Source organism: Propionivibrio limicola (genome assembly GCF_009469695.1).
Lineage (GTDB): Bacteria > Pseudomonadota > Gammaproteobacteria > Burkholderiales > Rhodocyclaceae > Propionivibrio > Propionivibrio limicola.
The window spans coordinates 56,182-113,852 of record NZ_SSSR01000002.1 but is presented as its reverse complement, the minus strand read 5'-3'; the positions used below and the strand labels follow the sequence as shown (position 1 = coordinate 113,852).

Annotated in this window: 47 protein-coding genes (2 of these 47 only partly in view); 30 read left to right on the top strand and 17 right to left on the bottom strand. The window is 62.1% G+C overall.

Annotated elements, in window-relative coordinates:
* Both GH659_RS02510 and GH659_RS02505 read right to left on the bottom strand, forming a co-directional pair.
* Positions 1-1,031: the 5' portion of a glycosyltransferase gene (locus tag GH659_RS02510; protein WP_211364079.1), read on the bottom strand. 160 nt of this gene lie to the left of the window's left edge; 1,031 of the gene's 1,191 nt are visible here — the first part of the coding sequence; it begins with the start codon at positions 1,029-1,031; its stop codon lies beyond the left edge, outside the window.
* Positions 1,031-1,858 carry a UDP-2,3-diacylglucosamine diphosphatase gene (locus GH659_RS02505; RefSeq protein WP_153109176.1) on the bottom strand — a complete coding sequence of 276 codons (828 nt, stop codon included), beginning with the start codon at positions 1,856-1,858 and terminating at the stop codon, positions 1,031-1,033. Before GH659_RS02505 ends, GH659_RS02510 begins: the two co-directional genes overlap by 1 nt.
* 175 nt (positions 1,859-2,033) lie before the next feature.
* On the opposite strand from GH659_RS02505, the gene rpiA reads away from it, so the two are divergent.
* The 3 genes from rpiA to GH659_RS02490 all read left to right on the top strand — a co-directional run bounded on the left by rpiA (position 2,034) and on the right by GH659_RS02490 (position 4,433).
* Positions 2,034-2,696: a ribose-5-phosphate isomerase RpiA gene (gene rpiA, locus GH659_RS02500; RefSeq protein WP_153109175.1), complete on the top strand. Its 663-nt coding sequence runs from the start codon at positions 2,034-2,036 to the stop codon at positions 2,694-2,696.
* 75 nt (positions 2,697-2,771) lie between these two features.
* Positions 2,772-3,488, top strand: a complete 717-nt coding sequence (phoU, locus tag GH659_RS02495; protein ID WP_153109174.1) for a phosphate signaling complex protein PhoU — start codon at positions 2,772-2,774, stop codon at positions 3,486-3,488.
* Between the two features lie 162 nt (positions 3,489-3,650).
* The gene (locus GH659_RS02490) at positions 3,651-4,433 is read left to right on the top strand and encodes a GNAT family N-acetyltransferase (RefSeq protein ID WP_153109173.1); all 783 of its coding nucleotides are present in this window, start codon (positions 3,651-3,653) and stop codon (positions 4,431-4,433) included.
* Positions 4,434-4,546: 113 nt separating this feature from the next.
* Here GH659_RS02490 and GH659_RS02485 read toward each other — a convergent pair whose 3' ends face one another.
* Genes GH659_RS02485 through GH659_RS02470 form a run of 4 tightly spaced genes read right to left on the bottom strand, consistent with a single transcriptional unit; the run spans position 4,547 to position 8,488 of the window.
* Complete coding sequence (locus GH659_RS02485; RefSeq protein WP_153109172.1) at positions 4,547-4,819, bottom strand: oxidative damage protection protein; 273 nt, start codon at positions 4,817-4,819, stop codon at positions 4,547-4,549.
* Positions 4,820-4,871: 52 nt separating this feature from the next.
* The gene (gene argA / locus GH659_RS02480) at positions 4,872-6,194 is read right to left on the bottom strand and encodes an amino-acid N-acetyltransferase (protein ID WP_153109171.1); all 1,323 of its coding nucleotides are present in this window, start codon (positions 6,192-6,194) and stop codon (positions 4,872-4,874) included.
* Positions 6,191-7,705 (bottom strand): polyphosphate:AMP phosphotransferase, encoded by a 1,515-nt coding sequence (gene pap / locus GH659_RS02475; protein ID WP_153109170.1) that lies wholly within the window; start codon positions 7,703-7,705, stop codon positions 6,191-6,193. Before pap ends, argA begins: the two co-directional genes overlap by 4 nt.
* A 3-nt stretch (positions 7,706-7,708) precedes the next feature.
* A complete protein-coding gene (locus GH659_RS02470; protein WP_153109169.1) occupies positions 7,709-8,488 on the bottom strand; it encodes a 16S rRNA (uracil(1498)-N(3))-methyltransferase in 780 nt (259 codons plus the stop codon).
* A 76-nt stretch (positions 8,489-8,564) separates the two neighbouring features.
* Here GH659_RS02470 and GH659_RS02465 point away from each other — a divergent pair, with 76 nt between their 5' ends.
* A complete protein-coding gene (locus GH659_RS02465; protein WP_153109168.1) occupies positions 8,565-9,119 on the top strand; it encodes a thioredoxin family protein in 555 nt (184 codons plus the stop codon).
* A gap of 16 nt (positions 9,120-9,135) precedes the next feature.
* Here GH659_RS02465 and GH659_RS02460 read toward each other — a convergent pair whose 3' ends face one another.
* Positions 9,136-11,349, bottom strand: coding sequence for an SLC26A/SulP transporter family protein (locus GH659_RS02460; RefSeq protein ID WP_246167653.1), 2,214 nt, complete (start codon positions 11,347-11,349; stop codon positions 9,136-9,138).
* A gap of 297 nt (positions 11,350-11,646) precedes the next feature.
* On the opposite strand from GH659_RS02460, the gene GH659_RS02455 reads away from it, so the two are divergent.
* The 5 genes from GH659_RS02455 to GH659_RS14860 all read left to right on the top strand — a co-directional run bounded on the left by GH659_RS02455 (position 11,647) and on the right by GH659_RS14860 (position 20,383).
* On the top strand, positions 11,647-14,133 hold the full coding sequence (locus GH659_RS02455) for a glycogen/starch/alpha-glucan phosphorylase (RefSeq protein ID WP_153109167.1): 2,487 nt from the start codon (positions 11,647-11,649) through the stop codon (positions 14,131-14,133).
* Positions 14,123-16,315 carry a 1,4-alpha-glucan branching protein GlgB gene (gene glgB, locus GH659_RS02450; RefSeq protein ID WP_153109166.1) on the top strand — a complete coding sequence of 731 codons (2,193 nt, stop codon included), beginning with the start codon at positions 14,123-14,125 and terminating at the stop codon, positions 16,313-16,315. The genes GH659_RS02455 and glgB overlap by 11 nt, the downstream gene beginning before the upstream one ends.
* Positions 16,303-18,336, top strand: coding sequence for a glycogen debranching protein GlgX (glgX, locus tag GH659_RS02445; protein WP_153109165.1), 2,034 nt, complete (start codon positions 16,303-16,305; stop codon positions 18,334-18,336). Before glgB ends, glgX begins: the two co-directional genes overlap by 13 nt.
* 4 nt (positions 18,337-18,340) lie before the next feature.
* Positions 18,341-19,894, top strand: a complete 1,554-nt coding sequence (gene malQ / locus GH659_RS02440; protein ID WP_153109164.1) for a 4-alpha-glucanotransferase — start codon at positions 18,341-18,343, stop codon at positions 19,892-19,894.
* Positions 19,895-20,029: 135 nt separating this feature from the next.
* Positions 20,030-20,383 (top strand): DUF2934 domain-containing protein, encoded by a 354-nt coding sequence (locus tag GH659_RS14860; protein ID WP_211364078.1) that lies wholly within the window; start codon positions 20,030-20,032, stop codon positions 20,381-20,383.
* 227 nt (positions 20,384-20,610) lie between these two features.
* Here the strand turns inward: GH659_RS14860 and glgA are convergent, their stop codons facing one another.
* The 4 genes from glgA to pgi form a co-directional block, all read right to left on the bottom strand.
* Positions 20,611-22,053 carry a glycogen synthase GlgA gene (glgA, locus tag GH659_RS02430; RefSeq protein WP_246167651.1) on the bottom strand — a complete coding sequence of 481 codons (1,443 nt, stop codon included), beginning with the start codon at positions 22,051-22,053 and terminating at the stop codon, positions 20,611-20,613.
* Positions 22,054-22,069: 16 nt separating this feature from the next.
* Positions 22,070-23,341, bottom strand: a complete 1,272-nt coding sequence (gene glgC / locus GH659_RS02425; RefSeq protein ID WP_153109163.1) for a glucose-1-phosphate adenylyltransferase — start codon at positions 23,339-23,341, stop codon at positions 22,070-22,072.
* 76 nt (positions 23,342-23,417) lie between these two features.
* The gene (locus GH659_RS02420; RefSeq protein WP_153109162.1) at positions 23,418-25,055 is read right to left on the bottom strand and encodes an alpha-D-glucose phosphate-specific phosphoglucomutase; all 1,638 of its coding nucleotides are present in this window, start codon (positions 25,053-25,055) and stop codon (positions 23,418-23,420) included.
* A gap of 86 nt (positions 25,056-25,141) precedes the next feature.
* Positions 25,142-26,776, bottom strand: coding sequence for a glucose-6-phosphate isomerase (gene pgi, locus GH659_RS02415; protein WP_153109161.1), 1,635 nt, complete (start codon positions 26,774-26,776; stop codon positions 25,142-25,144).
* 387 nt (positions 26,777-27,163) lie between these two features.
* On the opposite strand from pgi, the gene gap reads away from it, so the two are divergent.
* The 10 genes from gap to xth all read left to right on the top strand — a co-directional run bounded on the left by gap (position 27,164) and on the right by xth (position 39,189).
* The gene (gene gap / locus GH659_RS02410; RefSeq protein ID WP_153109160.1) at positions 27,164-28,162 is read left to right on the top strand and encodes a type I glyceraldehyde-3-phosphate dehydrogenase; all 999 of its coding nucleotides are present in this window, start codon (positions 27,164-27,166) and stop codon (positions 28,160-28,162) included.
* 68 nt (positions 28,163-28,230) lie between these two features.
* Positions 28,231-29,400, top strand: a complete 1,170-nt coding sequence (locus tag GH659_RS02405; protein WP_153109159.1) for a phosphoglycerate kinase — start codon at positions 28,231-28,233, stop codon at positions 29,398-29,400.
* Positions 29,401-29,647: 247 nt separating this feature from the next.
* Positions 29,648-30,430: a hypothetical protein gene (locus GH659_RS02400; protein ID WP_153109158.1), complete on the top strand. Its 783-nt coding sequence runs from the start codon at positions 29,648-29,650 to the stop codon at positions 30,428-30,430.
* A 206-nt stretch (positions 30,431-30,636) separates the two neighbouring features.
* A complete protein-coding gene (gene pyk, locus GH659_RS02395) occupies positions 30,637-32,070 on the top strand; it encodes a pyruvate kinase (RefSeq protein ID WP_153109157.1) in 1,434 nt (477 codons plus the stop codon).
* 196 nt (positions 32,071-32,266) lie between these two features.
* Positions 32,267-33,331 carry a class II fructose-bisphosphate aldolase gene (gene fba, locus GH659_RS02390; protein WP_153109156.1) on the top strand — a complete coding sequence of 355 codons (1,065 nt, stop codon included), beginning with the start codon at positions 32,267-32,269 and terminating at the stop codon, positions 33,329-33,331.
* Positions 33,332-33,410: 79 nt separating this feature from the next.
* On the top strand, positions 33,411-34,742 hold the full coding sequence (locus GH659_RS02385; protein ID WP_246167649.1) for a DUF3422 family protein: 1,332 nt from the start codon (positions 33,411-33,413) through the stop codon (positions 34,740-34,742).
* A gap of 52 nt (positions 34,743-34,794) precedes the next feature.
* A complete protein-coding gene (locus tag GH659_RS02380) occupies positions 34,795-35,733 on the top strand; it encodes a phosphoribosylaminoimidazolesuccinocarboxamide synthase (RefSeq protein WP_153109155.1) in 939 nt (312 codons plus the stop codon).
* 94 nt (positions 35,734-35,827) lie between these two features.
* Positions 35,828-37,885 (top strand): M3 family metallopeptidase, encoded by a 2,058-nt coding sequence (locus tag GH659_RS02375; RefSeq protein WP_211364077.1) that lies wholly within the window; start codon positions 35,828-35,830, stop codon positions 37,883-37,885.
* Between the two features lie 15 nt (positions 37,886-37,900).
* Positions 37,901-38,425 carry a glutaredoxin family protein gene (locus tag GH659_RS02370; protein WP_153109154.1) on the top strand — a complete coding sequence of 175 codons (525 nt, stop codon included), beginning with the start codon at positions 37,901-37,903 and terminating at the stop codon, positions 38,423-38,425.
* On the top strand, positions 38,422-39,189 hold the full coding sequence (gene xth / locus GH659_RS02365) for an exodeoxyribonuclease III (RefSeq protein WP_153109153.1): 768 nt from the start codon (positions 38,422-38,424) through the stop codon (positions 39,187-39,189). The genes GH659_RS02370 and xth overlap by 4 nt, the downstream gene beginning before the upstream one ends.
* A 150-nt stretch (positions 39,190-39,339) precedes the next feature.
* On the opposite strand, the gene GH659_RS02360 is transcribed toward xth, so the two are convergent.
* From GH659_RS02360 to GH659_RS02340, 5 genes are read right to left on the bottom strand one after another with little or no spacing between them, the layout of a single operon-like run.
* Positions 39,340-40,191, bottom strand: a complete 852-nt coding sequence (locus GH659_RS02360) for an oxidoreductase (RefSeq protein WP_153109152.1) — start codon at positions 40,189-40,191, stop codon at positions 39,340-39,342.
* Between the two features lie 29 nt (positions 40,192-40,220).
* Positions 40,221-41,006, bottom strand: coding sequence for a 16S rRNA (adenine(1518)-N(6)/adenine(1519)-N(6))-dimethyltransferase RsmA (gene rsmA / locus GH659_RS02355; RefSeq protein WP_153109151.1), 786 nt, complete (start codon positions 41,004-41,006; stop codon positions 40,221-40,223).
* A 3-nt stretch (positions 41,007-41,009) separates the two neighbouring features.
* A complete protein-coding gene (gene pdxA / locus GH659_RS02350) occupies positions 41,010-42,011 on the bottom strand; it encodes a 4-hydroxythreonine-4-phosphate dehydrogenase PdxA (RefSeq protein WP_153109150.1) in 1,002 nt (333 codons plus the stop codon).
* Position 42,012: 1 nt separating this feature from the next.
* Positions 42,013-43,323, bottom strand: a complete 1,311-nt coding sequence (locus GH659_RS02345) for a peptidylprolyl isomerase (protein WP_153109149.1) — start codon at positions 43,321-43,323, stop codon at positions 42,013-42,015.
* Positions 43,324-43,335: 12 nt separating this feature from the next.
* Positions 43,336-46,200, bottom strand: a complete 2,865-nt coding sequence (locus GH659_RS02340; protein WP_153109148.1) for an LPS-assembly protein LptD — start codon at positions 46,198-46,200, stop codon at positions 43,336-43,338.
* Positions 46,201-46,339: 139 nt separating this feature from the next.
* Between GH659_RS02340 and GH659_RS02335 the strand changes: the two genes are divergently transcribed.
* The 11 genes from GH659_RS02335 (at position 46,340) to purD (ending at position 57,204) form a co-directional block, all read left to right on the top strand.
* Positions 46,340-47,371 carry an aminoglycoside phosphotransferase family protein gene (locus GH659_RS02335; RefSeq protein ID WP_153109147.1) on the top strand — a complete coding sequence of 344 codons (1,032 nt, stop codon included), beginning with the start codon at positions 46,340-46,342 and terminating at the stop codon, positions 47,369-47,371.
* Positions 47,371-48,051 (top strand): N-acetylmuramate alpha-1-phosphate uridylyltransferase MurU, encoded by a 681-nt coding sequence (murU, locus tag GH659_RS02330; protein ID WP_153109146.1) that lies wholly within the window; start codon positions 47,371-47,373, stop codon positions 48,049-48,051. The genes GH659_RS02335 and murU overlap by 1 nt, the downstream gene beginning before the upstream one ends.
* Complete coding sequence (locus tag GH659_RS02325; RefSeq protein WP_153109145.1) at positions 48,048-49,346, top strand: aminopeptidase P N-terminal domain-containing protein; 1,299 nt, start codon at positions 48,048-48,050, stop codon at positions 49,344-49,346. The genes murU and GH659_RS02325 overlap by 4 nt, the downstream gene beginning before the upstream one ends.
* Positions 49,347-49,359: 13 nt before the next feature.
* The gene (locus tag GH659_RS02320; protein ID WP_153109144.1) at positions 49,360-50,514 is read left to right on the top strand and encodes an FAD-dependent monooxygenase; all 1,155 of its coding nucleotides are present in this window, start codon (positions 49,360-49,362) and stop codon (positions 50,512-50,514) included.
* 105 nt (positions 50,515-50,619) lie between these two features.
* Positions 50,620-51,402 carry a septum site-determining protein MinC gene (gene minC / locus GH659_RS02315; protein ID WP_153109143.1) on the top strand — a complete coding sequence of 261 codons (783 nt, stop codon included), beginning with the start codon at positions 50,620-50,622 and terminating at the stop codon, positions 51,400-51,402.
* An 86-nt stretch (positions 51,403-51,488) separates the two neighbouring features.
* Entirely contained in the window at positions 51,489-52,310 is an 822-nt protein-coding gene (gene minD, locus GH659_RS02310) for a septum site-determining protein MinD (RefSeq protein WP_153109142.1), read from the top strand.
* A 1-nt stretch (position 52,311) separates the two neighbouring features.
* The gene (minE, locus tag GH659_RS02305; protein WP_153109141.1) at positions 52,312-52,578 is read left to right on the top strand and encodes a cell division topological specificity factor MinE; all 267 of its coding nucleotides are present in this window, start codon (positions 52,312-52,314) and stop codon (positions 52,576-52,578) included.
* A 183-nt stretch (positions 52,579-52,761) separates the two neighbouring features.
* A complete protein-coding gene (gene dusB, locus GH659_RS02300) occupies positions 52,762-53,802 on the top strand; it encodes a tRNA dihydrouridine synthase DusB (RefSeq protein WP_153109140.1) in 1,041 nt (346 codons plus the stop codon).
* The gene (locus GH659_RS02295) at positions 53,799-54,035 is read left to right on the top strand and encodes a Fis family transcriptional regulator (protein ID WP_153109138.1); all 237 of its coding nucleotides are present in this window, start codon (positions 53,799-53,801) and stop codon (positions 54,033-54,035) included. Before dusB ends, GH659_RS02295 begins: the two co-directional genes overlap by 4 nt.
* Before the next feature lie 160 nt (positions 54,036-54,195).
* On the top strand, positions 54,196-55,788 hold the full coding sequence (purH, locus tag GH659_RS02290; RefSeq protein WP_153109137.1) for a bifunctional phosphoribosylaminoimidazolecarboxamide formyltransferase/IMP cyclohydrolase: 1,593 nt from the start codon (positions 54,196-54,198) through the stop codon (positions 55,786-55,788).
* Between the two features lie 135 nt (positions 55,789-55,923).
* Positions 55,924-57,204, top strand: coding sequence for a phosphoribosylamine--glycine ligase (gene purD, locus GH659_RS02285; RefSeq protein WP_153109135.1), 1,281 nt, complete (start codon positions 55,924-55,926; stop codon positions 57,202-57,204).
* A 106-nt stretch (positions 57,205-57,310) separates the two neighbouring features.
* Here the strand turns inward: purD and GH659_RS02280 are convergent, their stop codons facing one another.
* On the bottom strand, positions 57,311-57,671 hold the 3' portion of the coding sequence (locus tag GH659_RS02280; RefSeq protein ID WP_153109134.1) for a heme biosynthesis HemY N-terminal domain-containing protein. The gene runs 818 nt beyond the window's last position; the window shows 361 of its 1,179 coding nt (coding positions 819-1,179); its start codon lies off the right edge, out of view; it ends in the stop codon at positions 57,311-57,313.

Here is a 57,671-nt window from a genome sequence, read left to right as displayed (position 1 = left end):
CGCAAGAGGCGGGTGAGCGCCAGCGAGAAGGCGTAAGGATTGTCGTCCGGCACCAGCGCGCCGCGCTGCGCACCGAGGATGTCGGCCGTCCCCATTTCGGCCAGCGCCACGACCGGCAGGCCGCACGCCATCGCTTCGAGCAGCACCAGCCCCTGCGTCTCCGTGCGCGAGGCGAAAACGAAGGCATCGGCAGCCGCATAGCACGCCGGCAGTTCGGTTTGGCGATCGAGATAGCCGATGAAGGAAACGCTTTGCTGCAGCCCGCGCTCGACGACCGAGCGCTGCAGATGCGGCAAGGCCGGTCCTTCGCCGGCGATGACGAGCAGCATTTCCGGCACCGACTCGCGCATCAGGTCGGCAACGTCGAGCAGGAAATCGATGTTTTTCTCGTGCGCCACGCGCCCGACGTAAAGCGCCACCGGCCGCTCAGGCGCGATGTGGTGACGGGCGCGGAACGACGCGCGGGCATCCGGAGCCGCCTCGCCGATCGAAACGCCGGTCGGCAGAATGTGCATCGGCGTCGCCACGTAATACTCGGCCAGCCGTTCCCAGATCGCTTTCGACGGAACGATCACCGCGTCGAGTTCATTACACTGGCGGCGGGAAAAATTGCGCGCCAACCCGCGCAGCCATGAGGCCGGAACAAACTTCGCGTAATGGGCCAGATACTCTTCGAACAGCGTGTGGTAGGTGGCGATCACCGGCACATCGTAGCGTTTGGCAGCAGCAGTCCCGGCGTAATGGGCGGCGAACGGCGTTTGCACGTGAATGAGATCGCAGCCGGATTTGACCACTTCTTCAACCGCCCGATGCATCGCCCCCCAACGAACCAGCCTGTCTTCCGGATCAAACGGCACGCGCCGCCCCGGCACGCGGGCAATCCAATCCTCGTGACACTCGGTACCGTAATCCGGCGCAATCAGGCGGACCTCGACGCCCTGCGCACGCAGCGACTCGCGATACGTCCGGATGGCCGTCGACACACCATTGATCCGTGGGAAGTAAACATCGGAAACCATTGCAACCCGCATCAAACCAACTCCTCTTGAGAAACTTTCGCATTCGTGGCGATCGGAAACTCGACCGCCGGCACAGGTATTTCTTCCGGCACACTATCCCCGGCATTCCCACCCCACGTAATCAGTTCGAGCGTCCCATCCCAATGTTCGACGATCGCCGTACAGCTATCGACCCAGTCGCCGCAATTGACGTAGGCCAGGCCGTCCGCCTCGCGGATGACGGCGCTGTGGATGTGGCCGCAGATGATGCCGTCCAGCCCGCGCTGACGCGCCGCGTGCAGGGCGGTGTTCTCGAAATCGAAAATGAACTGCAGCGCCTTCTTGACGCGACGCTTGGCGTAGCCGGCGAGCGACCAGTAGCAATGCATCCCGAGACGGCGGCGGACGAAGGACACCAGCGCATTGAGCCGCACCAGCACGTCGTACATGACGTCACCGAACAGGGCGATCCACTTGTGGTGGCGCGTCACCTGATCGAATTCGTCGCCGTGCACGAGCAGGAAGCGGCGGCCGTCGGCGAGCGTGTGCGTGTGTTCGCCCATCACGGCGATGTCGCCGAAGGTAATGCCGAGATAATCGCGCAGCGCTTCGTCGTGGTTGCCCGGAATGAACACGACGCGCTCGCCACGCCGCGCCCGCCGGAGAATCTTCTGCACGACGGTGTTCTGGCCCGGCGTCCACACGATGTTGCGGCGCATCGCCCAGAAATCGACGATGTCGCCGATCAGGAAAACGTTATCCGCCGAGTAGGAGCGCAGGAATTCAAGCAGGCGATCGGCCTGGCAGGCGCGCGTACCCAGGTGGATATCGGAAAGAAAGATTGAACGTACGGTAGGCATGGCGCCCATCTTGTCCGCCGACTGTTACGCGCCGATTTCGTGATGATTTCGCGCTGGTTTCGATTTGACGACAGTTTCGGGAAGCGAGGAAAACAACGCCTCACCCGGCCAATTCGTTAAAATGCGCGACCGAACACACTGCACAAACCGCAACAGCACAACAGGAACCCAAGCCATGACCCAGGATGAACTCAAGCAGTTGGTGGCGCGCGCCGCGCTCGACTACGTCGTCGAAGGAAAAATCGTCGGCGTCGGCACCGGCTCGACAGCGCGGCTCTTCATCGACGCGCTGGCCGAGATCAAGGATCGCATCCCCGGCGCCGTCGCCAGTTCCGAGGACACGCGCACCCGCCTGCTCGGTCACGGCATCAAGGTCTTCGACCTCAACGAGGTCTCCGACATCCCGGTGTATATCGACGGCGCCGACGAAATCACCGCCGAAATGCACATGATCAAGGGCGGCGGAGGTGCGCTGACGCGCGAGAAAATCATCGCTGCCGTCGCGCAGAAATTCGTCTGCATCGCCGATGGCTCGAAGCTCGTCGACGTGCTCGGTCGCTTCCCGCTGCCGGTCGAAGTGATCCCGATGGCACAGGCCTACGTTGCCCGCGAACTGGCCAAACTCGGCGGCACGCCGGTGCTGCGCGAAGGCTTTGTCACCGACAACGGCAACGTCATCCTCGACGTCAAGGGTCTGCAGATCGTCGATCCGGTCGATCTCGAAAGCCGCATCAACCAGATCGTCGGCGTCGTCACCAACGGCCTGTTCGCCCGCCGTCCGGCCGATGTCTGCCTGCTCGGCATGGAGTCGGGCGTCAAAACGTTTACCGCCGACTGAAACATTCCTGCAACATTCATCACCTAAGCTCGGAGGATTAAAACTCCCATGCATAGCCCGACTGGAGCCAAACGAATGAGCGGAACCACCGACCACACTTCCAAGAACTTCGACATCGAACTGGAAAGCCTGCGCACGCGCGTCCTGCAGATGGGCGGACTGGCCGAACAACAGGTGCGCAAAGCCATCGACGCCATGTACAGCGGCAACATCGCCGAACTGGAGGCCGTCGTGCGCGACGATCAGCGCATCAACGAGCTCGAAGTGGATATCGACGCCCTGTGCAACCAGATCATCGCCAAGCGCCAGCCAACCGCCATCGACCTGCGCATGATCGTTTCCGTACTGAAGACGATTTCCGACGTCGAGCGCGTCGGCGACAAGGCGCAGAAGATTGCCCGTCTCGCCATCGGCCTGCACCAGGAAAACGGCTCGAAGATCATTCCGCAGATCGATTTGCGCGGCATGGCCGAAAAAGCCCTGACCATGCTGCGTCTGGCACTCGACGGTTTTGCCCGCCTCGACGTGAATCAGGCCGCCGAAGCGATGCGCCTCGACGATCAGGTCAATGCCGAATACAAGGCGATGAACCGGCAACTGATCACCTACATGATGGAAGACCCGCGCACCATTTCGCGCTCGCTCGACATCATTTCGATCGCCAAGGCCGTCGAACGCATCGGCGACCACGCCTGCAACATCGCCGACTACGTCATCTACATGGTCAAGGGTATCAACGTCCGCCACGAGTCGACCGAGGAAATTCTCGCCAAGCTCGGCCAGGACGCCTGAACGCCCGCCAGACCCTGCCGCTTCAAAAAAGGATTCGCCTCCGGGTGAATCCTTTTTTCATTTTTTCCACGCCGGACAACACAAAAACGTAATCCGGCCGCAACACCCCGGTAATGCCCGCTGCGTATCGTCTCCTGCATAAAAACTTGTCAGGAGGACACGATGACCACGCAGACGATCACCCCGCAGACCGCTGGCACCTTGCAGCATCGGCGCGCCGCGCGCCCGTCCCTCTCGGTTGGCATCGCCAGCCACGAGCACGAAATCCGCGCCGCCCAAAAACTCCGTTATCAGGTCTTTGCCGACGAACTGGGCGCACGGCTGACAACGCGCACGCCCGGCATCGACGCCGACATTTTCGACCCCTTCTGCCAACACCTGGTCGTGCGTTGCGACGACACCGGCGAAGTCGTCGGCACCTACCGCATCCTGACGCCGGAGAACGCCAAGGCCATCGGCTGCTATTACTCGGAAAGCGAATTCGATCTCACCCGCCTGCAACACCTGCGCCCGCGCATGGTTGAAATCGGCCGCTCGTGCGTGCATCCCGATTTCCGCACCGGCGCCACCATCGCGCTGCTCTGGTCCGGGCTGGCGCAATTCATGACACAGCACGGCTATGACTACCTCGTCGGCTGCGCCAGCATCAGCATGGCCGACGGCGGCCACATCGCCGCCAGCCTGTTCAACAACCTGCAGGATTACCTGAGTCCGATCGAATACCGCGTTTTCCCGCGCTGTCCGCTGCCGCTGGGTGCGCTACGCTCCGACCTCGACGCCGAAACGCCTCCGCTGATCAAGGGCTACCTGCGCGCCGGCGCCTACATCTGCGGCGAACCGGCCTGGGACCCCGACTTCAACACCGCCGACCTGCCGATCCTGCTGCCGATGTCGCACCTGTCCGGCCGCTATTCAAAGCACTTCATCGGCCAACCGGTTGGCTGAAGAACCACAAAAAGCGAACCACCAAGTCACCAAGGGCACAAAGTTACACCAAGAAATTCGGGAGGTTTTCCTTGGTGCATCTTGGTGACTTGGTGGTGAAAGTTTTTCCTGCCTCAGAAGCGCGGCGGCACGTAGCCTTGCACTTCATCGGCGCCATCGCCGAAGAAATGTTTTTCGACCTGTTCGGCGAGGTACTTGCGATGGCCGGCGTCGGCCAGGTTGAGGCGGTTCTCGTTGATGATCATCGTTTGCAGGCGAATCCACTGCTGCCACGCTTCCTTCGACACGTTCTCGAAAATCCGTTTGCCGAGTTCACCGGGGTAAGGGGGAAAGTCGAGGCCCTCTGCCTCGCGACCTAGTTTGACGCAATTGACCATTCTTGCCATTGAATTGACTCCGTAAAAAAGTATCGCCTTGGCAGGCAGAAAAAACCAATCATTACAACATCTTGGTAAAAATCTTCGAGCGCCGCTGCAGGTTATAGACGAGCCGCTTCTCGGACGGCAACGCTTCCAGCGGCTGCTCGACGAATCCGCGTTCGCGGAACCAGTGCGACGTCACCGTCGTCAGCACGAACAGGCGCTTGATCCCGGCCATCCTGGCCCGCGTTTCGATGCGCTTCATCAATTGCTCGCCATAACCCCAGCGCCGGAACTGCGGATGCACCGCCAAGCAAGCCAGCTCGGCCTGATCCTCGCCGTAGGGATAGAGCGCCGCGCAACCGACGATCATGCCGTCGTGCTCGACCACCGAGAAGTGCGAAATCTCGCGTTCGAGCAGTTCGCGCGAACGACGCACCAGCGTCCCCTCCTCCTCCAATGGCTCGATCAGCGCCACCAGACCGGCGATGTCGTCCGGCCGCGCATCGCGCAGGATTTCGAGCGACTCGCGCGTAATGATCGTTCCGACGCCATCGCGGGAAAATAGTTCGCGCAGCAGCGTGCCGTCCTCATCGTAGCCGATCAGGTGCACGCGGCCGACGCCGGAGCGGCTGGCGCGGATGGCGCGCGGCAAGTAGCGCCGCAGATCGGGCGACAGCCAGTCCTGCGTCGCCAGCAGGCGCTCGGCGGAATCCGCCGTCAGTTCGTCGAGCAGACCACCTTCCTTGTCGGTCACCCCTTGGCTGTCGGAGAGGAAGATCAATTTATCGGCACTGATCGTCGTCGCCGTCGCCTCGGCCACCTCCTCCATCGCCAGATTGAAGATCTCGCCGGTCGGGCTGACGCCAATGCACGACAGGAGAACGATGTTGCCGATGCTCAACTGGGCACGGACGCCCTCGACGTCGATCTTGCGCACGTGGCCGGCGTACTGCATGTCGACGCCGTTGAGGACGCCAACCGGCCTGGCGGTAATGAAGTTGCCGGCGACGACGCGGATCGTGCTGTTGGCCATCGGCGTATCGGGCAAGCCCTGCGAGAGCAGCGCTTCGAGTTCGAGATACACGCTGCCGACGGCATCGATCACGCAATCGAGCGTTGCCGCATCGGTCACGCGGTAGCCGTCGAGAATGATCGATTCGAGCCCTTTTTCGCGCAATTCTTCCTCGATCTGCGGCCGCGCGCCATGCACCAGCACCAGCCGCACGCCGAGGGCGGCGAGCAGATTCACGTCATAGGCCAGCGTGCGCGCAAACGGTCCGGTAATCGCCTTGCCGCCGAACGCGATGACGAACGTCTTGCCGCGGAACAGATTGACGTAGGGCGCCACCGACCGGAACAGGGTCACGAAATGCGCGGGGCTGAGTTCTTCGGTCGTCATTGTTTTGAGTCCTTCTTGTTCTTGGCCTTTTGCGGCGCCAGCACGCTTTCGAGCCGCTCGCAGATGGTACGCAGGATTTTCACGCGCGCGAAGTTCTTGTCGTCGGCCTCGACCAGCGTCCACGGCGCGGTGCCAGTACTGGTGCGGTCAACCATGTCGCAGACGGCAGCCTGATAGGCCTCGCTTTTGCCGCGATTGCGCCAGTCATCCTCGGTGATCTTGAAGCGCTTGAATTCGACCTTCTCGCGCTCCTTGAAGCGGCGCAACTGCTCCTTGTCGCTGATCTGCAGCCAGAACTTGACGACGATGGCGCCGTCCTCATGCAGTTCGTGCTCGAAGTCGTTGATCTCGGTGTAGGCGCGCAGCCAGTCGGCTTCGCCACAGAAACCTTCGACGCGCTCGACGAGCACGCGCCCGTACCATGTCCGGTCGAAGATCGTCACCCGCCCGCAGCGCGGAATGTGCCGCCAGAAGCGCCACAAATACGGCTGGGCGCGCTCTTCGTCGGTCGGCGCCGCAACCGGCACGATCTGGTACTGGCGCGCATCGAGCGCCTCGGTCACACGACGGATGCCGCCGCCCTTGCCGGCGGCGTCCGAACCTTCGAAGGCCAGGATCAGCGAATGTTTCTTGAATTCCGGATGGCGCACCAGTTCGGCAAGCCGGCCCTGCCACTTGGCCAGTTGCGCTTCATACGCATCCTTGTCGAGCTTCTGCGTCAGATCGAGCGCCGTCAGCACGTTAAGGTTATCGATGCGCGGGGCCATCGGCGGCGCCACCGGGAAATTCTGGTCGCGCGTGTCGGCCAGCCGATTCTGCAGGGCGTTGAGCAGGATCTTGCCGACGCGTAGTGCACGGTAACGGTCGTCGGTCCCCTCGACGACATCCCACGGCGCCCACGGCGAATTCGTCGTGCGCAGGATGTGGCCGGCGACTTCCTGCAAGCGGTCGTAGGTCTTCAGCCGCGCCCAGCTCTCCGGCGTCACACGCCAGGCGGTGCGCGGATCTTTCTCCAGCGCTTTCAAACGCTGGCGCTGGCCCTCCTTCGAGAGATGGAACCAAAGCTTGATGACCAGCGCGCCTTCATTGACCAGCATCGCCTCGAAGCGATTGATCTGATCCATGCGCTGGTCGAGGCTGCTTTTCGAGAGGTCGCCTCGGATGCGCTCGGCGATCGGGTGCGAGTACCACGAGCCGGCAAAAATGCCGATCCGCCCCTTCGGCGGCAGGGCGCGCCAGAAGCGCCACATGTAGGGACGCTCGCGCTCTTCGTCGGTCGGCTCGGAAAAGGCCAGCGTCGACAGATAGCGCGGATCCATCCACTCGTAGAGCAGGTTGATCGTCTCGCTCTTGCCGCCGCCGTCAACGCCGCTGATCAGCAGGACGACGGGAAAATCCGCCTTTTCCTGCAGCTCGAACTGGGCTTCGAGCAGCGCCGCCCGCACCTTGGGCTCTTCTGCCCGGAAAGTCTCCTTGTCGATCTTGTGACCGAGTTCCGCCGATTCAAACATGACCTACCCCTTTCCGGAGTCGCCTCCAAAGTCGCCCCACAGACACTGGATCGCCGCCAGCGCCGCCAGCCCGGCCGTCTCCGTGCGCAGGATGCGCGGACCAAGACGCAAACCAAGATACCCGGCCTCTTTTGCCCTTGCTACCTCTTCCGGCGCCAAACCGCCCTCGGCGCCAATCAACAGCTCCACTTCGCTGCCTGGCTGCGGGCGCGGCAATTGATCGAGTGTCAACTCGGCTCCGGGCACCAGCATCAGGCGCAAGACGCGCTCGCCGTTCGGTGCGGCGTCCTGCGGCAAGCGTTCCAGCCAGCGTTCGAGCGGCATGATCGCCGTCACCTCCGGCAGCCGGTTGCGGCCGCATTGCTCGCACGCGGCGGTCGCCACACCCTGCCAGTGCTCGACCCGCCGCTCGGCGCGTTCGCCCTGCAACTTGAGCACGCTGCGCCGCGACGCGACGGGAACGATGCGCTGCACGCCGAGTTCGACGGCCTTCTGCACCGTCATGTCCATCTTCTCGCCGGTCTGCAGCGCCTGCACCAGCGTCAGACGGATCGGTGATTCGCATTCGGCATCGCGCCATTCGAGCACGTCGGCGCTGACGCGATCGCGGTTCACGGACGCTATGCGCGCCACGTACTCGCCGCCAGTGCTGTCAAACAGAACGAGCCCGTCGCCTTCGCGCAGGCGCAACACGCGACAGGCATGGCGCGCCGCGTTTTCGGGCAGCTCGACAAGGGTGCCGGTCGCCATCGGCACCGGGCAATAGAAGCGTGGAGAAGTCATAGTAGGATTATAAGTTCCTTCGGCGCTCGCCGTTGTTACAACCGCTGTTCATCAAGCCCAACAGGAGTATCGCGCCATGCCCGTCAGCACCCCGCCCGTCGACCTTGGCTGGACCGCCCCGGCTTTCAAACTTGCCGACACCTCCGGCACGTCCCGGACGCTCGAATCCGTGCGCGGCCCGAACGGCCTGCTCGTCATGTTCATCTGCAACCATTGCCCCTACGTGAAAGCCATCCTCGACCGCCTGTGCCGCGACGTACGCGACATCCAGGCGCTCGGCATCGGAGTCGCCGCCATCATGAGCAACGACACCGACGCCTATCCGAACGACTCGTTCGCCAACATGCAGAAGCTGGCCAAGGATCTCGATTTCCCGTTCCCCTATCTTTACGATCCGGAGCAGACGGCGGCCCGCGACTACGGCGCCGTGTGCACACCGGACTTCTTCGGTTTCAACCGCGACCTCGCGCTCTGTTACCGGGGCCGCCTCGATTCGGCCGGCATCAAGCCCGCTGAGCCCGGCACCCGACGCGAACTGCTCGAAGCGATGCGCCTCGTCGCCACGACCGACCAAGGCCCGGCGGAGCAATACCCGAGCCTCGGCTGCTCGATCAAGTGGCGCGAAACCTGACGTTGCCAGAAATCGCTCAGTTGTCCTGAAGGATCGTCAATTCCTCGATGGTGTGCCGCAGGCGGATGGCCAGCATGCGCGCCAGCTTGCTCATCAGCAGGAAGGCGATCCGTTTGTGCTCTTCGGCCAGGAAGTTGAATTTCTCCAGCGACAACACGTACATGTCGCAGTCGGTAATGGCGATGGCATCGTTGCTGCGCCGGCTGTGATCGAGGAAAGACAACCCGCCGAGGAAGTCGCCCCGCCCGTACGTGGCGATGTGCTTGAGCCCGGCACCGCGCCCGACCCGGCCCATGACCTTGACCTCCCCCTTGCGGATCAGGATGAGATCGTCGCTCGGGTCGCCCACCGAGAAAATCGTCTCGCCGGCCTTCCACGAACGTTTCTCAAGACACGCCTCCAGATCGACCAGCGTATCCGGTTTGCTGCCCTTGAACAGCTCGATTTCGTGCAATTCCAGCGGCGGCAAGTCCGTCGCTTCCGCCTCCACCACGCCACCGACCAACCGATCCTCGACCCACTCGATCGCCGCCTGCAGGGTAGGCAAAAAAATCACGACACCCTCCGCTGGTTCGAGGCCGGCCAGCTCCAGAAACTCGCGAAGATTTCGCCCATTCGGCAACAGCTCGCGCACGGAGGAGATCAGCAGCGGGACATGGCGCTCGGCAAGCGCATCGCGCAGCAGGCACACGATGTGCGCCGCCGTCACATCCACCGACTGCACGCGCTGCAAATCGATGATCACGAATTCCGCCGTCCGCGTTTCTTCCTCCAGCGTCCGGTACAGCTGCTGCGCCGTGCCGAAGAACAGGCTGCCCTGCAGTTCGAAGATAACCGCCGAATGCCCCTTCGCCTCCAAAATCCGCATCTCGTTCTCGGGCCTGTACCACGTCGACGAACGCTCGCTGACGAAGCTCTTGCGACGCAGGACGTTCCCCCCCACCTGCTCGCGCAGGAAAAGGAGGATCGCCAGCACGACGCCGACTCCCGACGCCCAGATCAGCCCGACCGACAGCGCGACCGCCACCACGGCCAGGACAACCGAAAAATCGAGCGCCGTCGACGTGGACTCGAGGAAACGCAAGGGGTCGGTATCGATCATGCGGATACCGATCACGATCAGCACGCCACTCAGCGTGGCCACCGGCACCCAGGCGATATAGCTCCCCAAGAGCAGCGCCGCCACCACCGTCAGCGCCCCCTCGATCACACCGGAAATGCGCGTCTGCGCACCGCTCGACAGATTGACCATGGTCGGCCCCATCATCCCCGAGCCGGGCATGCCGCCGATGGATGACGCCACAACGTTGGCCAGCCCTTGCGCCGAAAGCTCGCGGTCGGAGTCGTGACGGGTGCGCGTCTGTTGATCGAGCACGACACAGGTTTTCAGCGTATCGATCGACAGCAACGCGGCCAGCGTCAGCGCGCTGCCGACCAGCGCGCCCACCTGCGACAGTTTCAATTCGCCGATCTGGTCCCAGCGGTCGGTAATCAGCGCCACATAGCCCTTGCCGGTCGCACCGAGCGGGCCGATGACCAGATCGTTGTCTTTCAGCGTCAGCAAGGCCGGATCGCCAACGGCGATCCCCGCGTAGGCCAGACATCCCGCTGCAATGCCAAGCACGGTGGCAGGCACGCGCTTGATATAACGTCCGGCGAACAACATCACCACAACCGTCACACCGCCGATGACCAGACCGCGCCAATCCCATTGCATCGGCGTAATCAGCACCTCGAACCAGCCCGAATCGGCCGGGGCACCGGCGAATTTCGGGATCTGGCTGCCGATGATGATGAGACCGACGCCGCTCAGGTAGCCGCTGACCACCGGATAGGGAATGTATTTGATGAGCCGGCCGATGCCGAGAAAGCCGATCAGCACCTGAAGCCCACCGGTCAGAATGCCGAGCACGGTCATCAGCAGCACGATGCTGGCCGGCGCCACGCCCTGGCGCACCATCTCGATGGCAAAGGCCGACAGCACGGCGGCGGCCGGTGCGCACGGCGCGCTGATCAGGCGATCGGTTCCGCCGAAAGCCGGAGCGATCATGCCAAGCGCCATCGCCCCCAGCACCCCGGCGAGCGCGCCAAACGATGCGTAGAGCGGCGACACCGCCGAATAGACCGTTACCCCCAGCGCGACCGAGGCCGGGAGGGCCACCAGCATCGCGGCAAGCCCCCCCCAGAAATCGCCGGAATGGCGCATCCAGGTTCCCGAAAGCTGGCGCATGATTCACCTCCGGATCGCGTTGCTGTTGTTTCACCGCGGCATCGTTGTTAACGCGCGTTGTTCTCGCGCCCTCATGCCCACTATATATCAGCGGGCGGCTGGCTCAAGTCCAACGCCGCCGCTTGATCGCCCGCATCGGCCACCGTTGCGCCTTACATACTCCGGGCCAGAAAACCGAGGCCGGATTCCGTCCGCGCACTTGGCTGTCATCAGAACTTGTGTAATCCTTCCCCTCTAGCAGCGCCGCACGACAACACCGCCGGTCTGCGCCGCTGGAATAACAGGAGAATCCGCCAGATGTCCGACAGCACAACGACAAACACGGGCAGCACAGCCCCCCTTGGCCCCACCCTCCGCGAGCAAATCGATTACAAGCTTCTGCACGGCGTCGCCGCCGATCCGGAAACAGCCAACACCAAAGAGATTTACAAGGCGCTGTCCTTCGTCACGCGCGAACATCTCGCCCGGCGCTGGGTGGAGACACAGAAGCAGGACCGCAAAAACAAGGCGCGGCGCATCTATTACATGTCGATGGAATTCCTGATCGGACGCACCCTTGACAATGCGCTTTCCGCCGTCGGCCTGCACAAATCCGCAGAAGCCGCCTTCAACGCTGCCGGTGCGCCGCCGCTGACCGACATTCTCGAATGCGAACCGGACGCCGCCCTCGGCAACGGCGGTCTCGGCCGGCTGGCGGCCTGCTTTCTCGACTCGATGGCCACGCTCGAACTCCCGTCGTGGGGCTACGGCATGCGTTATGAATACGGCATGTTCGCCCAATCGATCGTCAACGGCGGCCAGGTCGAGCACCCTGATTCCTGGCTGGTCGATGGGACGCCATGGGAATTTCCGCGTCCCGGCACGCATTACACGGTGCGCTTCTGCGGCACGGCCGAGCACCATGGCGAATGGGCCGAGTGGAACGCCGCCGAAGCCGTCGAAGCACACGCCTTCGACTACGTCATCCCCGGCCACGGCACCGAGCGCGTCAGCACCCTGCGGCTGTGGCGCGCCGATGCGCCGGCCCAGATCGACCTCAACGCCTTCAATTCCGGCGACTATGCGCGCGCGGCCGAATTCAAGAACCGGTTCGAGAACATTTCGTGGGTGCTGTACCCGAACGACAGCACACCCGCCGGCCGCGAACTGCGCCTGCGCCAGGAATACTTTTTTGTTTCCGCGTCGTTGCAGGATATCGTCACGCACCATCTCGACGAGTACGGCACCCTGCGCAACCTCGCCGACCAGGTGGCGATCCACCTCAACGACACGCACCCGGCCATTGCCGTCGCCGAACTGATGCGCCTTCTCTGCGACGACAATGGCATGTTATGGCAAGATGCCTGGGTGCAATGCAAGCGCATCTTCTCCTACACCAACCACACGCTGATGCCGGAAGCGCTGGAGACCTGGCCGGTGATGCTGTTGCAATACCTGCTGCCGCGCCACATGCGCATCATCTACCGCATCAACCAGGAATTCCTGGCCGAAGTCGAACAACGCTTCCCCGGCGATGTGGACCTCATCCGCCGCGTCTCGCTGATCGACGACGGCGACGGCCGCGAGGAAAGCAAACGGGTGCGCATGGCCAACCTGTGCATCGTCGGCAGCCACCGCGTCAATGGGGTTTCACAGCTGCACTCCGACCTGATGGTGCAAACCATCTTCTCCGGTTTCGCCAAACTCTATCCGGGACGCTTCCACAACAAGACGAACGGCGTCACCCCGCGCCGCTGGCTGGCGCAGGCCAACCCCGGCCTGTCGGCGTTGCTCGACAAACACATCGGCGACGGCTGGCGCCTCGACCTCGATCAGCTGGAGAAAATCCGCCCGCTGGCAAACGACACAGGCTTCCGCACGGCCTTTGCCGCCGTCAAGCGCGCCAACAAAGTACGGCTGGCCAACTACATCAGTCGCGAGACGAGCATCATCCTGCCACCGGACAGCCTGTTCGACGTGCAGGTCAAACGCATCCACGAATACAAGCGCCAGCTGCTCAACGTGCTGCATGTCGTCAGCCGCTACGACCAGATCCTGCATGGCTTTACTGATGGCATGGCGCCACGCTGCGTGATTTTTGCCGGCAAGGCGGCCTCGTCCTACCACATGGCCAAACAGATCATCCGGCTGATCCACGATGTCGCCCAGGTCATCAACAATGACCGGCGCACGCACGACCTGCTCAAGGTCGTTTTCGTGCCCAACTACGGCGTCTCGGTGGCCGAGCTGATCATGCCGGCCGCCAACCTTTCCGAGCAGATTTCGACCGCCGGCACCGAAGCCTCGGGCACCGGCAACATGAAGCTGTCGCTCAACGGCGCGCTCACCATCGGCACCGAAGACGGCGCCAACATCGAAATCCGCGACAAGGTCGGCGCCGAGAACATCTTCATCTTCGGCAACACAACGCCGCAAGTCAAAGCGCTGCGCGAAACCGGGTATGATCCGCGCGCCATTTACCAGAACGATCCGATTCTCAACGAGACGCTGAACAAGATCGATGGTGGCTTCTTCTCGCCAGCCGACAGGCGGCGCTACCACGATCTTTTCAACAGCCTCGTCAATTACGAAGACCATTACATGCTGCTCGCCGACTTCGCCGACTATTTCGCCACGCAAAAGCGTGTCGACAGTCTTTACCTCACGCCCGACGAATGGCATCGCAAAGCGATTCTCAACGTGGCCGGCATGGGGCAATTCTCCTCCGACCGCACGATCCGCGATTACGCGGTCGACACCTGGAACATGGCTTCGCTTCTCAAGGAGACCCGACATGCTAAATAAAGCGGAAGTCATTGCCCTCTGTCGTGCCGAGCACGGCAACCCGTTCGCCGTTCTCGGCATGCATGTCGACGCCAAGGACCGCCTCTGGGTACGCACCCTGCAACCCGGCGCCAATGCGGTGCATGTGATCGACGCCGAAACCGGCGACCTCCTGATCGAACTGCCGCAGCGCAAGATCGACGTCCTCGGCGAAGCCTCTGGCTTTTTCGAGGGATCCATCCTCGGCCGCAATCGTCCTTTCGAGTACCGTCTGCGCATTACCTGGCCGGGCGGCATCCAGGAGATCGACGACCCCTACCGCTTCGCCACCGTCCTTGGCGAACTTGATGTCTGGCTGCTCGCCGAAGGCTCGCACCTGCGCCCGTACCAGAAACTCGGCGCCCACCTGCGCGAAATCGACGGCGTCAAGGGCACGGCCTTCGCCGTCTGGGCGCCCGACGCACAGCGCGTCAGCGTGATCGGCGACTTCAATACCTGGGACGGCCGCCGGCACCCGATGCGCCTGCGTCGCGAATGCGGCGTCTGGGAACTGTTCGTCCCCGGTGTTGAGGCCGGTGCTCATTACAAATACGAAATCCGCGCCAAGGATGGCCGCGTGCTGCCGCACAAGGCCGACCCCTACGGTTTTGCCGCCGAACTGCGCCCGGCGACCGCCTCCATCGTCTGCGAACTGCCGAAAACGGTCAGCCGCAACGAAGCCCACCGGGGCAGCCGCCTCGACGCACCGGTCTCCATCTACGAAGTTCACCTCGGCTCATGGAAACGCACCGAAGACGGCGGCTTCCCCGACTGGCAGCGCCTTGCCGACACGCTGATCCCCTACGTCACCGACCTCGGCTTTACGCACCTCGAACTGCTGCCGATTTCGGAGCACCCCTTCGACGGCTCCTGGGGCTACCAGCCGCTCGGCCTCTACGCCCCTACCGCGCGCTTCGGCTCGCCGCAAGGCTTCTGCGAGTTCGTCGCCGCCTGTCACAACGCCGGTCTGGAAGTCATCATCGACTGGGTGCCGGCGCACTTCCCCACCGACGAACATGGCCTTAGCCGCTTCGACGGGCACGCGCTGTACGAACATGCCGACCCGCGCGAGGGGATGCATCAGGACTGGGGCACGCTGATCTACAACTTCGGCCGGAACGAAGTATTCAACTATCTGGTCGGCAACGCCCTGTTCTGGATCGAGCAGTACGGTATCGACGGATTGCGCGTCGACGCCGTGGCTTCGATGCTCTACCGCGATTACAGCCGGTCGGAAGGCGAGTGGATTCCGAACATCCACGGCGGCCGCGAAAACCTTGAAGCGGTGCAGTTTCTGCGGCGCATGAACGAGGCACTCGGTCAGGAATGCCCCGGCGCCGCCACCTACGCCGAGGAATCCACCGCTTGGCCAGCCGTCAGCCGTCCGCCGTCGATGGGCGGTCTCGGCTTTCACTACAAGTGGAACATGGGCTGGATGCACGACGTGCTCGACTACATGACGCACGACCCGATCCACCGCCGCTATCACCACAACCAGCTGACGTTCGGCCTGCTCTACGCTTTCACTGAAAACTTCGTCCTGCCGCTCTCGCACGACGAAGTGGTGCACGGCAAGGGCTCCCTGCTCAGCAAGATGTCCGGCGACTACTGGCAGAAATTCGCCAACCTGCGTTTGCTCTACGGCTTCATGTGGGCGCATCCGGGCAAGAAGCTGCTGTTCATGGGCGGCGAGTTCGGCCAGTGGAACGAATGGAACGACGCCGGTTCGCTTGACTGGAACCTGCTCGACTTCCCGCAGCATGACGGCGTCCGCCACCTGATTCGCGACCTGAACGCCTTCTACCGCGACACGCCGGCGCTGTACGAAATCGACTTCGACCACCATGGCTTTGAGTGGATTTCGGCCAACGATTCCGACAATTCGGTCATCGCCTTCATGCGCCGTGGCAAGGACCCGGCACGGATCGTGATTTGCGTCTGCAACTTCACGCCGGTCGTTCGCCAGGATTACCGAATCGGCGTACCCGGACCGGGCCTCTACCGCGAAAGCCTCAACACCGATTCGGCCCACTACGGCGGCAGCAACGTCGGCAACGCCTTCAGCCGGGTCGAGGCCGAGCCGATCGCCGCGCATGGCCGCGAGTGGTCAATTTCGCTAACGCTTCCCCCATTGGCGGCGATATACCTCGAATGGGAACGTTGAGCGGGCGCCCCGCAGATCAACACCTGCTACCTGGCTGTCCCTGGCCGCTCGGAGCCACTCCGGACGGTCAGGGTGTCAATTTCGCGCTGTTCTCGGCGCACGCGACAAGCGTCGAACTCTGCCTGTTCGACGACGGCAAGATGCGCGCCCTGCCGCTGCCGCGCTGTACCGATCAGGTCTGGCACGGTTACCTGCCGGCGGCTCCCGGCCTGATCTACGCCTTCCGCGTACAAGGTCCGGATAAACCCGGCAACTGTTTTGAAGCGCAACAACTGCTGCTCGACCCCTATGCCCGCGAACTGGAGGGAACGCTCTCCTATGACATCGACGCAGACGGCGGTCACGGCCTGAAATGCCGTGTCAGTCCGGCGCCCGCTGCGGGGTTTGACTGGGGTGACGACGAGCCGCCAAACATTCCGCTGGCCGACACCGTCCTGTATGAAATCCACGTCAAGGGCGCCACCCGTCTGCACCCTGAAGTACCACCCGCATTGCGTGGCACCTACGCCGGTCTCGCCTCGCCGCCGATGCTTGCGCATTTCAAGCGGCTCGGCATCACGGCCCTGAACCTGCAGCCCGTCGCCTATTTCATCGACGAGGAGCGGCTACTCAAGAATGGCCTGACCAACTATTGGGGCTACAACCCGCTCGCCTTCTTCGTCCCGACGCCGCGCTATGCCGCCGCCACCGACGGAGACACGATCGCCGACGAATTTCGCCGCATGGTGCGCACGCTCCATTCCGAGGGCATTGAGGTCATTCTTGACGTGGTGTTCAACCACACCGCCGAAGCCGACGAGATCGGCCCCACCCTTTCGCTGCGCGGCATCGACAACGCCAGCTATTACCGCCTGCCACCGGGCGCCCCCGACCGCTACGAGAACTTCACCGGCTGCGGCAACACGCTCAACCTCGCGCATCCGCGTACGCTGCAACTCGTCATGGATGCGCTGCGCTACTGGGTGTCGGAAATGCATGTCGACGGCTTCCGCTTCGACCTCGCCGCCACCCTCACCCGCGACAGCGCCTTCCTCACCGCCGTTCGCCAGGACCCACTGCTGACACGGATCAAGATGATCGCCGAACCGTGGGATATCGGCCCCGACGGCTATCGGCTCGGTCGCTTCGGCCCCGGCTGGAGCGAGTGGAATGACCGCTTCCGCGACGATGTCCGTGCCTTCTGGCTCACCCGCCGCGCCGGCATCGGCGCCCTCGCCCAGCGCCTCGCCGGGTCCAGCGAGATATTCCGTCGCGACGGGCGCGCCCCTCACGCCGGCATCAACTTCATCACGGCACACGACGGTTTCACGCTGCGCGATCTCGTCTGCTACGAACGCAAGCACAACGAACGCAACGGGGAACACAACCACGACGGACACAGCCACAACCTCTCGTTCAACTGCGGCGTAGAAGGAAATAGCCGCAATCTCGCGGTTCGCGATTGTCGCCACCGGCTCCAGCGCGCCTTGCTGGCGACGCTCCTCATCGCCCAAGGCGTACCGATGCTGCAGGCCGGTGACGAATTCGGACGCAGCCAAGGCGGCAACAACAACGCCTATTGCCAGGACAACGCGATTAGCTGGCTGGACTGGTCGCGTGCCGACCAGTCGCTGATCGACTTCACCGCCGGCCTGATCACGCTGCGCCGCCGCTTTCCGCAACTCCGCCAAACGCGCTGGCTGACCGGCGAGACGCATGCGGCAAACAGGCACGCACAACGCGACGTCTGCTGGTGGAGCCCACGCGGGCACGAGATGAAGGAACATGACTGGCATGCGCCGGGCGGCGCACTGGCCGTCATCCTCGCCCCGCCGCCTCCGGAGGTACCCCAAACGTCGCCGGAAACCGCCACGCTGTTGATCCTCATCAATCGCGACGAGACACCAACCTCCTTCAAACTCCCCACCGGCCGCTGGCAACAACTTTGCGACACCAGCGCAGAAAATGCCTTCTCCACCGAATACCGGAGAAGCCACTGCACGGCACCGGCGCGCAGCATCATTCTCCTTTGCAAGGAATAACGACATGCCATTTGAACGCCACAGCGGCATCTTGCTGCATCCGACATCGCTGCCGGGCCCGCACGGTTCCGGCGATCTCGGCACCGGGGCCTACGATTTCGTAGACTGGCTGGTCGCCGGCAAACAAACCCTCTGGCAGATCCTGCCGTTGGGCGGCATCGGCCCCGGGAATTCGCCCTACATGAGCCCCTCGGCATTCGCCGGCAATGAGCTGCTGATCGACCTCACCCGCCTGCGCGACGCCGGCTGGCTGACGGATGGCGACATCGCGCCGGACCCCGTATTCCGTGATCACCGCGTCAATTATCCGGTCGTCCGGCATTTCCGACTGACACGCCTGCGTCTCGCCGCCGAACGCTTTTTTGCCGACGCCCGTCATGATGCCCGCAAGCTGTTCGACGAATTCTGTACCGAATCGCGCGACTGGCTTGAAGACTACGCATTATTCATGGCCCTGGATCAAAAACATGGCGGACACGGGCGCGTCTGGCAAGACTGGCCGCTTGGCCTGGCACAACGCAAGGCGAAAGCCCTGCGCGACGCGGCCAAGGCACTGGCTCAAGAATGCGATTTCTGGAAATTCTGCCAATGGTGCTTCCAGCGGCAATGGCTCGCGCTCAAAACCTATGCCAATGCACGCGGCATCGACATCATCGGCGACATGCCGATTTTTGTCTCGCCACACAGCGCGGACGTCTGGGCGCATCAGGAACTGTTCGACCTCGATGCCAAAGGCCAACCGCGCGTCATCGCCGGCGTCCCGCCCGACTATTTCAGCGCCACCGGACAGCGCTGGGGCAACCCGCTCTACCGCTGGGCATCGCATGCCAGCGAAGGCTACCACTGGTGGATCGAACGTATGCGGCGCACGATGCTGCTCTGCGACATCGTACGCATCGATCATTTTCGCGGCTTCGAATCGTACTGGGAAATCCCGGCGGATTCCGAAACCGCCGAGCGCGGGCAATGGCAGCCCGGCCCCGGCCTGGCGCTGTTCACTGCCCTGCGTCACGCCTTGCAGCTCAGGTTCGGCAAAAACGGCGGCCGGCCTCAGATCATTGCCGAAGATCTCGGCGTCATCACGCCCAAAGTCGCCGCGCTGCGGCAGTCGATCGGGCTGCCCGGCATGCGCATCTTGCAATTCGCTTTCGACGGTCATGCCGACAACCCGTATCTGCCACACAATTTCGAGAGCAACACGGTCGTTTATCCCGGCACGCACGACAACGACACCACCTGTGGCTGGTGGCACAGCCTGCACGAGCATGAACGCGACTACGTTCGCCGCTACCTGAGCTGTAGTGGCGAATCGATCCACTGGGACATGATTCGCGCCGCCTCCGCGTCGGTCGCCAAGCTGTCGATCATTCCGATGCAGGATGTGCTCGGGCTCGATACCGAATCGCGCATGAATCAGCCGGGGTTGTCCGACGGCTACTGGGAATGGCGTTTCCACTGGGGACAGGTCGCGCCATGGCATGCCGAACAGCTCGCGGAACTCGCGCACTTGCATGGCCGCTCCCCGAAGCGGCGTACCGACGCCACCGGGAGTCGATGAATATGCAACAAATCGCTGTCATATAGGCCTCATGCAGGCCAATTCAGCGCCACAACGGCGCCTGCATGCATTTGAAGTAGTACAATTAAAACGTTGCCATTGTTAAATCAAGCTTTCCAACCAGGAGGTAGCATCATGGCTGAGACGAACACCAAGACGACCCCGCAAGCGACCACAAAAGCAACGACGAAAAAACCGGCCACGAAGGCCACGACCGCCGCCGCAGAAAAGCCCGAGCCGATCAAAAAAGCCGCTGTGGCCAAAACGGCTCCCGCCGCGAAAAAAGCCAAAACAACCACCACCAAAACCGCAACAAAAGCGGCCAAAAGCACGGCAAACGGACCCGCCATCACGGACGAGCAGCGCTATCGCATGATTGCGGAAGCCGCCTATTTCCGCGCCGAAAGCCACAATTTCCTGAGCGATCCTGTACGCGACTGGATCGAAGCCGAGAAGGATATCGAGGCTCGTCTGAACGCTGCTCAGTAAGCGATCAAGCACCTCCGTCGCCAAAAGCCCACGCGGAGGGGTTGGCAGGCCAAGCCGCCCCCTTCCCCCCGAACAGACCCGCTGCGTTTTGCCAGCGCCCTGCGCCAGTCAGGGATTATTGACCGGCACTTCTCTTGCCCCCGTTGTCAGAAGGCCCCGAAAACTGATGCTCCGTTACGAGAGGAACATCAGTTTGCGGGGCCTTGGCCGCTTTGTTGCAGCATGAATCACAACGATCGATAAAGCGCCTCGTAATTTGCGGCGGAACCATCCCAGGAAAAATCCTGCATCATGCCGCGCCGCTGGACCTGGCGCCATGCATCGCGGTCATGATAGAACGCACACACCTCGGTCAGACGCGCGCCGAGCGCATGACGCGCCGCATCGTCGAAAACGAAGCCGGTCGCCCGGTCGGCCGCAAGATTTTCCGGCGTCACATCGACAACGGTATCCGCCAGTCCGCCCACGCGCCGTACCAGAGGCAACGTTCCATAACGCAAGGCATAAAGCTGGGTCAGGCCGCACGGTTCGAAGCGCGAGGGAACCAGCAACACGTCCGCACCGGCCATGAAGCGATGGGACAGTTCTTCGTCATAGCCGATATAGACCGCCACGCTCCCCGGATTCGAAGACGCCGCGTAGCGGAAACCCGCTTCGAGATCGCCCTCGCCCGTTCCTAGGACGGCCAACTGACCTCCATCGCGCAGGAGATCGGGGAGCGCCGCCAACAAGAGGTCCATGCCTTTCTGCGACGTCAGGCGACTGACCACGGCGAACAGCGGACCTCGCGCCTCGGTCGACAGCCCGAACTGGGCTTGCAAGGCACGCTTGCAGTCGCTCTTTCCGGCAAGATCATCAACGCTGTAGCGACGGGCAATCGCTGGATCGTCCGGGTTCCACACCGCGTAATCGACGCCATTCAGGATCCCGGAGAGATCGGCAGAACGATCGCGCAACACGCCTTCAAGCCCGCACCCGAATTCCGGCGTGCAGATTTCGCGCGCATAGGTCGGACTCACCGTCGTGATCTTGTCGGAGAAGATCAACCCGCCCTTCATGAACGACAATTTCCCGTGGAATTCGATGCCCCGCGGCGTCAATTTGCGCGTCGGCAAGCCGAGGTCAAGATGACTCTCAATCGGGAAAATCCCGCGAAAGGCGAGGTTGTGGATAGTGAAAACGGTTTTCGTCTGCAACCCCGGGTTCTGGGCGATATAGACGGCCGCCAGGCCGGCATGCCAGTCGTGTGCATGAACGACTTCCGGCATCCAGTTCTCGTCCAGTTCGCCTGCGGCAAGATGTGCCGCCACCCATCCGAGCAGACCAAAACGACGATGGTTGTCCGACCAGTCATGGCCATCCGGGCCGACATAGGGATTCCCGTCGCGCCGGTACAGAAACGGCGCATCGATGACGTAAGCTTCCAGCCCGCTGTCGGGCAAGCGACCAGCAAGGAGGTTGACCGTCGCCGCACCGAACACCGGGCCAATCCGCATCACCGGCTTGAGCCCCGTCATTCCGTTAAGAATGCCGGGTAACCCTGGCAGCAAGATCCGTACATCGAGTCCGCGTTTGACGAGCGCCGGCGGCAAGGAGCCCAGTACATCGGCCAGGCCGCCTGTTTTCACCAGCGGGTAGATTTCGGAAGCAACGTGAAGTATGCGCATCATTCAGTCAGCAAAAAATTCAGGACAAGCGTTCGATCATGCGGCGCGTCACCAGCGTTACGCCATTATCGGTACGCCGGAAACGCCGCGCATCTTCAACCGGGTCTTCGCCGATCACCATCCCGGCCGGGATACTGACGCCGTGATCGATGATGCAGCGGTTCAACCGCGCTCCCCGGCCGACATCGACATCGGGTAACAACACGGACCAATTGACTTGGGAATACGAATGCACACGACAGGCCGAGAACAACAAGGACCGGTTCAATTCGCCCGAGACGATGCAACCGCCGGCGACCGTTGATTCGATCGCGATGCCACGCCGGTCGAGATGGTTGTGCACGAATTTTGCCGGCGGCAATTGCGCCTGGTAGGTCCAGATCGGCCAGCTTCGATCATAGAGATTCAGGGCAGGATCAGTTGCCGTCAAGTCGATATTCGCCTCCCAATACGCATCGACAGTTCCGACGTCACGCCAATAGTGCTCCTTGCCCGGCGCCTCGTCGGGCGCATGCACGCAGCTGCGATCAAACGAATGCGCCATGGCGACGCCGTTGCGCACGGCTTGCGGAATGATGTCCTTGCCGAAATCGTGGCTTGACGCCGGATCGGAAAGGTCGCGCTGCAATTCGTTGTACAGATACTGTGCATTGAAGATGTAAATGCCCATGCTGCACAACGAGCGATCAGGCTTGCCCGAAACACACGGTGGATCGGCGGGCTTTTCGACGAACTCGGTAATCCGATTGCTCGCATCGACGGCCATGACGCCAAAACCGGTCGCATCCTTTCGTGGCACCTCGATGCAGGCGATGGTGCACTCAGCGCCGCTTTCAACGTGATCGACGAGCATCGCCGCATAGTTCATCTTGTACACGTGGTCGCCCGCCAGAATCACCACATACTCGGGCGACGGCGAGTAGTTTTCGATAATGTCAATGTTCTGGTAAACCGCGTCTGCCGTACCGCGGTACCACGATTCCTCGTCAACGCGCTGCTGCGCCGGCAACAGATCAACGAACTCGTTAACTTCGCCCCGCAGGAAACTCCAGCCACGCTGGACGTGACGCAACAGGCTGTGCGATTTGTACTGGGTAACGACACCAATTCGGCGGATGCCCGAATTCACGCAGTTGGACATCGCGAAATCCACAATACGGAACTTGCCACCGAAATACACGGCAGGCTTGGCCCGGCGATCAGTCAATTCATACAGCCGGCTACCACGCCCCCCGGCGAGCACCAGCGCTACTGCCCGACCGGGCAACTGAAAAGTGCGTCTCTCCAACATCTTGTTCTCTCCCTTATCGACAACTGCCACGACCGCCGCGATGACTTTTTTCCGGCGGCCCGTTCAAAGAATTCTTTCAGCTAATGACATCCGGCGCATTCCGGCCGGTAATCCCGGGGATATCGGCCACCGAAACCGCGAGACGCACCAACGGCGCCAATGCGGTCTTAACCGGAACGTCGTGCTCGGCTGGATCGGCCACATACCGTTCCAGATAGACGCGCAACGTCGCCCCCTCCGTGCCGGTGCCCGACAAGCGGAAGACAACGCGCGAACCGCCTTCCAGCAGAAGACGGATGCCTTGTTTCTCGCTCTGCGAGCCATCAATGGGATCGGTATAGCAAAAATCGTCGGCGGCTTCGATACGCATTCCCTCGTAGGTCTGCCCCGCCAGCGTTGGCAGCTTCTGACGCAGGCCATTCATCAGCGCCTCGGCCTTCTCGGTGTCGATCGCTTCATAGTCATGCCGGGAGTAAACATTGCGGCCAAAATGCCGCCAGTGCTCGCGCACGATCTGTTCAACGGATTCGTCGCGCCGTGCCAGAATATTCAGCCAGTAGAGGACTGCCCACAGCCCGTCCTTCTCGCGCACATGCCAGGATCCCGTTCCCGCGCTCTCCTCGCCACAGAAGGTCACCTTTCCGGCGTCAAGCAGACTGCCAAAAAATTTCCACCCGGTCGGCGTCTCATAGGCGGGGACTCCCAGTTCAGCAGCGACGCGGTCGACGGCACAACTCGTCGGCATCGAGCGCGCCACCCCGGAAATACCTGCCGCATAGGCGGGCACGAGCCGGTAATTCGCGGCGATCACGGCAAGACTGTCGCTCGGGCTGACGATAAAGCCGCGCCCGACAATCATGTTGCGGTCACCATCGCCATCGGAGGCTGCACCGAACGACAACCCCGACGCCGGATCAGCCAGCGCTGCGACCAAATCGGCGGCATAAACGGGATTCGGATCAGGGTGACCGCCGCCGAAATCTGGCAACGGCGTTCCATTGACGACGGTGCCGGCCGGCGCTCCCAGACGCCCCTCAAGGATCGTCCGCGCATAGGGCCCGGTTACCGCATGCATCGCGTCAAAGCGCATACGAAAGTCGGGACGAGCCAGCAGCGCGGTAATTCGCTCGAAATCGAACAACGACTCAAGCAGTTCAAGGTAGTCGCTCACGGGATCAATCACGTTGACGACCATCCCGCCAATCGACGTTTCGCCGAGACAGCCAAGATCGATGTCATCGGCTTCGGCAATGCGGTATTCGGCAATCGATTGACTGCGCTTGTAGACGGCTTCGGTAAACGTCTCGTTGGCCGGACCACCGTTGGCAAGGTTGTACTTGATGCCGAAATCACCGTCGGGCCCACCCGGATTGTGGCTGGCCGACAAGACAATCCCGCCGAACGCGCGATGCTTGCGGATGACCGCACTCGCCGCCGGCGTTGAAAGGATGCCATTCTGCCCAACGAGAACCCGGCCAAACCCGGCTGCGGCCGCCATACGGAGGATGACCTGGATGGCGACATCATTAAAAAATCGCCCATCACCACCGAGCACCAGTGTTTGCCCCTGCTGCCCAACAAGATTGTCGAAAATCGACTGGACGAAGTTCTCAAGGAACCCCGGCTGACTGAAAACCTTGACCTTCTTCCTCAATCCGGACGTTCCGGGCTTTTGCCCCGCAAAGGGCGTTGTGGCTACGGTACTAATCTTCATGTTGCTCCTCTAGTCTGTGAGCGGGGCGCTCATGCGCCTTGTCCGCCCATGGAAAATCTCAAACGATTCCGATGGTCAAAACATCATCAAAGATGCTCGCGGCAAAACGCCAGCAGGCTCTGCGTCGAAGCATCAAAATCCGCAGCCAGCGCCGGATCGTGAATCGCGGGCAAAATGCGGCTGGCCATGGCCTTGCCCAACTCGACGCCCCACTGATCGAAGGAATTGATCCCCCAGATCACGCCCTGCACAAACACTTTGTGCTCATAGAGCGCAATCAGCGAACCCAGCGTGCGCGGAGTCAGGCTCGTCAGCAGCAGGGTTGACGAAGGTTGGTTGCCCTTGAAAATCCGGTGCGGCAGAAGGCGCTCGATTTCCTCCGGCGCGAGTTTCTCCTTCTCCATACCGGCCCTGACCTCGTCCTCGTTCTTGCCAAAGGCCAGTGCCGCACTCTGGGCAAAACAGTTGGCCAACAAGGCTTCTTGGTGCCCGGGCAAGGGGTAGTCGGAACGCACCGCGACAATGAAGTCGCATGGCACCAACCGGCCGCCCTGATGCAAAAGTTGAAAGAAGGCGTGCTGGCCGTTATTGCCAAGCCCCCCCCAGACAATCGGCGACGTCGAACAGTCGATCGATTCGCCCCCAGCCCCCACCGATTTGCCATTGCTCTCCATTTCAAGCTGCTGCAGGAAAGGAGGGAAATACTTGAGCGATTCGTTGTACGGCAACACGGCGTGCGTTGTCGCCCCCAGGAAATTCGTATTCCAGATACCGATCAGCGCCATCATTACCGGCAGGTTGCGCTCGAACGGTGCGGTACGGAAGTGTTCATCCATCCGCTCCGCGCCGGCCAATAACTCGCCGAAGGCATGGGGGCCGATCGCAATCATAAGCGCCAGACCAACGGCCGACCACAAGGAAAACCGCCCCCCCACCCAGTCCCAGAGCGGAAAAACGCGATCCGCGCGAACGCCGAACTCAACGGCGCGCTCCGGCCGGCTGGAGACGGCGACAAAATGGTTTTGCAGCACCACCTCCTCGCCGAGATTAGCCCGCAACCAATCGCGCGCCGTGTTGGCATTGAGCATCGTTTCCTGCGTGGTGAAGGTTTTGCTCGCCACAATGAACAGTGTCGTCCGCGGATCGAGCGTCTGCAGCAATGGAGCCAGTTGAGCGCCATCGAGGTTTGAAACGTAATGCACGGACAGCGCCGGATGCGCAATGGAGCGCAGCGCCTGATTGGCCATCTTCGGCCCGAGATCGGAGCCGCCAATACCGATATTCACCACGGAGCGAATCGGCATGCCGTGATGCCCGAGACAACGCCCCTCACGCACCTGTTCAGCAAACTCGGCCATCCGTTGCCGGGTTTCGAGCACCTCGGGCATCACGTCAAACGGCTCAGCCGGGAACGCACCATCCGTTTTCCGCAAAGCCACATGCAAAACGGAACGGTCTTCACTGACATTGATGCGCTCGCCGGCAAACATCCGTTCAATGGCTTCGCGCACGCCGGCCGCCGATGCCAGCGCCGACAACGATTGGACCGTTTCAGCGGTCAAGCGCTGCTTTGAAAAATCGTAATGGAGACCATCGAACGATAGCGACAACGAACGAACACGTTCGGGATTTTGCGCAAACAACTCCCGCAGGTAAACAGCTTGCAGGGAATGTCGCTGGGCTTCGATGGCAGCCCACGCGGGCGAAGAAGTAATCGTCATTTTGGTGACACCTTTTTGTAATAAACACCATTCTTGCAAAACAGCCGTAAGCCGCAAGAAATAACGCCCTCAGGCCTATTCTATGCCAAACATTTACGACGCCGTAAGCAATAAATACAAAATTTTTGCCACCTGAAAAATCCGCGATTCCGCATATGGAAAACTTTCGACAGTTAGCGGATAATCATTCGAATTGAATGTCGCCCCGGCGTTGATCCTCAAAAAAACGTATCGCCGGATCCCGCATTTTTTTCACGAGCAACACACTGGCCACAAAACGGCTTTCACCCCTGTAGTTAATTGGCAAATGGCGCTACGACACAGCCCCCGTACAACACGAGAGTGGCTGGCTTCGGCAACACCGCGCTTTCACAAGGAAAGGTAATCATGACTATCAAAGTTGGCATCAATGGTTTTGGCCGCATCGGACGAATGGTTTTCCGGGCCGCCGTCCAGAATTTCAGCGACATCGAAATCGTCGGCATCAACGACCTGCTCGAACCCGACTACCTTGCCTACATGTTGAAGTTCGATTCGGTGCACGGCCGCTTCAAGGGAGAGGTTTCCGTTGAAGGCAACAACCTGGTTGTAAACGGCAAGAAAATTCGCCTGACGGCCGAAAAAGACCCGGCCGCACTGAAATGGAATGAAGTCGGCGCCGACATCGTCGTTGAATCGACCGGCCTGTTCCTGACCGACGAAACTGCCCGCGCCCACCTCACCGCCGGCGCCAAAAAGGTCATCCTGTCGGCTCCGTCAAAGGACGACACCCCGATGTTCGTCTTCGGCGTCAATCACGACAGCTACGCTGGACAGGCCATCATTTCCAACGCCTCCTGCACGACCAACTGCCTGGCACCGATCGCCAAGGTCATCAACGACAACTTCGGCATCAAGCGCGGCCTGATGACGACCGTACACGCTGCCACGGCCACGCAAAAGACCGTCGACGGCCCGTCGAAGAAGGACTGGCGCGGCGGCCGCGGCATCCTGGAAAACATCATCCCGTCATCCACCGGCGCGGCGAAGGCGGTTGGCAAGGTCATTCCGGCACTCAACAAGAAACTCACCGGCATGGCCTTCCGCGTGCCGACTTCCGACGTTTCGGTCGTCGACCTGACCGTCGAACTCGACAAGGCCGCCAGCTATGAAGACATCTGCGCCGCGATGAAGGCTGCCTCGGAAGGCCCGATGAAGGGCGTACTCGGCTACACCGAAGAAAAAGTCGTCTCCACCGATTTCCGCGGCGAATCGTGCACATCGGTATTCGATGCCGACGCCGGGATCATGCTCGACGCCAACTTCGTCAAGCTCGTCGCCTGGTACGACAACGAGTGGGGCTACTCGTGCAAGGTTCTGGACATGATTCGCGTCATGGCCAAATAAGCCTCTGACCCCAAGGGTGCCTTTGGCACCCTTTTTTTGTTTCCACGCTCTCTGTTTCGACGAACGAAATGACTTTCAAAAAACTTACCGATCTCGACGTTTCCGGAAAACGTGTCTTTATTCGCGCCGACCTGAACGTACCGCAGGACGATTCGCTCGCCATCACCGACGACACGCGCATCAAGGCCGCGCTGCCGGGGATCCAGTACGCCCTCTCAAACAACGCCGCGGTCATGGTCACATCGCACCTTGGCCGGCCGACCGAAGGCGAGTTCAAGCCGGAGGATTCGCTCGCCCCCGTAGCCAAACGCATGAGCGAACTGCTCGGCAAGGACGTGAAACTGGTGCAGAACTGGGTTGACGGCGGCTTTGACGTCAAACCCGGCGAAGTCGTCCTGCTGGAAAACAGCCGTTGCAACAAAGGCGAGAAAAAATGCGATGACGCCTTGTCGCAAAAAATGGCCGCGCTCTGCGACATCTGGGTCATGGACGCTTTCGGCACTGCCCACCGCGCCGAAGCCACAACATACGGTATCGGCAAATACGCCGGAATCGCCTGCGCCGGCCCCTGTGTCGCCTCCGAACTCGAAGCGCTGACCAAGGCACTCGCCCAGCCGGCACGCCCGCTCGTCGCCATTGTCGGGGGATCGAAAGTGTCGACCAAGCTCTCGGTCCTCGAAAGCCTGTCGGAAAAGGTTGATCAACTGGTCGTCGGCGGCGGCATCGCCAACACCTTCCTGCTGGCCACCGGCAAGAAAATTGGCAAGTCGCTCGCCGAACCGGACCTCGTGGAACAAGCAAAACGCGTCATGGCCAAGGTCAACGTACCGCTGCCGACCGACGTCGTCTGCGCCAAGGAGTTTTCCGCAGCGGCTCCGGCGACGATCAAGAGCATCGACGACGTTGCCGATGATGACCTGATCCTCGACATCGGCCCGCAATCGGCCAAAGCGCTGGCGGAAATCATCGCCAAGGCAGGCACCGTAGTCTGGAACGGCCCGGTCGGCGTGTTTGAAATGGACGCTTTCGCCAACGGCACGAAGGAGCTGGCACAGGCCATTGCCAACTCGAAGGCCTTCACCCTCGCCGGTGGCGGCGACACCGTTTCCGCCATCAACGTCTTCAAGATCGAAGACAAGGTCGGCTACATCTCGACCGCGGGCGGCGCCTTCCTTGAGTTCCTCGAAGGCAAGCGCTTGCCGGCCGTAGACATCCTGGAATCGCGTTTCGCGAACTGACGCCATCCGGCATGTATCGGCCATCGCGATTTGAGTCCCCGATGGCCGATATGGCTTTTCCCCACGCGGTTTCCGACCCCGCCTTTACCGCCTTTACCACCTTTTGTTCCAATGACACCCCGGAGGCTCCGCACTATAATCGCAACAGGTTTTTCACCTACCTATCGGCAACGTTTGAGGCACCCCGTTCCCGATCCATCATAAACGCAGGGATTAACAAACTTAACAGTGGGAAGGTTTTGTCATCATGACCGTACATCTTTATTTCTCTCTGATTCCCGAAGCACTGATTGCCTCCAACCTCCCGCCCGAGAAATTCGGGCAATACTATGCCACCGGCAGCGACTACAAATCGAAGGGGCAATGCCTGTTCTTTGAAGTCGATCCCAACTTCCGCAGCGACTATTTCGAAATCGACGAAGCGATCGCGCGCTGCGTCCCGGCGGAAGACGGCACGCCAAAGCACTCTGTTTACATTGCGGTCTATCGCGTCCTTGAACACCTCCCGATCAGCGCTCTGGGCAAGCTTTATCTGACCACGGCTTACGGTCACACGCTCGGACTTGAGCGCGGCGAAATGCCGGCCGACGACACCCCAAGCCTGCATATGTATCAGGATCTGGTACCCGTAAACAGCCTAGTGGTCAGCAACCTCAAACCCCGGCTGTTCTTCGAGAGCGTGACCTCCAAGCCCACCAAGTTCATTCGCTTCCCCGGTCTATTTTTTGTCGAACTGGAGCTCGGCGAACTCGCGACCGACCCCGAGAACGGCCAGGTTAACGACCTGCCCTATCCGTTCATCCATCATCTGCGCGAAGCCCTCATGGTGCTCAGTCCAATAACCGGCGACGAGCCGACCACCAAGGACAGCAAGATGGTGCACCGCGTCCACGCATTGGATTTCCCCTATCGGATGGTCAAGAAGGGGTTCTATGTCGGAAACGACGGAGAACTGGCGTTCTATCCAATGCTTTCACACAGCGTTTTGCGCGACCAACACAACCCGTGGTGGCGATCCGCCAACAGCTAACCCGCACGCCAATCCGCCTCGCTCTTGAAACGGGACAGTTCCTCAACTGTCCCGTTTTGTTTTCCAGCATCAAAAAAGACGGTCGTTCCTTCGGGATTTTTCGATTTGCATTCTTGTCTTATCGATGCAATCCTTTTGACTTGAGCAAGTAACCGTTTCACCGCACGATACGTGCGACAGCCTCTCCACAACACGCAAAGAACCCCATGATTCGCCATACAAAAATCGTCGCCACGCTGGGCCCCGCCTCACGGGACCCGGAAATCCTCGAACGCCTGATCCTCGCCGGCGTCAATGTCTTTCGCCTCAACTTCTCGCACGGCACCGCCGAAGACCATGTTCAAACAGCCACCACCTTGCGCGAAATCGCGGCAAGAACTGGACATCCGGTTGGCATTCTGGCCGACCTGCAGGGGCCGAAAATCCGTATCGGAAAATTCGAGCATGGAAAAATCACCCTGGCCACCGGCGACAAATTCATTCTCGACGCCCGCTGCGAACTCGGAAACCAGGAGCGCGTCGGCCTCGACTACAAGAATCTGACCTCGGACGTCGGCCCCGGAACGGTTCTGCTGCTCGACGACGGACGGATTGTTCTCGATGTCGACGACGTCCGGGACTACGAAATTTTCACCACGGTTCGCCAAGGTGGACCGTTGTCGAACAACAAGGGCATCAACCGCCAGGGCGGCGGACTCTCGGCGCCGGCGCTGACCGGCAAAGACATGGACGACATCAAGACGGCGGCACACATCGGCGCCGATTTTCTGGCCGTTTCGTTTCCGAAAAGCGCTGCCGACATGTATATGGCACGACAGTTGATGTACGCCACCGGCGGCAGCGCGCAGATCATCGCCAAGATCGAGCGTGTCGAGGCAATTGCCGCCCTCGACGAAATCCTCGACGCATCAGACGGCCTCATGGTCGCCCGCGGCGACCTGGCTGTCGAAGTCGGTGACGCCGCCGTTCCCGCCTTGCAAAAACGCATGATCCGGCTGGCCCGCGAGAAGAACAAGCTGACTATCACCGCGACCCAGATGATGGAGTCGATGATTCACGCCCCCGTACCGACGCGCGCCGAAGTCTCCGACGTCGCCAACGCGGTGCTTGATGGCACCGATGCGGTCATGCTCTCCGCTGAAACCGCCGCCGGGAAATACCCGGTAGAAACCGTCGAATCGATGAACCGCATCTGTCTCGAAGCGGAAAAATCGATTCACCCTGCACTGGATCATCTCTTCCTCGACCGCGTGTTTACCCGCGTCGACCAGTCGATCGCCATGTCGGCGTTGTACACCGCCTACCACACGAAAGCCAAGGCGGTCGCCGCACTGACCACGACGGGCTCAACAGCCCTCTGGATGAGCCGTCTCAACTGTGGCATCCCGATTTTCGCCCTGACGCACGAAGCCAAAACACTGACAAAAATGACGCTCTACCGAGGCGTAGTCCCCTTGCCAACCGACAACCTGAACCCTGACCGCGACATTCTTTGCCGGGACGTCGAAAAACGCCTGAAAGCGGCCGAGATCGTCGAAAAAGGCGATCTCATCGTCCTGTCTTACGGCGACAAAATGGGGCAGTCGGGTGGCACGAACACGCTGACCATCGTTCGCATCAGCGGCCAGCACATCGAGTAACCAGTTGCATGGACATCGCATAAGCGGCGCGGCGCAGAAGTTCCCGCCCGCGCATGCATTCGCGCTAAAATGAAAGTCCCTCAGGGGGCCGCTCGGGCAGCCACGCTGGAGACCAGTTAACGGCGCATCGAGCGCATCAGACTCAACGCACCTGACCTACGCACAGCCAAATAACGATTATCAGAAGGAGAACTCCATGCCACTCGTTTCGCTTCGCCAACTCCTCGACCACGCGGCCGAATACAGCTACGGGCTGCCCGCCTTCAACGTGAATAACATGGAACAGGTGTGGGCCATCGTTGACGCGGCCGCCGAACTCGACGCCCCGGTCATCCTGCAAGCCTCGGCTGGCGCCCGCAAATATGCCGGCGAGCCGTTCCTGCGCCACCAGATTCTCGCCGCGCTCGAAGCCTACCCGAACGTGCCGATCGTCATGCACCAGGACCACGGCCAATCGCCGGCCATCTGCATGGGCGCCATCCGCTCCGGTTTCACCTCGGTGATGATGGACGGCTCGCTTGAAGCCGACGGCAAGTCGGTCGCCTCCTACGAATACAACGTTGAAACGACCAAGAAGGTCGTCGAATTCTCGCACGCCATCGGCGTCTCGGTCGAAGCCGAACTCGGCGTGCTCGGCTCGCTCGAAACGATGAAGGGCGACAAGGAAGACGGCCACGGCGCCGACGGCCACATGACACGCGAGCAACTGCTGACCGACGTCGAGCAGGCCGCCGACTTCGTCAAGGCCACCCAATGCGACGCGCTGGCCATCGCCATCGGCACCTCGCACGGCGCCTACAAGTTCACCAAGAAGCCGACCGGCGACATCCTCGCCATCGACCGCATCAAGGAAATCCACGCGCGCATTCCGAACTGCCACCTCGTCATGCACGGCTCATCGTCGGTGCCGCAGGAACTGCTCGCCGAAATCCGCGAATTCGGCGGCGACATGAAGGAAACCTACGGCGTGCCGGTCGAGGAAATCGTCACCGGCATCAAGCACGGCGTGCGCAAGGTCAATATCGACACTGACATCCGTCTCGCCATGACCGCCGCCATCCGCCGCTTCCTTGTGCAGAACCCGACCAAGTTCGACCCGCGCGAATACCTGAAGCCGGCGCGCGAAGCCGCCCGTAAGATCGTCGTCGCCCGCCTCGAAGCCTTCGGCGCCGCCGGCCAGGCGAGCAAGATCAAGCCGATCACGCTCGACAAAATGGCAGAGCGTTACAAAAACGGGGAACTAACGCAGACGATCCGCTGACCATTTAGCTAGATCGCAATAAATTACCGCGATACTCCGGACTTTCCGGTATCGCGGTTTTTTAGTTTCTGGAGCAGCCATGCACGCCAGTTTCAACCTGACCGACCTTGAGGAACACCCGCTGCGCGAGCACCTGAACAGGGAATTCCATGCGCGGGCGCCGATTCCGCTGACCAGCCCGGTCCTGATCACCTATCTCGCCTTCCATCATGAAGAGCCCTCCTCGGCGCAAGGGGAGCGCGAGAACGTGCTACGCCTTTGCCAGACGAGCACCTGCAAGTTTCTCGAGAACTCGGCCATGCACATGCTGATCGACGTCGGCAGCTTCATGGTGCGCTGGGCCATGCACAGCGAGTATTCCAGCTACACCTTCATTCGCCCGCTTGAGTTCGGCGAACGGCTGGATCCGGACGCAACGGCGCTCGACCCGGTTTTCCCGGGCTGGATATCGAGCATTTCCGGCAAGCTGATCGTCGCCACCAACATCGAATTCCGCTCGACGGCCGACATGCCGCCCGAATCGGTCATCGCCGGACTCTCACCCACCTCCGGCAGACAGATGGTTGTATCGCGCATCGCCAACGGCGCCGGCTGGGTGTTTACCGATTTCATGATCGACAACGGTTTCTCCCGCTTTCTCGTACTCGACGAATCGATGACCGGTCGCCAACCCAGTCGCGCCATCCAGCGCCTATTCGAAATCGAGACCTATCGCATGCTGGCCCTGCTCGGCCTGCCGGTCGCCATCGAGGTCGGCCACTGGTTGAGACAAGCGGAAAAACGCCTCGCCGACCTGATGGACAGGATCGGCCAGGTCAAAACCGCGGCGGACGAGCGAACCATTCTTGCCGATCTTTCAAATATGGCCGCCGAAGTCGAGCATTCCGTCGCGCGCACGACCTTCCGCTTCACCGCCTCGCGGGCTTACCACGATCTCGTCGCACAGCGCATTGAAGAGATGCGCGAGGTTCGCATTCCAGGCTACCCCTTGTTGCTCGAGTTCATGCAACGCCGCTTCCTGCCGGCCATGAACACCTGCGCCGCCATGGCTGACCGCCAAGCTGACCTATCCAGCCGTATCGCCCGCAACAGTCAGTTGTTGCGAACGCGCGTGGACATCGAACTGCAATCGCAAAACCAGGAACTGTTACGGCAGATGAACCGCCGGGCGAAATTGCAACTTCGCCTGCAGGAAACGGTCGAAGGACTCTCTGTAGCCGCGATCACCTATTACTCGTCGCAGCTGGTGCATTACATAAGCGAGGGAATTGCGCACGTTTACCCGGCACTCTCCCCGGAGGTCGTGACAGCGGTGTCGATACCGATCATCGCCGGGCTGACCATGTTCGGCCTCTCACGCATGCGGAAGACACTGGCGGAAGAGGCCGGCGAGTCGCTAAACCCGCTGTGAAACTGGCTTATAATCCGCCGTCTCCAGAATTTTTTCTTTTCGGATCAAAACCATGACTCAAGCCCTGTTCGAATCCTCCATCAAGAGCCTGCCCCTGCTCGGGCGCGGCAAGGTGCGCGACATCTACGCCATCGACGACGACAAGCTGCTGATCGTCACCAGCGATCGCCTGTCGGCTTTCGACGTCGTTCTGCCCGATCCGATTCCGGGCAAGGGCACGGTGCTCACCCAACTGGCCAACTTCTGGTTCGAAAAGCTCGGTCACATCCTGCCGAACCAGCTGACCGGCATCGATCCGGAAAGCGTCGTCGCTGAAGACGAGCGTGAGCAGGTACGCGGCCGCGGCCTCGTCGTCAAGCGTCTGAAGCCGCTGCCGATCGAAGCCGTCGTGCGCGGCTACCTGATCGGTTCCGGCTGGAAGGATTACCAGCAAACCGGCGCCGTCTGCGGCATCAAGCTGCCGGCCGGCCTGCAACTCGCTGCCAAACTGCCCGAACCGATTTTCACGCCGGCAACCAAGGCCGAAATGGGCGACCACGACGAGAACATCTCGTTCGAACAGGCCAAGATCAACTGCGAGGCCGTGCTCGCCGACGCCCTGAAAGGCACCGGCAAGACCGGCGCCGAGATTGCCACGCAGGCGCGCGATGCGGCGATTGCCCTGTACACCGCCGCCGCCGATTACGCGCTGACGCGCCAGATCATCATCGCCGACACCAAGTTCGAATTCGGCATCGATGCCGCCGGCACGCTGCACCTGATCGACGAGGCGCTGACGCCCGATTCGTCGCGCTTCTGGCCGGCCGACTCCTACCAGCTCGGCAGCAACCCGCCGTCCTACGACAAGCAATACGTGCGCGACCACCTCGAAACGCTCGACTGGAACAAGAAGGCCCCCGGCCCGAAACTGCCGGCCGACGTCATCGAGCGCACGAGCGCCAAGTACATGGAAGCCTACGAGCAACTTACCGGCAAGAAGCTGGTCATTTGATTCGTACATAGCCGCTGCGTAACGTAACAAAGCAAGCAACAACGCAAACACCGGGCGGCTTCAAGCCGCCCGTTTTATTTCTGGAATGCCCACGATGACCGACCACGCCCTCGCCGCCAACCCGCTGCTCGATTTCTCCGGCCTGCCCCGCTTCGACACCGTCGCCCCGGCGCACGTCAAACCGGCCATCAGCCAGCTGCTCGCCGACAACCGCCAACAGCTTGAAGTACTGGCCGGCGACGCCGTGCCCGCCACCTGGAACGACTTCGCCGCGCCACTTTCCGACAGCATCGAGCAACTCTCGCGCGCCTGGGGCATCGTCGGTCATCTGCATTCAGTCAACGACATTCCAGAGTGGCGCGAGGCGTACAACGAGGTGCTGCCGGAAGTCAGTCGCTTTTACGCCGAACTCGGCCAGAACCTGCAGCTGTTCGCCAAATACAAGGCGATCCGCGAGAGCACCGAATACGCGACGTTGAATACAGCCCAGCGCAAGATCATCGACAACGAAGTGCGCGATTTCCGCCTCTCCGGCGCCGAGCTGCCGGAAGATAAAAAACCGCGTTTCCAGGCCATTCAGGAAGAACTCGCCTCGCTCTCGGCCAAGTTCTCCGAGAACCTGCTCGATGCGACCAACGCCTACAGCGAACTCGTTACCGACGAAGCCGAACTCGCCGGCCTGCCGCCCGACGTCGTGCAGGCCGCCCGCGAAGCGGCCGAGAAAGACGGCTTGCAAGGCTGGAAATTCACCCTGCACATGCCGTCCTACCTGCCGGTAATGCAGTACGCCGACAGCCACCGCCTACGCGCCGCCATGTACCGCGCCAACGCCACGCGCGCCTCGGAATTCGGCCCGGCCGAACTCGACAACACGCCGTTGATCCGTCGCATTCTCGAACTGCGCCGCGAAGAAGCGCAACTGCTCGGCTACGCCAACTTCGCCGAAGTCTCGCTGGTGCCGAAAATGGCCGAATCGGTCGAGCAAGTCATGGGCTTCCTTGGCGACCTCGCCATCAAGGCCAAACCGTTCGCCCAAAAAGACATCGCCGAACTGCGCGAATTCGCCCGCCAGGAACTGGCGCTGGAGACGCTGGAACCGTGGGATGCCACCTACGCCGCGGAAAAGCTGCTGCAGGCCCGCTACGCCTTCTCAGAGCAGGAAGTGAAGCAGTACTTCACCGAAGACAAGGTGCTCGCCGGCCTCTTCCACGTCGTCAAAACGCTGTTCGGCGTGCGCCTCAAGGCGGACAGCGCGCCGGTCTGGCACGAGGACGTGCGCTTCTTCCGTATCGAATCGACGGCCGGCGAACTAATCGGCCAGTTTTACCTTGATCTCTACGCCCGCGAAACCAAGCGTGGTGGCGCCTGGATGGACGAAGCGATCTCACGCCGCCGACTCGGCAGCGAACTTCAAAAGCCGGTTGCCTACCTCAACTGCAATTTCTCGCGCCCGGTCGGTGGCAAGCCCACGACCTTCACGCATGACGAAGTCACCACACTCTTCCACGAAACCGGCCACGGCCTCCACCACCTGCTGACGCGCATCGAGGAACTCGGCGTCTCCGGTATCCACGGCGTCGAATGGGACGCCGTCGAGCTGCCCTCGCAGTTCATGGAAAACTACTGCTGGGAATGGGACGTGCTGCAGGAAATGACTTCCCACGTCGATACTGGCGAAAAACTGCCGCGCGCGCTGTTCGACAAGATGCTCGCCGCCAGGAATTTCCACAGCGGCTTGCAGAACGTGCGTCAGCTCGAATTCTCGTTGTTCGACCTGCGCTTGCATGCCGAATTCGACCCGAACGGTAGCCGCAGCGTGCTCGACCTGCTCAACGAAGTGCGCCGCGAAGTCGCGGTCATCCAGCTTCCCGAATGGCACCGTTTCCCGAACAGCTTCTCGCACATCTTCGCTGGCGGCTACGCGGCCGGCTATTTCAGCTACAAGTGGGCCGAAGTGCTTTCCGCCGACTGCTACGCCGCGTTCGAGGAGGCCGGCAACCCGTTCGACCCGCTGGTCGGCCAGCGATTCCTCGACGAAATCATTTCCGCTGGCGGCGCCCGCCCGGCACTGGAGAACTTCCGCGCCTTCCGCGGCCGCGACCCGCAGGTCGATGCGCTGTTAAGGCACAGTGGTATGATCCCGGCGGAATAATCCGGAGAAGAAAGCATGCGTCCACTTCGTTCGACCTTGTTTCAGTTCGCCCTGCTGACCTCGGTGCTGACCCTTGCCGCAACGACTGCCAACGCCCAGACGACCTACCGCTGGGTGGATCCGGGCGGCAAGACCGTCTTCTCGGACCAGCCGCCTCCGGCTGGCGCCAAGGCCATCGCGACGCGGGAGGGCAAACCGCCAAGCGACGACAAAGCAATCCCCTATGCTGTCCGCATCGCGGCAGAAAAGTATCCGGTCACGCTATACACGGCGGCCAACTGCACCGAAGCCTGCGCCGACGCGCGTGGCCTGCTCAACGGACGAGGCATTCCGTTCTCGGAAAAGATGGTCAAGAACAAGGAAGAAGCGGCGGAACTCCTGAAAGATCAGAGAAATGCTGCGAAATTCCCGACGCTCAAGGTCGGCCAGCAAAGTTTCGTCGGTTTCGAATCGGGTGCCTGGAACAATCTGCTCGATCTGGCCGGCTATCCGAAATCGGCGCCTTACGGCGCCAAACCCTCAGGTGCCTTTGCCCGATGAGAATTGCCGCCTGGAACGTGAACTCGCTGAAGGTCCGCCTGCCGCAGCTGCTCGACTGGCTGACAGAACGGCAGCCCGACGTCGTCTGCCTGCAGGAAACGAAACTTGAGGACGCGAACTTTCCGCGTGCCGAAATCGAGGCGGCTGGCTATGCGGTCGCCTATTCCGGCCAGAAAACCTACAACGGCGTTGCCCTGCTGTCCCGTCTGGGACTCGACGACGTCGCCTGCGGCAACCCGCATTTTCCCGACCCGCAAAAGCGCCTGATCGCGGCGACAGTCAAGGGTGTTCGCGTCATCTGCGCCTACGTCCCCAACGGACAGGCCGTCGGCAGCGACAAGTACGCCTACAAACTGGAATGGCTGCAGGCGCTCAATACTTGGGTTGCCGAACAACTGGCCGCGACGCCGCAACTGGTTCTGGCCGGTGACTTCAACATCGCACCGGACGATCGCGACGTCTACGACCCGGCGGCGTGGGCCGGACAGATTCTTTGTTCCGACGCCGAACGCGCCGCGTTTCGCCGCTTGCTCGACCTGGGGCTCAAAGACAGCTTCCGGCTGTTCGACCAGCCGGAAAAGAGCTTCTCCTGGTGGGATTACCGGATGCTGGGTTTCCAGAAAAACAACGGCCTGCGCATCGACCACATTCTGTTGTCAGCGCCGCTCGCCGAAAAATGCGTCGCCGCAGGCATCGACCGCGCGATGCGCAAATTGGAACGGCCTTCCGATCACGCACCGGTAACTGTTGAAATCACCGGCTGAACTACTGTCAATCATGCTGAAGTGCATGGATAAATGCTTCACCCACCAAGAAAACCGGGGGGTTAGCTTGGTGCCCTCTTGGCGCCTTGGTGGTTCGCGTTTTTCGTTGGCTAACTAACGTTATCGGACAACACGTAGGCTGAAAAACCATCAAGCCTTCGGAAAATCTGCCCCCCGGGCAACGCTCTCCCACGCCACGAAATCCTTGCGCATGGTATCGAGCCGCGCTGTCGCCAGATCGTAGGCGGCATTGCCGAGCAACAGATGACGCGGTGGGTTGGCCGATTCGACGGCCTGCACGATGGCTTTCGCCGCCCGCGCCGGGTCGCCCGGCTGACGCCCGGAGAACTCACGCAACTGATCGCGCTTGGCACCGGCCGTCGCCGCGTAGTCGGCGATGCGCACTGCACTTTCGCGGGCCGAACGACCGGCCCAGTCGGTACGGAAACCGCTCGGCTCGACGAGCATGACCTTGACGCCGAAGGGCTCGACTTCCAGCGCCAGCGAACCGCTCAAGCCTTCGACGGCAAATTTTGAGGCGCAGTAATAGCCAAGCGTCGGGAACGGGCTGATGCCACCGACGGACGAAATATTGACGATGAACCCGCTGCGCCGCTCCCGCATTTCCGGCAGAACCGCCTGCACCATCCGCCCAAGACCGAACACGTTGACCTCGAACATCCAGCGCACCTGCTCTTCCTCGCTTTCCTCAACGGCGCCGAGGTAGCCCACGCCGGCGTTGTTGACGAGTACGTCGATCCGCCCGAAATGCTCGCGTGCGGCGTTGACGGCGGCGGCGACCTGCGCCGGATCGGTCACGTCGAGCGGCAGCATCAGCGCATTGCCGATGCCCTCGAACTTTTTCAGGTCTTCCGTTTTGCGCGCCGTGACGACGGTCGGATAGCCGGACTCAAGCACGTGACGCGCCAGGTCGTAACCGAAGCCGGTCGAACATCCCGTGATGAACCACACGGGTTTCTGATTAGCGGTAGATTGCGTCATCGGGTTCTCCTCGAACAGTTGGCATTCATTCAGGACGCGTGCAGCGCGTTGGCGATCCGCACGTAATCATCGACCGACAGCTCCTCCGCCCGCGCCGTCGGCGCGATACCGACCTGCTCGAACATCGCATCATCGACGATCCCCTTGAGGTTGTTGCGCAACATCTTGCGGCGCTGGGCAAAGGCGGCGGCGACCAGTTTGGAAAACAGCGCCTCGTCGGCGACCTGCAACTCTGCCGGCGGGCGGGGAATCAGGCGCACAACGGCCGAATCGACTTTCGGCGCCGGGTCGAACGACTCCGGCGGCACATCGAGCAGCCAGTCCATCACGAAACGATACTGCAGCATCACCGACAGGCGGCCAAAATCGGCCGTCCCCGGCGCGGCGACCATGCGCTCGACGACTTCCTTCTGCAGCATGAAATGCATGTCGAAAACGCGTTCGGCGAAGGCCGCCAGATGGAAAAGCAGTGGTGTCGAAATGTTGTACGGCAGGTTGCCGACGACATGCAGCTTCTGCCCGGCACCATCGGCCAGCGCGCCAAAGTCGAACGCCAGCGCGTCGCCCTCGTGAATCGTCAGTTTTTCGGCGGGATAGCGCTGGCGCAACCGGGCAATGATGTCACGGTCGATCTCGACGACGTGCAGATGGTCGAGTTTCTTGAGTAGCGGATCGGTCAGCGCACCGAGGCCGGGGCCGATCTCGACGACGAGATCGTCGCGGCGCGGTGCTACCGCATTGACGATGTCGCTGATGACCTGCATGTCAATCAGGAAATTCTGGCCGAAGCGCTTGCGGGCAATATGCTTGCTCATGGATCAACAGTTTCCGGCGCGTTGCGCCATTTCGATGGCTTGTTCGACAGCGACGAACAGGCTGCCCGGATCGGCCCGCCCCGTCCCCGCCAGCTCCAGCGCGGTACCGTGATCAACCGAGGTGCGGATGATCGGCAAGCCGAGCGTTACATTGATGCCGTGACCGAACGTCGCGTATTTCAGCGCGGTCAGCCCCTGATCGTGGTACATGGCCAGGACGCAATCTCCCTGCGCCAGCATCGGCGGCGTGAACATCGTATCGGCCGGCAGCGGACCGATCAGCGCCATGCCTTCGCCGCGCAGGCGGTCGAGCACCGGCGTGATGACCTCGATTTCCTCGCGCCCGAGATAGCCGCCCTCGCCGGCATGCGGATTGAGTCCGGCAACCAGGATGCGCGGATGGGCAAAGCCGTATTTGCGGCCCATGTCGGCATGCAGGATGCGCAGCACCTCTTCGAGCAGCGCCGGTGTGATGGCATCCGGCACGTCGCGTAGCGGCAGGTGCGTCGTGGCGAGCGCCACGCGCAGATTGCCGCCGGCCAGCATCATGACCACGCGCGGCGTCGCGGTTTTTTCGGCGAGATATTCGGTGTGCCCGGTAAACGCGATGCCGGCATCGTTGATCACGCCCTTATGCACCGGAGCGGTGACCATCGCGGCAAACTCGCCGGAACGGCAGCCTGCCAGCGCCCGGTCGAGCAGTTGCAGGACATAAGGCGAATTGGCCGCGTCGAGACGCCCCGGCGACGAAGGCCGGGCCAGCGGGACGTGGATCACATCGAGCACACCCGGAAGGGGCGCATTCCCGGGCGACCAGTCACGCAGAACGACGGAGACACCGAGCGCCCGCGCCCGCTCGGCGAGCAGTTCACGATCGGCCAGCACGACGAGACGCGCCGCCGGTGCGCCGCCGCCCAGCGGCCTCTCGGCCAGACGCAGGCAGAGTTCGGGGCCGATGCCGGCCGGCTCTCCCGAGGTGACGGCAATAACGGGCAAGGCGTTCATATCAAGGCTCGACAAGGCGAATTTCGACGTAGGCGCGATCACGCGCCTGACGCAACCAGTCCTGATAGGCTTCGTCGAGCTTGCGTTCGCGCAGGATCTGCCGCGCGGCGACACGCTGACGTTCGGCCGACGCGTCCTGGACGCGGCGCTCGAGCACTTCGATCAGGTGATAGCCGAACGGCGACTTGACCGGCTGGCTGACCTGACCGGGCGACAACTGATTCATTGCCCGCTCGAATTCGGGCACCGTGTCGCCGGGATAAATCCAGCCGAGATCGCCGCCCTTCGAGGCCGATCCGTCCTGCGAATGAAGCTTGGCCAATTCGGCGAAATTGCCGCCGTGCCGGATCCGGTCGAGCAATCCCTCCAGCTTGTGCTGTGCCTCGGTTTCCGACACCAACTCGTTGACCCGGATCAGGATGTGGCGCGCATGTGTCTGCTGCACGGCCGGCAGGGCGCTCCCGCCACGCTTGCCCACCAGTTTGACGATGTGAAAGCCGTTCGGGCTGCGCTGCACCGGCGCCACTTCGCCCGGTTTCAGCTTGACCACGACGTCGGCAAAAACCGACGGCAAACGCTCAAGCGGACGGGCGCTCAAGTTGCCGCCCTGCAAACCATCGGGGGCATCCGAATAGGCCGCGGCGAGCTTGGCGAAATCCTCGCCCTTCTCCAGCCGGGCAATGATCTGATCGGCCTTGGCCTTGAGTTTCTGAAGCTGGTCGGACGTTGCCGATTCGGGAGCGCGCAACAGGATGTGGGCCACTTCGTACTCCTCCTTCCCGCCAACCTTCGATGCTTCATCGCTCAGATAGTTGTCGATCTCACCTTCGGAGATGGCAATCTTGTTTTCCACCTCGCGCTCGCGCAACCGGGCGATGGTGATTTCGGCGCGGATTTCCTCACGGAATCTCTCGTACTGGACGCCATCTTTCTGCAACGCCTCGCGAAACTGTGCCGGCGTCATCTTGTTGGCCGCCGCGATGCGCTGGATGGCCTGCTCCAGTTGCGCATCGTCCACGCGCAGACCGATCTCACGCGCCTGTTGCAGCTGCACCTTGTCAATGATCAGGCGTTCGAGCATTTGCTGCTCGAGCACATCGCGCGGCGGCTGCGCCGTCCCCTGCCGCTTCAACTGGCCGATCGCCATATCGAGGCGCGTCCGCAGTTCGTAGAGGGTGATCACCTCGTCATTGACGACGGCGACGATGCGGTCGGCGGGAACGGGCTCGGCCTGGCGCCGGACCGGCTGCGCAGAGACGGCACCTGCAAGGCAAATGAATGCCAGCAAGCCACACAACGACAGTTTCTTCATGGGGAACATCCTTTATTCACCAAAAAAGGGATCGGCGCCGGTCTGATTGATCAGTCCATAGCCCTGGATACTGCGTTTGAGGAGATTGACCGGATTCGAACCGATGCGCGAGAAATCGTTGAGTTCGAGCTGGACGAAGAAGGACGTCGATGCGTCGCTACTGGTCAGCGCCTGACGTCGCACAACCGTACGCAACACCCAGCAACCGCCGTTGTATTCCAGGCCGGCGATCGACTCGATAATGCGTCCGCTGTCGCTCCCCGATGACAACACAGTCCCGTCATCCTTGAACGAATAGTTGAGACGCCCGACACCGTACCAGCGCCCGTTGATCGGCCATTGTCCCGAGAAATCGACCTGATTGACGGGAGCGCTCGAATCCGCGTTATATCGATAAGCCGCATTCAGCGCCTTGCCCGGCTCGGGCTGGTAGCGCACGCCCAGCGAATAACGCTGGAATTCGCTGTCACTCGGCGAATACTGCAGGGCCGTGTCGGCAAAGATGCGGGGCAGGATCTGGCCGCTGAAAGCCGCCAGAAAGTCGGAGCGATCCCAATTTTCCTCATCCGTCGTCAGCACCGACGTCAGACCGACGCGTGGCTTCGTGAAATAGAAGCGCTGGCCGATCATGGCGCGGACAATCTCGTTGCCGCTCGCCGGCTCGATCAGGCGGCTGGTCAGAGCGGCCGTGATCTGATTGGCGTCGTTGATGCGGTCCCAGCCGGAGAACTGGTTTTCCGAGAATATCTGGGCGAAGTTGAAATCGGCCTGTGCCGAATCGAAGATCGGGATCTGGCTCTGGTCTTTATAAGGGATGTAGACGTAATAAAGGCGCGGCTCCAGCGTCTGCGTGTAGTCACGCCCGAACCAGTTGCTGCCGCGCTCGAAGGTCATGGCAGAATCGATGCTGAAAATCGGCAGCGTCACGCTTTGCGTGTCGGCGATGGAGGACGCCTGATTGGTCAACGAGTAGTGCCGGTAATTCACGCCGACTTTCGGCGTCACATACCAACCCGGCGTGACATACGGCAGGGCCAGCTGCGGATAGAGCACCAGGCGATCGCCGTCGGGATCCGAAACCTTTGCGCCATTGACCCATTGCTCTTGCTTCGTAAATACCGTGTATTGCCCGAGGAAACTGAGGTCGGCCAAGTTGTAGTCGGGCTTGCGCGCATTGAACGTGATCTGCGGCAGCATCCGGTACTGCTCGAGCACGGTCGTCTCGGAATCGGGCTGCAGCGTCTGGTACTGCTGGAAGTTGATCGTCGAATTCCACCAACCGCCACCGCCGTAGGTGAGCGTTCCCTGTTGCAGCAACTGGGTCTGCGACGAACTGCCGATCCGGCTCGACAGGTCGGTGAGATAGGTGTCATCCGACACCTTGTTGTAATTGATCTCGCCGGTAAAGCCGTTGGCCGTCGTCTGCTTGTGGCGCAGGAAGAAACCGTACCTGTTTTCGCCATCCTCCTCGCGGTCGTTCGGCAACACCTCGGCCTGAAAAATGCCGGAGTAACTGCCGCCATACGCCGTGTTCAGGTAGCGGAATTCGTTGCTCAGCTGCACGCCGCGTTTCGTCATCAACCGCGGCGTGATCGTCGCGTCCATGTTCGGCGCGATGTTCCAGTAATAGGGCTGGGCGTACTCGAAACCGTTGTCGCTGTTCAAGCCGATGGTCGGCCGCAGGAAACCTGACTTGCGCTGGTTGTTGAGCGAGAACGACAGCCATGGCGTGTAGAAGATCGGCGTATCCATGAAGTAGACGGTGCCGTCCTTGCCTTCACCGACTTCGTGATCGTAGTCGAGCTTGAGGTCACGCGCCTTCGCATACCAGTCGTCATTGCCCGGCGCGCATGTCGTGTACGAGGCGTTCGTCATGCGAATCTGGTTTTCGCCTTCGAAGTCGATGCGGTCGGCCATGCCGCGGCCCTCGGTCATCGTTTGCTGGCGCTTCGTCAAATCCGTAAAGACGGATTGCGGAGCGGCAAAACCCGAGCTCCAGAAGTCATTAGTCTCCGCATCGCGGCTGTCCAGACTGTGCGGCATGCTGAGACGATCCGCCAGCGCCTGTTCCGCCGATGGGGAGCCCACCGCGCCCAAGCGCTTGATCGTGTAAGACGGTTCTTCGAAATAGCCGACCTGTTCCTCGAGCCGCATCCGCATCTTCGGGCCGGTGACGACGTTGCCCTCCTGCTCAAGACGCGCATTGCCCACCGCCTCGACTTCGTCGTCGATCGGCCAGTACGTCATCTTGTCGGAGGTAACGACCGTACCCGCCTTGCGCAACTCGGCATCGCCCTCGGCGACAAACTCGCGATCGACGATACCGTTCATGCGCTGCGCATTGATGAACACCGGTCGGGGTTCTTCGCCCTCCTTCGGCAACGGCGAGAGATTGCTCGACCCGCGCAGGCTGATCGCCGGCTCCGGATCGCCGTCCCGCACCACCGGGACCGATGCCACGACAGCGACGGCCTGAGCCGTAACCGGCACGGCCGGAGCGACAGGCGCGGCTTCCGGCGATTTCGGCGGCGCAACCACGGTCCGCGCCGGAATCTGTTGCGACGAGGCCCGGTTGTCCGGGGCGGCATCCTTGCGCGGCGCTTCCGGACGGGACGGGCGCTCCCTCGGCGCGGCTTGAACATCGCTCGGCACCGGACGCATCTCGACAACACCCGGCTCGACTGGTTTGACGGTCACCGCGGAAGCTTTTTCCGGCGTGGCCGCTTTGAGCGGCGGCAAACCGAGAAGCGCCGGATCGACGCGCAGGGGCACGGCCGGCTGCGCGAACGAAGGGTCCGCGAAGCTGCCCAGCAATGCGCTGGCAAAGCCGTAGAAGAAAAACAGGGCGAGGGGTTTGCGCCGGACAGGCAGGTTCATCCGAGAATTATTGTTTCTTTGATCGTTGCCGAAACGCCAGAGCTGATCGCACCAAAAAGCCACGGGCGCGGCACCCGGCAAGACGAATGATAAAATCGCCGCATTCTAGCATCTTCGTCACAGATCAAGGAGAAGCGGCATGCCGCGTACCATCCTGTTGCGCAACTGGCTCAACCACATCTATTCCAGCAAACATCCCGAACAGGAAATCCCGATCGAACCGGCGTCGGCCGACGCCAGTTTCCGGCGTTATTTCCGCGTCACGCTCGACAACGGCGAAACCCGCATCGTCATGGATGCGCCGCCGCAACACGAGGACTGCCGCCCCTTCCTGAAGGTCGCCAAGCTGTTCCGTCAGGCCGGCGTGCATGTCCCCGAAGTTTTCGCCGAAGACCTCGGCCAGGGCTTCCTGCTGTTATCCGACCTCGGCAACACCACGTACCTGAGCGCACTCAACGAGCAAACCGCGCCGTCGCTCTACCGCGACGCCAACACGGCGCTCGTGCATATCCAGCACAGCAGCCGCCCGGGCCTCCTGCCCGACTATGACCACGCGTTGCTCAGCCGCGAATTGAACCTTTTCCCGGACTGGTACATCGCCAAACACCTCGACATCGCCCTCGACGACAAGCAAAACGCTGCCCTGCGCACTGTCTTCGACAAGTTGCTCGCCAACAACCTCGCGCAGCCGAAGGTCTTCGTCCACCGCGACTATCACTCGCGCAACCTGATGGTCGTCGACGGCGCCGACGCAAACAGTTTCCCCGCCAACCCCGGCATTCTCGACTTCCAGGACGCGGTTTACGGCCCGATCACCTACGACCTCGCCTCGCTCTACCGCGACGCCTACATCCGCTGGGAAGAAGAGCAGGAAATGGATTTCGTCATCCGCTACTGGGAAATGGCGCGCAAGGCCGGGCTGCCGGTCGACAGCGACTTTCACACCTTCTACCGCGACTACGAGTGGATGGGCGCGCAGCGCCAGATCAAGGTGCTCGGCATCTTCGCCCGCCTCTTCCACCGTGACGGCAAGGACGGCTACCTGAAAGACATGCCGCGCGTCATGGCCTACCTGCGCCGCACCGCCGAACGCTACAACGAACTCAAGCCGCTCGCCCACCTGCTCGACCAGCTCGAAAACCGGCAAGTGCAGACCGGACTGACGTTCTGATGAAAGCCATGATCCTCGCCGCCGGGCGCGGCGAACGCATGCGTCCGCTCACCGACACGACGCCGAAGCCGCTGCTCGTAGCCGGCGGCAAGCCACTGATCGTCTGGCACCTCGAACGGCTGGCCGCGTGCGGTTTTCGCGAGGTCGTCATCAACCACGCCCACCTCGGCGCGCAGATCGAAGCCGCGCTCGGCGACGGCCGCCAGTTCGATCTGTCCATCCGCTACTCGCCGGAGCCGCCCGGCGCGCTCGAAACCGCCGGCGGCATCGCCAACGCCCTGCCGCTGCTCGGCGATGCGCCCTTCCTCCTCGTCAATGGCGACGTCTGGTGCGACTGGGATTTCCGGCGGGCATTGGCATTGCAGGATCGCCGCGCCCATCTGGTGTTCGTCGACAACCCGCCGCAGCATCCGCACGGCGACTTTTGCCTCGACAACGGAAGAGTGCATTTCGCCAGCGACAACCTCGGACCAGCCTACACTTACGCGGGTACCGGCGTTTTCTCGCCGGCGTTTTTCGCCAGCGTGCCGCCCGGCGCGGCCATGAAACTGCGCCCGCTGCTCGACGCCGGCATCGCGCTAGGCACGATCACCGGCGAACACCACGCCGGCCGCTGGGTCGACGTCGGCACCCCCGAACGCCTTGCCGCGCTCGATTGCGAACTGAGGCAAACCGCATGAAACACGAACCCTACTCATCGCGTCGCCGCGCGCTGCTCGAAAAAATCGGCGACGGCGTCGCCATCATCCCGACGGCGCCCGAGCGCGTGCGCAACCGCGACACGCACCACCCGTACCGCTTCGACAGCTACTTCTGGTACCTGACCGGTTTCCCGGAACCCGAAGCCGTTCTCGTACTGATCGGTGGCAAGGAGACGCGCTCGGTTCTCTTCTGCCGCGAGAAGAACGAAGAACGCGAAATCTGGGACGGCTTCCGCTACGGACCACAAGCAGCGCGCGACGCTTTCGGCTTTGACGAGACGCACACCTTCGCCGAACTCGAGCAGCGGCTTCCCGATCTCATCGCCAACCGCGACGCTCTCTGGCACGCGCTTGGCCACGACGCCGACTGGGACGCAAAGATCGTCGCCGCGCTCAACGCCGTCCGGGCCCAGACACGCGCCGGCAAGCGCGCCCCGGCGCAAATCCGCGACCTGCGCGAACCGCTCGACCGCATGCGCCTGATCAAGGACACGCACGAAATCGACCTCATGCGCCGCGCCGCCGCCATCACTTCGGCCGGCCACGCCCGCGCCATGCGCGCCAGCCGCCCCGGCCTCGCCGAATACGAGCTCGAAGCAGAACTCTCCTACGAATTCAGAAAGCGCGGCGCCGACGGCCACGCCTACGCGCCGATCGTCGCCGGCGGCGCCAACGCCTGCGTCCTGCATTACGTCGAGAACGACAAGCTGCTCGCCGACCATACGCTGGTGCTGATCGACGCCGGCTGCGAGCTCGACGGCTACGCCGCCGACATCACGCGCACCTTCCCAGTCAACGGAACCTTCACCGGCCCGCAACGCGACGCTTACGAAATCGTCCTCGCCGCGCAAGCCGCCGCCATCGCCGCAATCAGGCCCGGCGCGCCGTTTTCCGCCTATCACGACGCGGCCTCGCGCGTGCTCGTGCAAGGCATGATCGATCTCGGCCTACTCGCCGGCGGCATCGACGGCCTGATCGAAAGCGAAGCCTACAAGCCATGGTACATGCACCGCACCGGCCACTGGCTCGGCCTCGACGTGCATGACGCCGGCGACTACAAGGCCGGCGAGGACTGGATCACGCTCGAAACCGGCATGGCGCTGACCGTCGAACCCGGCCTCTACATCCGCCCCGGCGCCGGCGTACCCGAGCATTTGCACGGCATCGGCATCCGCATCGAGGACGACGTCTTCGTTACCGAGACCGGCGCCGACGTCTACACCAGCGCACCGAAAACGGTCGCCGAGATCGAGGAAGTGATGCGCCGTGACTAAACCCGGAGCCGTCATGAAAACCGACATCCTGATCATCGGCGCCGGACCGGTGGGCATGGCCCTGGCGCGGGCACTCGGCGGAAACCGCGACGCTCCCAGCCCGTTTCGCATCACGCTCATCGACCGCCAGCCGCACGGCGCCTGGGTCAAGGATCCGCGCGCCCTCGCCCTGGCGCACGGCAGCCGGCAACTGCTCGAACGGCTGGACGCCTGGAATGCGTCGGCCGCCACGCCGATCCGTACCATCCACGTCTCGCAGCGCGGCGGCTTCGGCCGCACGCTGATCGACGCCCGCGACTATGCCATCCCGGCGCTCGGCTACGTGCTGCGCTACCGCGACCTGGCCGACGCCCTCGACATCGGTCTCGTTAGCGAAACATTGCTTTCATCCAGCGTTGTCGAGACCATTGAGACTTGCGCAACACATGCGACGGCAACCATCGCCGGCCCGAACGGCAAGGAACGAATCACGGCCAAGCTCGTGGTGCATGCCGAGGGCACACCGGCCGACGATCCGAACATTACCGTGCGCGACTACGGACAACACGCCATCGTTTGCGAAGTCACCCCGGACACCCCCCACTCGCACCAGGCATGGGAACGCTTTACGCCCGACGGCCCGCTGGCGCTGCTGCCTCTGGAAAAGGGCTACGCCGTCGTCTTCACCGTTCCGCCGGCCAAGGCCCGCGAAATTCTCGCGCTTGACGACGCGGCGTTCCTCGCCGTGCTCAACCGCCAGTTCAGCGGCCAACTCCGGCTGACCGCCACCGGCCCGCGCGCCAGCTTCCCGCTCGCCCTGCGCCTGCGCAAACAGCTCACCGAGCCACGCCAGGTCTGGCTCGGCAACACGGCACAAACGCTGCACCCGGTTTCCGGACAGGGCTTCAACCTCGGCCTGCGCGACGCGTGGGAACTGGCCGAAACGCTGCTCGCACACGGTGGCGACGATCCGGGCCACACGGAGCCGCTCGCCGCCTACGCTCGCCGCCGCCAAACGGATCGCCTCGGCAGCGCGGCGTTCACGCACGGCATCGTGCATCTTTTCTCCAACGACATCCCGCCGCTCAACGCCGTGCGCGGACTGGGCCTGCTCGCACTCGACCTCGTACCGCCGCTGCGCCACTTCATCGCCCGGCGCATGATCTGGGGCGCCCGTGCCTGGCCGTAAGACGTCCTGCCGCCCGCCGGCGGCTTCGTTCATTTTCTGTGCGGACTCGGCTAGACTGTTCCGCCCCGACGCATTCGTCGCATACCGCTTCATTTCTCCCGACTCATGGCACGAAACAACAAAAAAATCCAACTGATCGAATTCAAGGGGACCACCCTTCCGGTCGTCAGCGTCACGCTGCATTCGCTGCAGGCACGGCAAGTCGCCAAGGCGGCCACGGAACTGTTCGGCGACGACGAGTTCTTCGATGGCGATGCGGCGGTCATCGAACTCGATTCGATTGATCCCGAGGAGATCTCCGCCGACTGGGCCGCGCTCAAGGCGATCCTCGACGGGCACGGGCTGCGCGTGATTGGCGTGCGCGGCGGAAGCGAGGCATTGCGCACGAACGCCGCCGGCGCCGGCTTGCCGAGCCTCGCCGCGTTCAAACGCCCGACCCGCACGGTGGAAGAACGCACCGAACCTGCCCCCCCGCCCCCTCAACCAGCGGCCCCGGAAGCCGTCGCGGCACCACAGCCGCCCGCCCCCGCCTTTGTGCCGACGCTGATCATCGACCGGCCACTGCGCTCGGGCCAACAGGCTTACGCACGCGGCGGCGATCTCGTCGTCCTGGCGGCCGTCAATGCCGGGGCGGAAGTCATCGCCGACGGCAGCATCCACGTCTACGCTCCGCTGCGCGGGCGGGCGCTGGCCGGCGCCAGCGGCGCGACGACGGCACGCATCTTCACCACCCGCTTCGAGGCAGAACTGGTGTCGATCGCCGGCGTGTATCGCACGTTCGAGGCCGGCATCCCGGACCAACTGGCCGGACAACCGGTACAGATCCAGCTCTCTGAAGAGCCGGGCAAAGGCAGCAACCTGTCCATCGTCGCCTTGCGGACAGACTGAGCACCCGTTGCCGCATGGCATCAAGCGATCCGGTAAAAAATTCCGGCAACAGGTAAAATCACGTTTTTTTCAACGGAGAAACGTTCGTGACACGAATCGTCGTCGTAACTTCCGGCAAGGGTGGCGTTGGCAAGACCACCACCAGCGCCAGCTTCTCCTCCGGCCTGGCCCTGCGCGGCTTCAAGACGGCCGTCATCGATTTCGATATCGGTCTGCGCAACCTCGACCTGATCATGGGCTGCGAACGCCGCGTCGTCTACGACCTGGTCAACGTCCTCCACGGCGAAGCCACGCTGACGCAGGCGCTGATCAAGGACAAGCACTGCGGCAACGACAACCTGTACGTGCTGCCCGCTTCGCAGACACGCGACAAGGACGCGCTGACCGAAGAAGGCGTCGAAAAGGTGCTGAAGGAGCTTGAGCACATGGGCTTCGACTACGTCGTCTGCGATTCGCCGGCCGGCATCGAACGCGGTGCGGTGATGGCACTGACCTTCGCCGACGAGGCGCTGATCGTCACCAACCCGGAAGTCTCGTCGGTGCGCGACTCCGACCGCATCCTCGGCATCATCCAGGCCAAGTCGCGGCGCGCCATGGCGGGCGGTGAACCGGTCAAGGAGCACCTGCTGATCACCCGCTATTCGTCGAAACGTGTCGACGAAGGCGAAATGCTCTCCTACAAGGACGTGCAGGAAATCCTGCGCGTGCCGATCATCGGCGTCATCCCGGAATCGGAAATCGTGCTGCAGTCGTCCAACCAGGGCACGCCGGCCATCCATTTGAAAGACAGCGACGTTTCCGAAGCCTACCTCGACGTCGTCGATCGTTTCCTCGGCCACACCAAGCCGTTGCGTTTCGTCGATTACGAAAAACCCGGCCTGCTCAAGCGACTGTTCGGGGGAAAATAGGATGTCCCTGCTTTCACTCATCTTCGGCAACAAACCGAAATCGGCGGTTCAGGCCAAGGAAAGGCTGCAGCTCATCATCGCGCACGAGCGCAACAGCCTCTCCAGCAAGCCGAACTTCCTGCCCGAGCTGCAGCAGGAACTGGTGGCCGTCATCTCCAAGTACGTTTCGGTCAATCAGGACGACATCAAGGTATCGCTGGAGAAACAAGGCAATTACGAGGTGCTCGAGGTCAACATCGTCCTGCCGGAGCCGGGCGCCGCACGCTGACGTCTCCGCGCATCGACCAGACAGCCCCGGGCAGCCTGCCGGGGCTTTTTGTTTTTTACAAGGCGAGCGCACCCCGCATGTCAAGAATTTTATTCCGCTCCCGATAGGTCAATTGACTATTTTTTAGGCGGCAACAAGAGTAAAATCCGCCCCCTTCCCTGCCACACCTGCACACTACCCCACATGGAATTCGTCGGTTTCTCGCTCCGGAACAATCTTTTTGTCGCCCCGATGGCCGGGGTCACCGACCGTCCGTTCCGGCAACTGTGCAAGAAGATGGGCGCCGGCCTGGCCGTCTCGGAAATGGTGACGTCCAACTCGCTGCTTTACGGCAGCGCCAAGACGCAGCGGCGCGCCAACCACGATGGCGAAGTGAAACCGATTTCGGTGCAGATTGCCGGCTCGGTGCCGAAGATGATGGCCGATGCCGCCCGCCACAACGTCGAGCGCGGCGCCCAGATCATCGACATCAACATGGGCTGCCCGGCTAAGAAAATCTGCAACGTGATGGCCGGCTCCGCCCTGCTCAAGGACGAAACGCTGGTCGGCCAGATTCTCGAAGCCGTCGTCCAGGCCGTCCCCGAAACGCCGGTGACGCTGAAAATCCGCACCGGCTGGGACAAGACCAGCCGCAACGCGCTGAACATCCTGAAAATTGCCGAGCAGTCGGGCATCCGCGCCCTCGCCGTGCATGGCCGCACCCGCGCCTGCGGCTATACCGGCCACGCCGAATACGAAACGATTGCCGAGATCAAGGCCGCCGCGCAGATCCCGGTGATCGCCAACGGCGACATCACCTCGCCGGAAAAGGCCAAACACGTGCTTGACGTCACCGGCGTCGACGCGCTGATGATCGGCCGCGCCGCGCAGGGCCGCCCGTGGCTGTTCCGCGAAATCGAACACTTTCTGGCGACCGGCACGCACCTGCCGCCGCCGCGCGTCAGCGAAATCCACGCCATCCTGCTCGCCCACCTCGACGACCTGTACGCGTTTTACGGCGTCGAAACCGGCGTGCGCGTCGCGCGCAAGCACATCTCCTGGTACACCAAGGGGCTGGTCGGTTCGGCGGCGTTCCGCCACCACATGAACCTGCTCCCCGATGTCGCCACGCAGCAGGGCGCCGTCAACACATTTTTCCTGAGTCTGGCCGAGCACAGCGAACACCTGCGTTACGACCCGACCGACAACAACAATAGCAACGACAGTGAGGGACTCGCCGCATGAAACGCGATCACGACATTTCCGCCTGCATCAAGGGCGCGCTGGAAACCTATTTCAGGGATCTCGACGGTGAATCGCCGTCGAGCATCTACGACATGGTGCTGAAGAGCGTCGAGCGTCCGATGCTCGAAGTCATCCTGCAGCAAGCCGGCGGCAACCAGACGCTGGCCGCCGAAATGCTCGGCATCAACCGCAACACGCTGCGCAAGAAAATTACCGAACACCAGTTGCTCTGATTCGCGTATCTGATTTTTTCTAGTCCTTTTTCTGCTTTTTCTGATTTATTCCCCGCAAGTCTTACCCGCCGCAAGCACGGCAGCGGGCTGGCCGGATATCGATTGCCCGGCCAGCCGCCCCGAATCCTGTGGCGATCTTTAACCTGAGAAAGTCCTCGACATGAAAATTCGCCAAGCTCTGATCAGCCTTTCCGACAAACGCGGCGCGCTCGAATTCGCCCAAGGTCTCGCCGCGCAAGGCGTCAAGCTCCTGTCCACTGGCGGCACCGCCAAACTGCTGCGCGATGCCGGCCTTGCCGTCACCGAAATCGGCGACTACACCGGTTTCCCGGAAATGCTCGACGGCCGCGTCAAGACGCTGCACCCGAAAGTGCATGGCGGCATCCTCGCCCGCCGCGACCTGCCGGAACACATGGCGACAATCGAGCAGCACGGCATCCCGATGATCGATCTGGTCTGCGTGAACCTCTACCCGTTCGCCGCCACCATCGCCAAGGACGGCGTGACGCTCGAAGACGCGATCGAGAACATCGACATCGGCGGTCCGGCCATGGTCCGCTCCTCGGCCAAGAACTACGCCGGCGTCGCCATCGTCACCGATCCGGAAGACTACCCGGCCATCCTGAGCGAAATGCAGGCCAACGGCGGCGCCCTGCAACTGGGCACCCGCTTCAACCTCGCCAAGAAGGCCTTCACCCACACGGCGCGCTACGACAGCATGATCGCCAACTGGCTGACCGGTCTCGACGAAGGCGCTGAAACCAAGGCCGCCGAAGCCGCGCCGGCTCCGTCGATCTTCCCGGCCAAGCTGCAACTCGCTTTCGACCGCGTCGAAGTGCTGCGCTACGGCGAGAACTCGCACCAGAGCGCCGCCTTCTACCGCGACACCGCGCCGGTGGCCGGCAGCATCGCCGCCTACACCCAGTTGCAGGGCAAGGAACTCTCCTACAACAACATCGGCGACTCGGACGCGGCTTGGGAATGCGTCAAATCCTTCGATGTGCCGGCCTGCGTCATCGTCAAGCACGCCAATCCGTGCGGCGTCGCTATCGACGGCAACCTGCTCGGCGCCTACGAAAAAGCCTTCAAGACCGATTCGACCTCGGCCTTCGGTGGCATCATCGCCTTCAACGGCGAAGTCGGCATGGACATCGTCAACGCCATGAACGAGCGCAAGCACTTCGTCGAAGTGCTGATCGCCCCGGCCTTCACTGCCGAAGCCAAGGCCGCGCTGGCCGCCAAGCAGAACCTGCGCGTGCTTGTCGTGCCAATCTCGCGCGAGCTCAACGCGCTCGAATACAAGCGCGTCGGCGGCGGCCTGCTGGTGCAGACGGCCGACAACTTCACGGCGCAAGCCAGCGACCTCAAGGTCGTCACCAAAGTTGCGCCAAGCGCGCAACAGATCGAAGACCTGCTCTTCGCCGAACGCGTCGCCAAGTTCGTCAAATCCAACGCCATCGTCTTCTGCGGCAACGGCATGACGCTCGGCGTCGGCGCCGGCCAGATGAGCCGCGTCGATTCGACCAAGATCGCCTGCATCAAGGCCCAGCACGCCGGTCTCGACCTGAAGGGTTCGGTCGTCGCCTCCGACGCTTTCTTCCCGTTCCGCGACGGCGTTGACGTCCTCGCCGAAGCCGGCGCCAAGGCCGTCATCCAGCCGGGCGGCTCGATGCGCGACGAGGAAGTCATCGCCGCGGCCGACGAACACGGCATCGCCATGGTCTTCACCGGCGCCCGTCATTTCCGTCACTAATATCAAAGCCACTAACCACAGAGACACGGAGGCACAGAGGAAACCAGAAAAAGGCAAAAATCGGGAAGTTTTCTGTGTTTCCGATAACATGCTTTTCTCTGCGTCTCTGTGCCTCTGTGGTGAAAGGTTCTACAAATGAAAATCCTCGTCATCGGTTCCGGCGGACGCGAACATGCGCTGGCCTGGCGCCTCGCCAAAGCTCCCGGCCTACAAAAAGTTTATGTCGCTCCCGGCAACGCCGGCACGGCGCACCAGCATGAGCTGGAGAACATCAACATCACCGACCCGGCCGCGCTCGCCGACTTCGCCGAGAAGGAGAAAATCCATCTCACCGTCGTCGGCCCGGAAGCCCCGCTCGCCGCCGGCATCGTCAATTTGTTCCGCGAACGCGGACTGAAGATCTTTGGCCCGACCAAGGAAGCCGCGCAGCTCGAATCCTCGAAGGATTTCGCCAAACGCTTCATGGCCCGGCACAAGATTCCGACCGCCTCCTTCGAAACCTTCTCCGACACCGCCGCGGCGCACTCCTACGTCGACCAGAAGGGCGCACCGATCGTCATCAAGGCCGACGGTCTGGCGGCCGGCAAGGGCGTCGTCGTCGCCATGTCGCTTGAAGAAGCGCACCGCGCCATCGACGACATGCTCTCCGGCAACAAGCTCGGCGATGCGGGCGCCCGTGTCGTCATCGAAGACTTCCTCGACGGCGAGGAGGCCAGCTTCATCGTCATGGTCGATGGCAAGAACGTGCTCGCGCTGGCTTCGAGCCAGGACCACAAACGCATTTTCGACGGCGACACCGGCCCGAACACGGGAGGCATGGGCGCCTACTCGCCGGCGCCGGTCGTCACGCCGGAAATCCACGCCAAGGCGATGCGCGAAATCATCCTGCCGACGGTACGCGGCATGGCCGCCGACGGCATGCCCTACACCGGCTTCCTCTACGCCGGTCTGATGATCGGCAAGGATGGCTCGGTGAAGACGGTGGAATTCAACTGCCGCATGGGCGACCCGGAAACGCAGCCGATCATGATGCGCCTGAAGTCCAACCTCGTTGAACTCGTCGAGCACGCCATCGCTGGCACGCTCGACCAGGTCGAGGCCGAATGGGACCGCCGCGTCGCGCTCGGCGTCGTCCTCGCCGCCGCCAACTACCCGGAAACGCCGCGCAAGGGCGACGTCATCAGCGGCCTGCCAAAGGCAACTGACAACGGCAGTGACAGCGTCTGCGTTTTCCAAGCCGGTACCACCGAGCAGGACGGCAAGGTCGTCACCGCCGGCGGTCGCGTGCTCTGCGTCACGGCGCTCGGCGACAACGTGAAACTCGCGCAAAAGCTCGCCTACGAGACGATCACCGGCATCCACTTCGACGGCATGCAGTTCCGCCGCGACATCGGACACCGGGCTCTCTCGCGCTAAGCCGTGCTACGTCTGCCACACTGCCACAAAAAAGGCCGGGACTCACCTCCCGGCCTTTTTTCATCCCCACGCCCGGACTACGCAACGACGGGCAAAGCCTCCGGCCTCAATCGGCCATCGCCGCCGCCCGGTAATGCGGCATGGCCTCCTCGACGCGCTCGGTGGTCTCAAACAAACGCGCCAGTTCGAGCCGGATTTCGCGCTTGTCGCTCCCCAGTTCGGCGACCGACAAGGCCGCTTCGAGATAGGCCTGCGCCTTGCCCCACAACCGCTGCTCGAAACACATACGGCCGAGCGCCAGCAAGAGTTGCGGGTCGTCCCGATGCGCGGGCAGCCATTTGTCGGCGGCGGCAATACGCGCCGTCAGATCGCCGCCACGCACCTGGCCATACAATCCGGCCAGGCGTGAATCCCATTCGCGCTCCAGCTGGGCCTTGATGAACTCGCCCGCCTCTTCGTGTTCGCCA

Excerpts from the sequence above, each read along its gene's own strand:
- GH659_RS02335 (WP_153109147.1), top strand. The coding sequence starts at position 46,340 with ATGCCGCGTACCATCCTGTTGCGCAACTGGCTCAACCACATCTATTCC.
- GH659_RS02360 (WP_153109152.1), bottom strand. The coding sequence starts at position 40,191 with ATGACGCAATCTACCGCTAATCAGAAACCCGTGTGGTTCATCACGGGA.
- GH659_RS02405 (WP_153109159.1), top strand. The coding sequence starts at position 28,231 with ATGACTTTCAAAAAACTTACCGATCTCGACGTTTCCGGAAAACGTGTC.
- glgX (WP_153109165.1), top strand. The coding sequence starts at position 16,303 with ATGGGAACGTTGAGCGGGCGCCCCGCAGATCAACACCTGCTACCTGGC.
- GH659_RS02295 (WP_153109138.1), top strand. The coding sequence starts at position 53,799 with ATGAAACGCGATCACGACATTTCCGCCTGCATCAAGGGCGCGCTGGAA.
- pyk (WP_153109157.1), top strand. The coding sequence starts at position 30,637 with ATGATTCGCCATACAAAAATCGTCGCCACGCTGGGCCCCGCCTCACGG.
- GH659_RS02385 (WP_246167649.1), top strand. The coding sequence starts at position 33,411 with ATGCACGCCAGTTTCAACCTGACCGACCTTGAGGAACACCCGCTGCGC.
- xth (WP_153109153.1), top strand. The coding sequence starts at position 38,422 with ATGAGAATTGCCGCCTGGAACGTGAACTCGCTGAAGGTCCGCCTGCCG.
- GH659_RS02420 (WP_153109162.1), bottom strand. The coding sequence starts at position 25,055 with ATGAAGATTAGTACCGTAGCCACAACGCCCTTTGCGGGGCAAAAGCCC.
- GH659_RS02460 (WP_246167653.1), bottom strand. The coding sequence starts at position 11,349 with ATGCGCCAGCTTTCGGGAACCTGGATGCGCCATTCCGGCGATTTCTGG.
- rsmA (WP_153109151.1), bottom strand. The coding sequence starts at position 41,006 with ATGAGCAAGCATATTGCCCGCAAGCGCTTCGGCCAGAATTTCCTGATT.
- GH659_RS02455 (WP_153109167.1), top strand. The coding sequence starts at position 11,647 with ATGTCCGACAGCACAACGACAAACACGGGCAGCACAGCCCCCCTTGGC.
- glgB (WP_153109166.1), top strand. The coding sequence starts at position 14,123 with ATGCTAAATAAAGCGGAAGTCATTGCCCTCTGTCGTGCCGAGCACGGC.
- dusB (WP_153109140.1), top strand. The coding sequence starts at position 52,762 with ATGGAATTCGTCGGTTTCTCGCTCCGGAACAATCTTTTTGTCGCCCCG.
- minE (WP_153109141.1), top strand. The coding sequence starts at position 52,312 with ATGTCCCTGCTTTCACTCATCTTCGGCAACAAACCGAAATCGGCGGTT.
- GH659_RS02505 (WP_153109176.1), bottom strand. The coding sequence starts at position 1,858 with ATGCCTACCGTACGTTCAATCTTTCTTTCCGATATCCACCTGGGTACG.
- GH659_RS02380 (WP_153109155.1), top strand. The coding sequence starts at position 34,795 with ATGACTCAAGCCCTGTTCGAATCCTCCATCAAGAGCCTGCCCCTGCTC.
- gap (WP_153109160.1), top strand. The coding sequence starts at position 27,164 with ATGACTATCAAAGTTGGCATCAATGGTTTTGGCCGCATCGGACGAATG.
- glgC (WP_153109163.1), bottom strand. The coding sequence starts at position 23,341 with ATGTTGGAGAGACGCACTTTTCAGTTGCCCGGTCGGGCAGTAGCGCTG.
- pgi (WP_153109161.1), bottom strand. The coding sequence starts at position 26,776 with ATGACGATTACTTCTTCGCCCGCGTGGGCTGCCATCGAAGCCCAGCGA.
- GH659_RS02345 (WP_153109149.1), bottom strand. The coding sequence starts at position 43,323 with ATGAAGAAACTGTCGTTGTGTGGCTTGCTGGCATTCATTTGCCTTGCA.
- glgA (WP_246167651.1), bottom strand. The coding sequence starts at position 22,053 with ATGATGCGCATACTTCACGTTGCTTCCGAAATCTACCCGCTGGTGAAA.
- purH (WP_153109137.1), top strand. The coding sequence starts at position 54,196 with ATGAAAATTCGCCAAGCTCTGATCAGCCTTTCCGACAAACGCGGCGCG.
- pdxA (WP_153109150.1), bottom strand. The coding sequence starts at position 42,011 with ATGAACGCCTTGCCCGTTATTGCCGTCACCTCGGGAGAGCCGGCCGGC.
- argA (WP_153109171.1), bottom strand. The coding sequence starts at position 6,194 with ATGACGACCGAAGAACTCAGCCCCGCGCATTTCGTGACCCTGTTCCGG.
- phoU (WP_153109174.1), top strand. The coding sequence starts at position 2,772 with ATGAGCGGAACCACCGACCACACTTCCAAGAACTTCGACATCGAACTG.
- GH659_RS02465 (WP_153109168.1), top strand. The coding sequence starts at position 8,565 with ATGCCCGTCAGCACCCCGCCCGTCGACCTTGGCTGGACCGCCCCGGCT.
- GH659_RS02470 (WP_153109169.1), bottom strand. The coding sequence starts at position 8,488 with ATGACTTCTCCACGCTTCTATTGCCCGGTGCCGATGGCGACCGGCACC.
- GH659_RS02325 (WP_153109145.1), top strand. The coding sequence starts at position 48,048 with ATGAAACACGAACCCTACTCATCGCGTCGCCGCGCGCTGCTCGAAAAA.
- rpiA (WP_153109175.1), top strand. The coding sequence starts at position 2,034 with ATGACCCAGGATGAACTCAAGCAGTTGGTGGCGCGCGCCGCGCTCGAC.
- GH659_RS02485 (WP_153109172.1), bottom strand. The coding sequence starts at position 4,819 with ATGGCAAGAATGGTCAATTGCGTCAAACTAGGTCGCGAGGCAGAGGGC.
- malQ (WP_153109164.1), top strand. The coding sequence starts at position 18,341 with ATGCCATTTGAACGCCACAGCGGCATCTTGCTGCATCCGACATCGCTG.
- murU (WP_153109146.1), top strand. The coding sequence starts at position 47,371 with ATGAAAGCCATGATCCTCGCCGCCGGGCGCGGCGAACGCATGCGTCCG.
- GH659_RS02320 (WP_153109144.1), top strand. The coding sequence starts at position 49,360 with ATGAAAACCGACATCCTGATCATCGGCGCCGGACCGGTGGGCATGGCC.
- GH659_RS02375 (WP_211364077.1), top strand. The coding sequence starts at position 35,828 with ATGACCGACCACGCCCTCGCCGCCAACCCGCTGCTCGATTTCTCCGGC.
- purD (WP_153109135.1), top strand. The coding sequence starts at position 55,924 with ATGAAAATCCTCGTCATCGGTTCCGGCGGACGCGAACATGCGCTGGCC.
- GH659_RS02400 (WP_153109158.1), top strand. The coding sequence starts at position 29,648 with ATGACCGTACATCTTTATTTCTCTCTGATTCCCGAAGCACTGATTGCC.
- GH659_RS02340 (WP_153109148.1), bottom strand. The coding sequence starts at position 46,200 with ATGAACCTGCCTGTCCGGCGCAAACCCCTCGCCCTGTTTTTCTTCTAC.
- GH659_RS02490 (WP_153109173.1), top strand. The coding sequence starts at position 3,651 with ATGACCACGCAGACGATCACCCCGCAGACCGCTGGCACCTTGCAGCAT.
- fba (WP_153109156.1), top strand. The coding sequence starts at position 32,267 with ATGCCACTCGTTTCGCTTCGCCAACTCCTCGACCACGCGGCCGAATAC.
- minC (WP_153109143.1), top strand. The coding sequence starts at position 50,620 with ATGGCACGAAACAACAAAAAAATCCAACTGATCGAATTCAAGGGGACC.
- GH659_RS14860 (WP_211364078.1), top strand. The coding sequence starts at position 20,030 with ATGGCTGAGACGAACACCAAGACGACCCCGCAAGCGACCACAAAAGCA.
- pap (WP_153109170.1), bottom strand. The coding sequence starts at position 7,705 with ATGTTTGAATCGGCGGAACTCGGTCACAAGATCGACAAGGAGACTTTC.
- GH659_RS02370 (WP_153109154.1), top strand. The coding sequence starts at position 37,901 with ATGCGTCCACTTCGTTCGACCTTGTTTCAGTTCGCCCTGCTGACCTCG.